This window comes from Rhizobium sp. KNZ2-6A, from assembly GCF_056755475.1.
Genome location: NZ_JBNDIC010000018.1, coordinates 1 through 57,671 on the forward strand (window position 1 = coordinate 1; position 57,671 = coordinate 57,671).

The following is a 57,671-nucleotide window of genomic DNA, read 5'->3' on the forward strand; positions in this document are numbered from 1 at the left end:
CACTCTTAATATAGAGATCACTATTTAATTAGCAACGGAGTTGTCCATGTCCCACAGACTCGCAGATAAGATAGCCCTGATCACCGGAAGTTCGCGCGGTATCGGCCGAGCTGCCGCCCTGGCATTCGCGAAGGAGGGCGCCGCTCTGATCGGCGTGCACTACACGGCCAACGCGGATGCGGCTCATGCCACGATACGCGACATCGAAGCGCTCGGCGTGAAGGCCGTCGCGGTGAAGGCTGATCTTAGAGACGGCAAGGACGCGGCCGACAGCCTTTGGGCGCAGTTCGGCGAAGCAGCGCGTAGCGAAACGGGCTTGTCGGCTTTGGACATTCTGGTGAACAATGCCGGCATTGCGCCCGCGTTGCCATTGAAGCAGACGAGCGAAGCCGCGTTCGACGAGGTGATGACGATCAACTACAAGGCGCCGTTCTTCCTGATCCAGGCAGTCGCAGACCACATTCGCGACAACGGCCGCATTATCAATGTCTCGACCGGGTTTACGCGGATCGCGGCGCCGACCCATCCGGCCTACGCGGCCTCCAAGGGAGCGCTGGAGACATTGACGCTGGCGCTGGCGCCCGAATTTGCGGCTCGCGGGATTACGGTCAATGCGGTGCTGCCGGGTGTAACGGAAACGGATATGAATGCCGAATGGCTGGCATCGCCGGGCGCGCGCGCCGGCGCCGAAGCGCTTTCGGTCTTCTCACGCGTTGGAAAGGTGGAGGACGTCGCTGACGTCATTGCTTTCCTTGCATCAAACGATGCGCGCTGGACGACGGGCCAGATGATTGATGCGACGGGTGGCGCGCGAATCTGATCGTATCCGAGGCTGCGCTATGTTCCCAGCTATACAAGGCGCACAGCATGGATCGCATTCTTGACGAGGTGCCGGCTGAAGTCCGGCTGCTCGTCAGGCCGATGGACACGACCGCGCTCGCTAAGCGCGCTCGCGACTTCGCGGTCACTCCTTGTATCCCGGATGGCTCGCCGCGCCGACATCAACCCATCGACCAGACACTGCGTTGTCTCCTCCGCTAGCGCGGAACTGTCCTCACGGCGGGTGCACCGCGGGTCCGCTCTTCGCAAGCGACGGAATGACGCGCAACGAAGTGCGGACCGTTCAAGGCCTTATCTTCCTGCATCCTGTTGGAGTGCCACGGCTTCTTCGGCTCTATGCTTCGGGCTCACCATTCTGCTCAGTCGTTCGAGATAGAGGTAAACAACTGGCGTCGTGTACAACGTCATGATTTGGCTAATCACGAGGCCCCCGACGATCGAATATCCGAGTGGTTGACGCAGCTCTGATCCGGTTCCATGCCCAAGCATCAACGGAACCCCGGCAAGAAGGGCTGCGCTTGTCGTCATGATTATGGGACGGAAGCGGAGCAGGCAGGCTTTCCGGATTGCCTCCTCGGGCGATAAGCCGTTATTCCGTTGCTCTTCGACAGCGAAGTCAACGATCATGATGCCATTTTTCTTGACGATGCCGATCAACAGGATGACGCCGATGAGGGCGATCACCGTAAATCCGAAACCGAAGATCCAAAGCATCAATAGCGCACCCAACCCGGCCGAAGGCAATGTTGACAGGATGGTGAGTGGGTGAAAGTAGCTCTCATACAGGACGCCCAGAATGAGATAGATCACAGCGATAGCTGCAAGTACCAGCAAAGGCTCGGAGGCTAGGGATGATTGGAACGCCTGAGCGTTGCCCTGGAACGAGCCGATCAATGTCGCTGGCGTTCCCATTTGCTTTTCTGCTGCTTGGATGGCCGAGACAGCCTGGCTGAGAGCCGTTCCGTTCGACAAGTTGAACGATAGGGTCACCGAGGGAAACTGACTTTGATGGTTGACTGCCAGGACAGCGGTTGGCTCGGTCGTCTGCTTCACGAGTGCGTTCAGAGGAACCTGCTCACCAGTCAAAGGCGATTTGACATACAGGTTGTCGACGGACGATGGCGAGCCGCCTAGCGCTGGGGCGATCTCCAAGATGACATGATAGCTGTTCAAGTCGGTGAAGTACTGGGTGACCTGTCGCTGTCCAAAGGCGTCGTACAAGATGTTGTCGATAAGCTGCGGAGCGATTCCATAACGGGATGCTTTGTCGCGATCGATCTCAAGCGTGACGGTCGCTCCGGCGTTCTGCTGGTCAGAGGCTACGTCGGTGATTTCAGGCAGCGACTTGAACTTGGCCAATAGCTTGTTGGCCCAATCGTTTAGTTCGGCGGGATCGCCGTCCTGCAGCGTGTACTGGAACTGTGTCGCGGAACTTCTTCCGCCGATGTTGATGTCCTGTGAGGGCTGCAGGAAGAGTTGAGCGCCTTCAAGCTCCTGTACTTGTGGACGGAGCCTGTCGATGACCTGCGAGGCGGACGCATCCCGCTGCGCGAGAGGCTTCAGAGTGATGAACATCCCAGCTAGTGCCGCGACCACCGCATCGACATTTTCCCGTCGGAAAGTTCTCATTGCCGACCCAGCGCTCGATGATAGCTCTGATCTGGTCTGTCGGCTCATCGGTGATGGCTTCGAGGTTCAGTTGACCGACACCGCCCGCGACATTCGGTTGTGCGTAGAGTCCGGACCAATCTTATTCGCTCTGCTTGAAGTCCGGTTTCCCGACGGCGATGCCTTCGATCTGGTGCACGAGATCCGGCAAGCAAACTCAGAAGCGCGCATTCTGATCCATAGCGCCTGCTGCAAACTAATCAGTTTCGTCAACCAGGCACCAGATTGATCCAAATGGAATTGTGGTTTTTCAGCGATGGAATCCGCCTGCGAAACTGCTGCTCGCGTTTAGCTCGGTCCGACAGCGATGCCTCTTGCCAAAAAATCATGTCCAGTCGACGCCTCCTTGCGATTGCATGTGCGCCAATTAGTTTGTGCAGCTATGCACAATCGATGCTGCCAGCAAATAACGAATTCCGGCGCGCGGAATTACTCGATTAGGCTCGAACGACGGCGGGTGTGGTCGACAGCGGTTGCCGCAATTTCACGATTGCGTCGAGGAGTTTCATTAGGTTGGCTCCTGCCAATAGGCAGGCTCAAATCAGGTCAGTGATGCGAAGCCTTGCGGATGCGCGGGCGATACGTAATAACGTATCCTTAGCGGATGCGGATCTGGAACATTACCAGCTTCGCTGTCAAACGGTTCCCATCGGCGGCCGATTGTCTGGCGGGCGGGCAGTTTCATAAGCACGGAGTCGTCGACAGGGTAAGTGGCTCACGTGCTGTTCACAAAGACGAATGATCCCGCTTTAGTCGGATATGGAAGAACACAAACGAAATAGGGCAATGCAGGGTACGATTTCAAAGGATAGGCAGCACCCCGAGGACATTACAGACCGAGCAAATTTTCAGCTTGCGGCGGTTCAAGCCCATGACCTTGCAAGCCTGGGTGCCAGCGTTTCCGTTTTCGTGATCCTGCTTCTGCTCAGCGCTCAGATTGCGAACATACTCGGCCTCGACGCGATCTGGATCGCGTTCTTCTGCAACAATGCGGCCGCATTGATCCTTTTTGGGACTGGGCTTCGATCTGCCCATGACGTTGCGCGATGGCGCCGAGAACGGGCCGGCCTTACGACGGTCCCGCTTGGAAGGTCGCTGCGGTGGCTCATTGCCGTCGTCACATCGCCGTGGTCGTCGCAAGACATAGATGAACCAGATCGCATCGAGCGCTGGACCGGAAGCGCGGTCTTCGCGGTCAAATCGCTCCTGTCACGCGCCGGCGTCGGCCCACTCTCGGTCTTCAGCCTTGCCCTCTTGGCATGTTTGATCGTCTATGCGGGCTGGAGCCTGAGGGCGGACGACATGGCGATCGGGACGATGACCTTTCTCATCATCGCGGTCTGTCTGGCGTTCGCCTTTCATCTGCTGGTGACGGAGAGGCGACTCTCCGCCATCGATGACGTGGAATGGCCGGAGGCGAAAGCGATTTCGCAGTTGGCGCGCCTGCCCATCTTCGTCCTCGTCCTGTCTTGCTTCTGCCTGTTTCTCAGCACACGCGGATCCGGGCTCTCCATCAAACTCCTGGCGGCGCTGGGAGGCTTTGTGGTGCTTGTCGGGCTTGAGTTTCTGCTGCGCGCGGTCGCCTCCATGTTCCGCCCGCAAAACGACAACCGTGAGCCGACACTGATCGCCACAAGCCTGATTGCGGGTGCTCTTCAGTGGCCGCCGCAGCCTTTGGTCAGCATTCAATCGGAGTTGCGAAGCAGGCACGGCATCGATCTTCGGCAGATCTGGGCCTTTTCGTTCATTCGCAAGGCCGCTCCAGCCATCATTTTCGCAACGCTCCTTCTAGGCTGGCTGCTGAGCGGCGTGCGCGAAATTCCGATGACCAGCCGGGGCGTATACGAGCGGTTCGGCAAGGCCGAGGGCATCCTGCATTCTGGTCTGCACATCGGCCTTCCTTGGCCATTTGGCCGTGTCATTGCCATCGAGAACGGCAGCGTGCATGAACTGGCAACCTCCGCCAGCACGAACGCCGATGGCGAAGCGCTGGCCGATGCCGAGGGGCCTGCGCCGGAAAGTGCGAATCGACTGTGGGATGCATCGCACATCAGCGAGAAATCACAGCTTATCGCCAGTGGCACGGGCGGCGAACAGAGCTTTCAGATCGTCAACATGGACGTGCGCTTCGTCTACCGCATCGGCCTCTCGGACCAAGCGGCGATGAAGGCCGCTTATCGGATCGCCGATCTGCCAGCCTTGGTCGAAAGCACCGCGAACCGTGTATTGGTGCATGATTTCGCCAGGAGAAAGCTTAGCGACGTATTGAGCGAAAGCCGGTTGTCGCTGGCAAACGATATCGCCTCGGCAGTCCAGAAGAACATGGATGAGCTGGACAGCGGCGTCGAAATCCTGGCGGTCGTCGTCGAGGCTATCCATCCGCCCGCCGGCGCGGCCAATGCGTTTCACGGGGTCCAGGCGGCGCAAATCAGTGCGGAGGCGCTGGTTGCACGCGAGCGGGGAACGGCCGCCGAACAGGCAAACGAGGCGCAATTGAATGCCAGCCTCGCGCAGGACAACGCGACGGCGACGGCAAGGGAAGGCATAGCCGCTTCAGAGGTCGCAAAACTGCGCTTCCAGGCTGAGCAATCAGCCTTCCACGAAGCGGGACAGGCGTTCTTGACAGAAGAATACTTCAACCGACTGATGATGGGCCTATCCCACTCGAAGGCTCTCGTCCTTGATCATCGCATCGGCGGAAGCATTGCTCCGACCCTCGATCTGCGGAGCATGATGTCCCCGGTCGCCCCCGACACAAGTGCCGAGCCTGGCACTCCATATCAAAGCGAAGAAACCGGCCCATGACTAACGCGCACGCCCATCCGGCCTCGGACCACCACGAGCACGATCATCATCATTCTCACGACGATGATCACAAGAAAGCAATGCCCTTTCGGTGGTTTCGCCTGGTTGTCGCGATGATCGTCGTTGCCATCATTCTGGTCGCCGCCTGCCTTGTGCAGGTGAGATCGGGGGCTGCGACCATCATCACCAGGTTTGGCAATCCGGCTCGCGTTCTGACTGATCCTGGCCTTGCCTTCCGGCTGCCCATTCCCCTGGAAAAGACCATCGACGTCGATCTGCGCGCCAAATCGACCTCCAGCGGCCTGCAGGATGTCGGAACTAGGGATGGGCTGCGGATCATCGCTCAGGCCTACGCAATCTGGCAGGTCCCTTCCGATCCGGATGCCATCAAGCGCTTCGTGCGGTCGGTTCAGAACCAGCCGGATCAGGCAGCCGCCCAAATCCGTACGTTCCTCGGATCGTCGCTGGAGACCACGGCCAGCAATTTCGAACTGTCGTCACTGATCAATCCCGATCCGCACAAGCTGCGGATCGATGCCCTGGAAACACAGCTCAAGACGCAGATCGCACAGCAATTGTTCGATACTTACGGCTTGCGGGTTGTCGATGTCGGTATCGAACGCCTGACCCTGCCTTCGGTGACGTTGAGCGCCACCGTCGACCGCATGCGGGCAGAGCGTGAGACGATCGCCACCGAACGTGCGGCGGTCGGCAAACGCCAGGCCGCGGAAATCCGTTCCGCAGCCGAACGTGACGCAAGAGTTCTGCAGGCGGACGCGACCGTGAAGGCCGCCGATATAGAGGCGAAATCCCGTGTCGAAGCGGCGCAGATCTATGGAGCGGCCTATAAGAGCGCGCCGGAACTTTACGAACTGCTCCGCTCCCTCGACACGCTCGGTACCATCGTCAATTCCAACACGCGCCTTGTCCTGCGCACCGATGCAGCACCGTTCCGGGCCTTGGTCGATGGACCGCCCAGCGCCGCGTCGGCAGGCGGAGCACATTAGAGATGGGTGCGGTCGGGGATAGGAATTCGACAGCGCAGCATCAGGCTGTTCGTCTGGTGTCCATGCTGCTGTCCGCGGTCATGGTGCTTGCGGCGGCCGGTTGGGCAACATCCAATATACGGGAGATCGCACCGCAAAACCGGGCCGTCGTCTTTCGCCTGGGCGCCTTGAACCGGGTGCAGGAATCCGGCCTGTTATGGGCCTTTCCCGCGCCTTTCGAAAAGGTCTTACTGCTGCCCGACGGCGCAACGGTTCTGGAACGCCGAATCGATGGATTGCTTCGCTTGCCCGCGACTCAAGCGGCCGAGGCCGACAATACGGCGAAGAGCGATACGCTGGCAGGATCGGGATATCTGCTGACCGCAGACGCCAGTGTCGTTCAGCTCGATATCCGCGTCTTTTATCGGGTGACCGACCCCTTCGCCTATGCCCTGCAGCAGGAGCATGTCCTGCCGGCACTCGACCGAATCGTGACGCGCAGCGCCGTTGTGATCTGCGCTTCCCGCGATCTGGACAGCATTCTGGTCGCGCGCCCGGACCTGGTCTCCGCCGACAGCAATGTCGCCGAGCGTCGTGAACGGCTGCGCGCCGACCTGGTGAACAGCATCAACACCAGCCTGAGCTCGCTAAAGTCGAAGAGCATGGGTCTTGGGATCGAGATCGACCGTGCCGACGTTCAATCCGCACTTCCGGCAACGGCCGTGAGTGCGTTCGATGGCGTGCTGACCGCAAGCCAGCAGGCAGCGCAGGCGATTGCATCTGCACAGAACGACGCGGAAAAGGACAGGCAGGCCGCCGATCAGGAAGCCGACCGGATCATACAGGTGGCGGAAGCCCAATCCAGCGAGCGTCTGGCAAAGGCGCGCGCCGACACGGCCATCGTCACCGGTTTTGCAAGCGCGCAAGGGTCCGATCGCGACCCCGGCCTTCTCTGGCGCCTCTATCGCGATCGCGTTGCCAAAATCTTGTCGCAGGCGGGCTCCGTTGTCACAGTCGACCCCAGGGACGACGCACGCCTCATCCTGCAGGGAGCCGACAAATGAGTGTCGCGACCGCTCACTCGCACGGCTCCCATGGCCATGAGCACCATCATGGCCATGCGCTCAGCGCCGGTCTGCTGACCGCCAACGAAAAGCAGGCGGCGGCCGTTCAACTGACCCTCGCCATGATCGCCTTGAGCCTGCTCACGCTCGGCATCGCCTGGCGCTGGCTTGCGCCGGATGAAGAGGGCGTCGGCCAGCTTCTTCTGGCGGCTGCCTCACTGATCGTTGCGGTTCCTGTCATCCGCTCCGGTTGGCATAGCCTGCGCCATCCAAGTCTGCATGGCATCACCGATCAACTGATCGCTCTCGCGATGCTGGCGGCCTGGGCGACGGGCGACCTCCTGACCGCCGCTCTCCTCCCGATAATAATGATATTTGGCCATGTTCTTGAGGAGCGCAGCGTCATCGGATCGAAAGAGGCCATGGAGGCGCTGGCGCGCCTGACCCGCAGCCACGCCCGGCTGATCACGCAGGATGGCGGGACGCGTGAAGTGGACAATGTCACCCTGAAGCCAGGTGATCTGGTGGAGGTGAGAGCCGGAGACCGCGTTCCCGCCGACGGTCGCGTTAGGCGGGGACAGGCGAGCCTCGACACGGCCCCGATCACCGGCGAATCGTTGCCTCTCGAAGTAAACGCCGGCATTGAAGTCTTCGGCGGCGCGATCAACCTGGACGGCCGCCTCGAGATCGAGGTGACCCGAACCGGCGAGGATTCGACGCTTGGAAAGGTCATCGCGCTGATGCAGCGCGCGGAAAACTCGAAGCCGCCGATCACACGGCTTTTGGAGCGCTACGCCCACCAATATCTCGGCTTCGTGCTGACGATAGCAGCCATTGCCTGGTTCCTCACCTATAATGACCAGATCATGCTTGCGATCCTGGTAGCAGCCTGCCCCTGCGCCCTGGTTTTGTCCGCGCCGGCAACAGCGATTGCCGGCATCGCGGTCGCAGCGCGTCACGGCATTCTGATCCGCAGCTCGGCATTTCTCGAGGAGCTGGCCGATCTGACCTCCATGGTCATCGACAAAACCGGCACTCTCACGTTCGGCAGGCTTCGGCTGCAGGACGTCAGGTTGACAGGCAATACGGACCGGGAGACCGTTCTGGCCCTGGCCGCATCCCTGGGTGCTGCCAGCAGCCACCCGGTCAGCCGGGCGCTAGCCTCACTCGTTGCCCATGATGCTTACCATCCGCTGACCAACGTCCGCGAACTTCAAGGACTGGGTGTCGTTGCGGGCGCGGCAACGGGCGAAGTGGCTCTCGGACGTCCTGAATTGTTCGAGCGTTTGTCAGTGACCATTCCTCCGGTTCCTTCGCATGACGGTCCGCTAGCCGGTATCTGCATCGGCGGAAACTTTATCGCCTGGCTTCTCCTGTCGGACACGGTCAAGCCGGAAGCGGCGGTTGCGATGAAGGAATTACGGGCGCTTGGTCTTCATCGGCAGCTTCTTTTGACCGGTGACCGTCAATCGGTCGCACATGCCCTGGCGCGCGAAATCGGCATAACGGACGTTGCGGCTCAGGCCCTGCCGGCGGACAAGCTGAAACGCGTGGTGAACGAGACAAAAAGCGGCTTCAAACCTCTGGTCGTGGGCGACGGGATCAACGATTCCCTTGCCCTCAAGGCGGGTGCCGTCGGGATTGCCATGGGCGCGGGCGGCGCCGATATCGCGCTCGCCTCTTCGGATATTATCCTGATTGGCAGCGATCTGCGACGGCTCGGCACATGCATCCGCCTCAGCAGGCTTTGCCGCCGTACATTGAGGACCAACGTCATCATCGGTCTCGGCTGGACCGTGGCAATCGTCGCATTAGCGGGGTTCGGTTTTCTTGGAGCGGCGGGAGCCGTCGTCGCGGCGATCCTGCATAATTTCAGCACATTGTTGGTGCTGGCAAACGCCGGGCGGTTGCTGAGATATGACGAACCGCTTGCCGCTCAAAGGTAAGCATGCATCTTTGATAGCACTCAGCGACGATCCCAGCGTCCATGTGCTGCCCGGACGGGAGGGATACCTTGTGAACCACAGGAAGCTCTTCCCTCTCTATCGGGATGAGAAACTGACGGTGCGCAAGCGCGGCGGTCGGAGACGAGCGATGGGCACACGAGCACCGAGGCTAATTCCGATTCCGCCTAAATTCACCCCGTTCTAGATGTGGAGCGTCCGGCTTCTCATCGCCGAGGTCGAGTTGGGCAAGGCAGCAGGATTGGACGTCGACACTTTCGAAGCCGTTGTAGCCGCTGGGGAAGAGTTGTTCGATAGTCCGCGCCACTGCCGTCTGGCCTCCTATCATTTGGTAAAGCACCCCTACCGCAGTACTTATGGATCTTATTCCTGGAGAGACCGATCCTGCGGTATCGCTCCCGGACATACAAATGCTCTCTGAAATGCCTGCGGTGATCACGCTCAGCGTGCCGTTTCGACTCCGTAGCCCCCGCTGAAAGCGCTTCTCAGTTCAACACAAGCCGACCAGTCGGTTCGAGAGGGGTACAGTCGGCAAATCGACATTTAAATCAGTGCCCCCATAATCAGCAGAATGTTGATGCGCTATGTTAGCTGAACTGTCAGGGCATATCAGAGTGCCTGCCTTAAGCGACTTCCGCAGCCAAGCCAATCGAAAAGCTGAAGATCGTGCCGGGGTTTGCAGCCTCGACCCTGAGCACCCCTCCGTGCGCCTCGACGACAGATCGACATATTACGAGCCCCATTCCCATCCCGGTTTCCTTGGTCGTGAACATCGGCTCAAAGATCTTCGCGGAGACGTCGTCCGGAATACCCGGACCGTAGTCGCGAATAGAAATCCTTACCGCCCCATCAACTCTTTCGGAAATAATCTCGACCTCACGATCCGCTTCGGGAGTGTCGAACATCGCTTCCATTGCGTTGGTTAGCAGATTAAGGATGACTTGCTTGATCTGGGTAGCATCCGCGGCGACCTTATCGCTGCTGACATTGAGTTTCATAACCACTCGGGTGTGGCTTCGCTCGATCTCAGAACGCGCAATAAGCATAACTTGTTCAATTAGTGAATCGACATTCGTGGGTTCTGCCGATTGCGGCGTTTGCTTTGAGAGCGCGCGCAGCGAACGTATGATCTCCCCGACGCGCTCCATGCCCGCTTTGATACCCTCAATATCCGTGATCGCTTCAGCAATGTCGGGCTCCGACCGTTTCAACCAGCGAAGCGATGCAGATGCCGACGCCGATATAGCCGCAAGCGGCTGTGCGATCTCATGCGTAATAGAAGCCGCCATACTACCCAAAGCGGTGAGTTTAGCTTTCCTCTCTAGTTCGGCTCTAGCGTCTCCCAGCTCGGTTTCGCTTTTCAACCGCAACTCGTTTTCCTTGACAAGATTGGCGTAGAGCCGCGCGTTTTCCAGTGAGATCGCGGCCTGAGTTGCGAGGAGTTTGAGAAGCGCTATCCTGCCTTCCGTGAAGACTCCCGAAACCATATCGTTTTGGAGATAAATGAAGCCGATGAGGCTCCCTCGCTTGAGGAGCGGCACGCACAGTACCGAGCGAGTAGGGTGGCTGTCGAAATAGGGGCCGTGAAATTCTTGCCCGTCGAGCCTGGCGTCTGTAAGAACCAGTGGCTGGCGGGTGCTCATCACCGCGTCGATGATGGAATAGGGGATGGCGCCGTCAAGAGGAAGGCCAGCGGTTCTCACCACCACGGTTTCTCCCTCCATCCAAGCGGTCGCCTGAACATTCAACTCGCCCTCGTCAATTGAAATGAGCAATCCACGGTTCGCCCCGGCATGCACGAGCATGCTTTCCATCAGCGTTTCAACAAGACGGTCCAGGAAGACCTCCTCCGAAAGCGCCTGTGACGCCGCCACGACCGCTTCTTGATCCAGCGGGATCTGTGATGACCGAGGGAGATCACCGTAATTGTTTAAGGTATAGGAGAACTCCTCACGAAGCCGGTCCGCCTTTCGGTCTGCTCCCCATCGCTTATACGTGTCTAAAGCAGCTTGGATGTAAAGACGAGTGCTGACGGTGCTGCCTCGCCGAGCGCTAAGAGCCCCCGCCAGCTCATATGCTAAGGCCTGTTCGTGTATGAACCCTGAGGATTCCGCAGCCAACACTGAGCGCTCGAACAGAGATATCGCCATCGCGTGGTCGCCGTTGAGACGAGCCATTTCGGCTTCGATGAGCAAAAGCTTGTTTTCGAAAGTCCTGGGGTTTAAGGCTGCCCAGGTGGCAAAGCGTCCTCGCAGGTATTCCAGCGTCTGGCAGTTCACGGATCCACGAGTGTATTCGGTCTCAAGCTTTGCCAAGGAGAGTGCAAGGAACAGGCTGCAGTACGCGGTGTCGATGTGAGCCGCCATCAAAGGAATGAGCTCGGCTGCCTCCCGAAGCGCGACAGCGGCCTCCTGGAACGCGCCGTCGTAATAAAGTGAGACACCCTTATAAAGCTGGACCCAGAAGATTGTTGATGTGGCGACGATTTTCTCGTTGCCGAAGGTCCAGTCGATTTCAGGCAGGCTACCGTTGTTCCATCCGGATAGCGTTCTAACGAGGTTTAGCTGTCCGGTTACAAGGTGCTCAATGTCTTTGTAATTGAGCTGTCGTGTTAACGCGATCGCACTAAGGGCTTCTTCCGCAATATCGGGAAGATCGTGCCCAATAATGATAAGATCCGAAACGAGGTGGTTACGCGCGTAGCACGTCATCCCGACGTCCCCCGCAGCGTGTCCGATTCTTATCGCGTCGTGGATTCGCTTGAGCGAATAGCTCATCGGTTGGGTCCACGCGCTGATCTGGTCAACGGCAACCAATGTCGCCGTGTGTTGCTCTTCGTAACCGTGCTGCTCGACAAGCTCTAACGCTACCTGGCCATACGCAAAACCATCTCGATAGTCGTCATACAATGAGGCAATCATGACCCCAAACCAACTCAGTCCGTAGGCAGACTCTGAGGTGGTTCCATATTCTAGAGTGAGCTCCACCATCTTCGCCATATGCAGGAAACGGAGCCCATCGCGCGTGAAAATGGAAGAAATCAGGGTCGACAGGAGCCCCATAGCGCACTTGATGCGAGGATCTGTCATCTGCGGAAGATTCCGTAACGAAGTTATCTCCCGATCTCCCAAGGCGCGTTTGACATCTTTATAGGCCTTGTCCAATTCGTCGCGAGTTGCGCCGCGCTTGAGGTTAACGCCGAGGAGTTCGAGGCCAAGCAGTGCTGCGTCAATGGCCCCTTCGTAGTCAGAGCCAAGGGTTCGGAGATTGGCGAGCAGTCGAAATCCGGAGGATCGATCCAACGCTGTATTGGCGCGTTCAAGTAGGTCGTCGAGGTGAACAGCTGCGTTCTTCAAATCAGCAGTGGACAGCAAACATTCGCACCACAGCAATCGGGATCGAAAAACTAGCGGATAGGCGGTGACCCACCAGCTCTCATCGGTGAGATGAAACGCAACTTTCCCATACCAGCTCGCTTGAGCGATGGCGGCGGACCGGCGCGCATGGCCTAGTGCGGTCAGCAGGACATCTACGAACGTCTTGCGCTGCCGCTCCGAAAGGTCTCTCGAATCGCATCTTTCTATTTGGCTTGCCGCGGCGAAAGCGGCTTCGCTCGTTTTAATCCCGTTCAGGCTGATCATGTGCTCTGCCACACGCGCATGAACTAGCGCGCGCTCGCCACCAGAAAGAAGGGCATATGCCGCTTCTTGAACTCGGTCGTGGGAGAAGCAGTAGTAGTCGGCATCGATTTCGACGAGACCGGAATCGACGAGTTGCTGAGCCAGATGTCGCAATTCTTCCGCACTGGTTGTCAAAATTGTGCATAGCAAACGCTCGGAAGAGCGTGGGCCAATGCAGGCCATCGTGCGAAGAATCTCGCGGTTCTCCGGAGACATTTGCCCGAGTCGGCGGACCATGAAGTCGACAACGTTCTCCGTCGCCGGATAACGCTTTACATCGTCCGCGTTCCAAGACAAGGCGCGGTTCGAAACGGAAAAATCGAGCACCTTCTCGTCGATAAGTGCCTGAAGCATCTGCCGAAGGAAAAACGGATTGCCGGCTGTCTTGGTGTAAAGGAGATCTGTCAGCGTTTCGATCTGCGGGGCATGCGCATGAAGGGCACTCGAGATGAGTTCCTCTGCTGCAATCTTTGAGATCGGCCCCACTCTAATTTCCTTGAACGGGATCGTCGAGTTGCGGACATGGCTCACAAGTCCCTCAGAAGCATGTAGAGATTGGCTTTCTTCCTCCCTATAGGCTCCGAGTAGAAGGATATTTTCTACCCTCTCCGCCACCAGAAGTTTCAGCACCGCGATTGTCGAAGGATCTGCCCACTGAAGGTCATCCATGAAAAGCACGAGTGGAGCGAGATGCGAAGCCAGGACCGCAAGCGTTTGCACAAGGGCTTTCTGGATTCGGATCTGAGCGAGGTGCGGTGGCACTTCCGACATAGGCGGCTGCGCACCCACGACAAGCTCCATCGTAGGCACAAGATCAACGATTAACCTAGCGTGGGTGTCCAGTCGGTTCAGCAAGGCAGTCCGCAACTCCGACAATGTCGCCGGCGTTCTCTGCATAGCTTGCTCGACAATGGAGCGGAGCGTCTGCACTAGCGGAGAGTAGGGTATGTCTCGCTGCTGTTGATCGCTCTTTCCATACGCAAAGACGATCGGGAGCGCTGTGCTCTTTCTCATCGAATTTACGAGCGCGCTCTTACCAATTCCGGCCGCACCCGAAATGAATACCACCGCGCCTTCACGGCTCGTTTTGAATTGATCCATCGCGCCGAGCAATTCGGCTTCCTCTTCGTTCCTTCCATATAGGACCTGCGTGTACGGCTGCCCAACGGGGGCGTCGACTGTACCAAGTTCGAACCTCGAGATTTCTCCCACCGAACTAAATTCGTCTCGACATCGGGCCAGGTCCGCCTGCAAAGCAGCAGCTGTTTGATATCGTTCCATCGGATCCTTGAGCAAAAGCCGATCTATGATCAGACCCACTGTAACCGGGGCATTCGGGCGGAAATGACTGCTGGGATAAGGCTCGACGGCGAGGTGAGCGTGCCTCCACTCTGCGAAGTTGCCGTCCTTGAAAGGAAACTTGCCCGTCAAAAGTTTGTAAAGTAGGACACCGAGCGAGTACAAATCGCTCCTCTGATCGCTAGACGGGTTTGTTGAACGAAGTTGCTCCGGTGCGCGGTATCTTACTTCGTCAGCAAGAATGCCTCCAGTTTTGCCCGCAGCCTCGTCGCGCGACTCGTAACGGGTCCCGATTGCCCTGAGGAGAACGTTGCCCGCCTCGTCGGAAGCAAGATTGATCGGATGCAAAGGGCTGTGGATGTAACCATCTGCATGGGCAGACGTGAGTGCGTTGGTTGCTGCAATCGCAAAGTCGAGAAAAGCCTTTACCTCCATCGCGCCGTCGCTGTCGCATAACCGAGCGACGCTTGAGAATTTAAACAATATTGCCGTCTCATCAGCGGTACGAATGATGTGAGATGGCGTGTCCATCCAATGTGCCGGCGGGTTTGCTGGATTCGCGAACTCCGCCTCGAGTAGAGTCACCGCGCTTTCGGAAATGCCCGACGCGACCAAGGCTTCCCAGTCTTGGCCGACCTTGGAGTTGAGAGAATACAATGTCAGGACATCCGAGCGCCACAAGACCTTGCGTTCGCACGCACTGAACCATGTGGAATCGAGCTGCAACATTATATATCTCCGTGCAATCAACCCGTTACGATAAGCATACGGCGTAATGTCGTTATCTATTTAATTCTATCTTGCATTCACGTAGCAATCTTTCAGCCGGGGCCCGCCGACGCGGTTGCAATGCGAGCGGGTGCCAACAAGGCTGGCAGGCTCCGACGCGTGGCGCTCGCACTTGCGAAGGAAAATCGACCAACAATCGAAAACTGAACTGCATTATTGTGCAGTTGCGAGCGGCAGTCCACTGGAATTGCAGGTTTTTGTTGAGCAATAGCTCCCTTCGAACCAGCAAGTTGTTACGGCGAGATACCTCTGCTCCAGCCGTTGGCGGGTGGTTCATTGCTTGTTGCGTGCCTCATCAAGGAGGATGGAATGCCAGTACCAGCCAACGATAAACCTCCGCAATGCAGAGACGGGGCGATCGGTAGTGAGGCGGCTGAAAAGCATGCAATAGAAAACCAGTGCCGTCACATCGTGACGAGCCGAGGGTGGATGGCCCGGAAAAATACGATCCTGCGCCTGTCAAGGCCAAGCAGTGCTGTCCCGGATGCTTAGTCAGAAACATCTGGCGATGAGTATCATAAGGTGACGGCGGCGAATCTTTGCCACTGAAAACCTTTTCCCAAGCGCTTCGGCAGTTCTTATAGCCTCGCGGCAGTCTCGGGAGGGAAAACGGCACGCGCGGCGTCGGCGATATACTCGGGTATATCGGCCGCAAACCCCAGTTTGGCTAAAGATACATGTCAGTTCGATTCCGTTTAGCAGGCGCGCCGGACAATTATTGCATCATTGAAGCGAACGATGCCGCAGGAGATGGGTTATGCAGTCCAATAGCGCCGCCATAGAGGTCCAGATTTCCGGGATACATCTGTCTAACCTCACCGCTGAAAGGTCGTCGGAGATTTCTCGCCTGCTTTTGGAGGCTCTCGGTTGCATAGACGCCGATGAGGGTTCGGCCATGGATTTGGTGAGGCGCGCTTCGACCTTGCTTCAGCCGACGGAACGGCGGACAGGAATTATTCAAAACTCCAGTGGCGGCCTGGCGACCTGGCAGGTGGCAAAGCTAAAGGCGTACATATCCCAGCGGATCGACAGCGGAATTTCGCTAGCTGAATTGGCGGCCGTTGCAAAGCTCAGCGCGAGCTATTTTTCCGTCGCTTTTAAAACAAGTTTCGGACTCCCGCCCCATGCCTATGTGATGGAATGCCGAATTGAGCATGCAAAGCACCAGATTCTGCACACCGATCGTCCGCTATGCGAGATCGCCTTGGATTGCGGGTTGGCTGACCAGGCCCACCTTTCGCGCGTGTTCAAGCGGGTTACCGGTATGACACCAAGCGCCTGGCGTCGCTTAAAAACCATCAAGAGGATCCGAGATAGCCGAGGCCGCTCACCGAGCTACGACCGGCCGTCAGCAGCGAATTAATCGACCGGCCACCTCCACGGCACGGACTCGACGCCAATCGAGGCCTGCGCACAGCGCCTCGACCTGAGCATGGCCCAAGGTCATCAAGCGTCCCTGACGCCTGGCCAAGTGAACGTGTGTTCCTCCAATCGCTTGTAGGCCATCACCAGATCGGTGCCATCCCAGTAGATCAGCTTCAATTGGTCCGCCTTGCGCAACCGGCATACGAAGACCGTTCCGATCAACGGGTCCTTGTGCAACTCGTTCTTGACCAGTGCCGCCAATCCATCATGGCCCTCGCGGAAGTCGACTGGCTAGGTCGCCACCATGATCCGCACGCGGTTCGACGGAAAGATTGTACCGGAACAGCGCACCGCTGCAAACTCCACCGGGTCCTCGGGTGCTGGCATAACCAGCTTGCCCCGCCGCGCCTTTGTCCAAGTGGTGCTTTAAGCCATGCCGCTTTGCAACCTCATTCACCAACGCGTCCGGCCGCAGGCTCTCCCAAACGATCTGCAGCTTTGACCTCACCGGCCAGTGTCGGTGTGCCTCACGTCCAGGCTTCCTGGTCATGAGAATCTCCAATTTGGTCTCCGTGGAGAGATTCCCGTTGCACGTCCATGGAAAGCCGATCGCAGATCAGGACGGCAAGAGCAAAGTGGGCGAGGAACACCGCTTGCCAATCAATTTGCGCCACAGAGTTCTGTTGGTCACGGTCTTGTAGCGATGCGCTGAAACGTCTTACGGAGTTTCAATTAGATGAGATCAATGGTGCTGGGTGCCGCCGCGTTGATCATAGAGACTAGCTTTTCACCCTCGAACGGCTTTTGAAGCATAGGAACATCGGGACCAATTTGTGTGCGCACGGCGTCGTAAGAAGACGCCGTGAGAAAAATAACGGGCGTTTGAATATCGCGGCTCCGAAGCAAATTGAAGAGGTCGATACCGCTCATTCCCCCCATCTGCACGTCGGCCAAGATGCAAGCTGAGGAGGACGCCTCTTCAGAAGACAAGAACTCCTCGGCAGAAGCGTATGATTTAACGTTGAAGCCGAACGAGCGCAAAAGACGTCCGACAGCCTGGCGCACGGTTGCCTCGTCATCTACGATGGAAATTTGAGGGCGGATTGGCACTTCTTTTGAAGCCGATCTCCGATTACAATCGGGCTAGTGATCGTTTCTCCTACCGGCTTTCCGGATAAAAGGAAACTATACCCGCGTATATCGCCGCAATCTAGAAGTTGCTGTGCAGAGTTCTCACCGCGGCGCTGCCGCGCCACTCGGCGGTGTCTTGCTTTGAAGGGCCAGCACTTCTGACATACGAACCAGGTCTGCAAATGTTCGGGCCATCATCTTTTTATTTACCTTCCCGCGATGAATCTTCACCGTAATCTCGCTCAGGCCAAGCTTTCCGGCTATTTGCTTGTTCAACAGGCCTGCCGTCGCCATTGTCATAACCTCGCGCTCACGCGAGGAAAGCGTCTGAAATCTCGTCCTAATGTCCTGTTCTCGGAAACTGGCGGCGGCTTGCTGTTTGCTCCGCTCGACTGCGGAGGCAACGGCATCCAATAGGTCTTGTTCCCGGAATGGCTTCGACAGGAAATCGACGGCACCGGCTTTCATGGCTGAAACCGTCATGGGAATGTCGCCATGACCCGTGACGAATATTATCGGGACGGCTGTTTCGTCATCAACGAGCTTGCGCTGGAATTCTAATCCGCTCGTAAACGGAAGCCGAACATCGAGGATGAGGCAGTTGGCACTGATCAGAGCCCTACTGTCATGAAGTTCTTGCGCGCTTTCGAACGCCTTCACTTCATAACCAACCGATCTCAAGAGGCTCTTAATCCCGTCTCGAACGAGTTGCTCGTCGTCAACGATGACGACTATGGGCTTCTCAGTCATACGCGTTCCCGTCCCGATTGCGCCGGAAGGTATTTTAAGGATCCCTAAGATCGGTTTCAACTATACCACGGTATATGATGGACAGCAGATTGAGGTTTCAGCGATCATTTTATGACATCATTTTTGTGACTACCGCCCAGAGTTAGACTCAGGACCATGGTAGTTCCGTCAGGTATGGAAGCGGCCACATCCAGGCCGCCCCTTGCATTTCAGCAATACGTGTATGTCTAGTGGTAGCTCTCGTCGGTGGGTACTTTTCCCTTGAAAAGGGAGTAGACGAGGAGCGTGTAGACGAGAGTGATTGGAAGCACGAAGAGTCCCGCGCCCCAAAACATGAATGCCAAGCTCGAATGCGGCGCGGCAGCTTCCTGCAGCGTTATCGAAAAAGGTATGATGAAGGGTAGGAACGAGCCTGCCAGAGTCCCGTAGGCAGCGAGGAAGAGAAACGCCGTTCCAAAGTATGGCAAAGCATCAATACGTGTCCGACACCCCAAGTAAACTAGATAGCAGCTCACCGCCCCAATCAGTGGAAACACCAGCAACACCGGTCGCTCTATCCAACGGTTCATCACGGGGAGTTCCATCCAGATTGACAGGATAAGGGCCAGAACTAGGAAAATCAGTACGCCGGTCAAAAGACGCGGTATATAGGAATATGCTGTCGCCCGCAGATCACCTTGTGTCTTCTTAACGAGCCACCCCGCTCCGAGAAGAGCGTAGCCGAGGCATAGCCCTATTCCACAAAGAACAGCGAAAGGGGACAACCAATCCAACGGCCCGCCGGTGAAGCGTCCGTCTTGGTTCTTAATGCCCTCAACCATTGCACCGATCGCCGCGCCCTGCACGAAGGAAGCCACGATCGATCCCGCCGAAAAGGCGATGTTCCAAAACCACTTGCGCGTAGCGCTTTTCTCGCGGAACTCGAAAGCCACACCGCGGAAGATGAGTGCTGAGAGAAGAAGAATTATTGGGATATAGAAAGCGCTCAAAACGAGCGAATAAACAACGGGAAAAGCCCCGAAGAGAATGGTACCCGTCAAAACAAGCCAAGTCTCATTACCATCCCAAACAGGTGATATCGCGTTCATCATCTGCCGCCTACGAGCCTCATCCTTTGTGAAGCCAAACAGGATCCCCACTCCGAGGTCGAACCCGTCCAGCAGTACGTAGAGTATGAGGGTAAGAGCGAGAACCGCAGTCCAGAATTCAACCATTTCGTTTACTCCGCAGGGTTGATTTTGGGGTCCCGGATGTCCCCTCCGATGGCCAGTGGTCTTTTCGGGTTGATTACGTCTTCTATTTCGTGCGGACGCATCTGAGGTCCACGGCGAAGCATCCGGTAAATGTAGACAATTCCGGCGGCCGCTATCGTAGTGTAGATGAGTGCGAACATGACCAGGCTGATCGCGACTTCTCTTACTGTCAGAGATGGGGTCACAGCCTGCGCGGTCCGAAGAACGCCGTATACCGCCCATGGTTGTCTGCCTACTTCAGCTGTAAACCAGCCAGTCAAAGTCGCTATAAAACCGAGCGGGAAGCAAAAGAAGATGGCCCAAAGAAGCCATCTCTTCCCCTGGATTAGTCGTGCGGAGGTCGTCCAGTAACCGTACCAGGCCACCGCGAGCATCAATAGACCACAGCCAACCATGATCCGGAAGGCAAAGAACGGTATCAAAACGGGAGGCCGCTGGTCCGGCGGGAAGTTTTTGATGCCGAGTTCTTCTGAGTCGAAGCTCATGGAACCGATCAGACTGCCCAGGTAGGGGATAGCGATTGCGAACTTGTTTGTTTCTGTACTTTCGTCCGGGATAGCAAAAATGATCTCTGAGGCGGGCTTTTCGTTTTCCCAGCGCCCCTCGATGGCAGAAAATTTGGCCGGCTGTTTATCATGTACATAGTCGCCCGTGAGATGTCCAAAAAACAGCTGGACGGGTACGAGAATGGACGCCAGTCCTAATCCCATCTTGATCATTGCCGTCCCTTCTGTGACAAGCCGGCGTTCGATCAAGTACCACGCACCTGTCGCCGATATGCAAAACGCCGTGGTGATATATGCGGCGAGAACCATGTGTGGGAAACGCACCCAGACGACAGGGCTAAATATGATTGCCATCCAGTCGGTGGGTATGAACATGCCCTGGTCGTTCAGTTCGAACCCGACGGGCCATTGCATCCAGGAGTTGTTGACCATGATCCAGAATGACGAGAGGCTGGTGCCGAGTGTAACCATCGCGCATCCAAAGAGGTAGAACCACGACCGTACGCGCTTACGACCGAACATCATGACGCCAAAGAAACTCGCCTCCAGCGCGAATGCGGTGAAACTCTCATAGCCCAGCAGCGGACCCTGGATTGGGCCGGTTTTGAGAGAAAGCTCGCTCCAGTTAGTGCCAAACTGGAACGCCATCACAACTCCAGTCACGACACCAAGTCCAAATGCGACCGCGAATATTCTGAGCCAAAAGTCGAAAAGGCGTCGGTAAAGTGGGTTTCCAGTCAAGAGCCGTAGGGCTTCGAGAAAAGTAAGAAACGCCGCAAGCCCGACAGTGAATGCGGGAAATAAGATGTGGAACGATACGGTGAAAGCGAATTGTATTCGCGAAAGAAGCAGTGCGGTTATATCCATTTCGAACCCCTAAGTTTGAAGTCGGCATCGGCCAAACTTACGACCTGAGAACTCCGTCTGACGGCGAAGAGCGATGCCGTTGCAACGAGGATGAGTGATGAGTGGCCGCGCTGCCTGAACACGTGCGTCAGCCGAGACCTGATCGGTGTGACGTGGTGATTGACCATCGCGCGCTGTTTGACAGTTTTCCGGTGAGCGATCAGAAGCGCTTGCGCTTTCGCATAATCAGGCTTCTTCGCCGTAGCGACCGCGGGATCGCTACAACGAAGAGAGACGCTTGGAGTTAGCTCCAGAGGTTGGTCTTTGCTAAGTCGATTAATTCGTCCTCGCGACCATTGAATACCGCCTTGACCATGTAGAGCGTGAAGCCCTTGGCCATTTCCGGTTTGATTGAAGGCGGAATTGGCAGTTCCGTCCGTGCTACCACGGCATCGACGAGCACCGGTCCGTCATGAGCTAACGCCTCCCTAAGGCCGGCCTCCACTTCATCGGGCCGTTCGATGCGCACACCTTTGATTCCTATTGCCTCGGCCATGGCGGCGAAGTTCGGGTTGGTGAAGTCGGTTCCGAAAGGAAGAAAACCAGTCGACTTCTGTTCAACCTCCACGAAACCTAGAGCGGAATTGTTGAAGACGACGACTTTTGCCGGGAGCTTTAGCTGAGCGAGCGTCAACAGTTCGCCCATCAGCATGGAGAGGCCACCGTCACCGGACATTGAAATAACCTGCCTTCCGGGGAACGACGCTTGCGCACCGATCGCATGAGGGAGAGCATTGGCCATCGAGCCGTGCCAGAACGACCCGACCAGACGCCGCCCACCGCTGAGTGCGAGATACCTTGCCGCCCAAACCGTGGGCAAACCGACATCGCACGAGAATATGGCGTCTTCACTGGCCAGGTCGCTCAAAGTCTTGGCGATCTGCTGCGGATGTATGATGTGTTTACTGCGCTTTTCGTCAGCCAGACTGTCGAGGGCGTTTCGGGTCTTCTTATAGTGAATTAGCGCCTGTTCAAGATGCCCGGAATCGGGTTGGTCCTTGATTGAAGGAAGAAGCGCGCGCACGGTGGGGCCAACGTCGCCAACCAAGCCGACATCGACGGGTGCGCGGCGACCGATTTGTCCGGGGCGAATATCAATTTGCGCGACGCGTACAGACGTTCCTACGGGGTAGAACTGCCTGTAGGGGAAATCCGTACCCAGCATCAGAAGCACATCGCAATCTTTCATTGCGTAATAGCCTGATGAGAAGCCGATAAGGCCTGTCATGCCCACGTCGTAGGGATTGTCGTGTTCGATAAATTCTTTGCCCTTCAAGGCATGGACAATCGGTGCTTTCAGTTTCTTGGCCAACTCAATCACTTCGTCGCGGGCGTTAGCGACGCCGGATCCGCAGAAGATCGTGGTCCGCGTCGACCCGTTGAGTACATTTGTAAGCTCTGCAAGTTCTTCCTGTGCAGGAACGACGACGGGGGCCTTTGGAAGCAGGCCCGAAATGCGCGGCCGGTACGGGGTTTCCGCCGGCTTCAGGGCGACGTCGCCTGGGATGACAATCACGGACACCCCCCGCCTGCCAGTCGCTTCGCGAATAGCGATCTCCAATGAGCGCGGCATCTGCGAAGTGTCCGAAACAAGCTCGCAGTAGTGGCTGCACTCACGAAACAGGTCCTGAGGGTGTGTCTCCTGAAAGTAGCCCGACCCGATCTCGGAGGACGGGATTTGCGCCGCGATTGCCAGAACTGGTACCCGCGAACGGTGGGCGTCAAACAAGCCGTTGATCAGGTGAAGGTTACCTGGACCACAGCTGCCAGCACAAACGGCGAGGGAGCCGGTCAGATGGGCTTCAGCGCTGGCGGCGAAAGCAGCCGCTTCCTCATGCCGGACGTGGATCCATTCGATCTTTCCGTGCCTGCGGATCGCGTCAGTTATTCCATTGAGGCTGTCGCCGACCACCCCGTAGATACGCTTAACGCCCGCTGCGGCTAAGATTGCGACGAATTGATCTGCTGTCGTTTCGGACATCTTGGTTCTCCAGATGGGTTGCGATCGGGACCAAGTGGTAAGATCTTCATGTCGATTAAGTCTTGTCGAAATTCGTTGCCCGACACCATATGTTCAGGCAAATGCAAGAAGCTGCCTCCTATGCTTGGTGGCAGAGACGCCGGAGGATCACGCCTCCGATTGCTGTGTCAGGCACCTCCAAGCCACCCAGGTCCTTTCCTTGCTCTTGCGAGTAGAAGAGATGGGTGTAGCGATGAAGTTTTTTCTTCCTATTCGATTGGGGAGCCCGCACGGGGCCTCGAGATAGCCGAGATCGGAGGCAAGCGCCCGCAGCGTATTTTCCCCCATGCCTTCCTTGGCCAGATGCTTTAATTTGCCGACATCGTCGTCCGTGAGCAGTGTTGCCAGCTAGTCGCGGCGATCGAAGGGCAGGATGGCGTCAAGCGCATCCAGCTCCTCGGCGCGCTTGAGAACCTCGGGCGTTTCCGATTTCGGACTTTTGGCCATGCCGCTAGTCATCTTTCCAAGGATTTACAAGGTGCAAGCCGATCGCCTCGAAGTCAGGGATAGTGCGTGTCGCAAGTGATGCACCGCGAGACAGCGCAATCGCGGCAATTTGAGCATCGAACTGGCTGATTGGGCGCCCGACCCGGCGGCGATGGGTGGCAATTGTCGCGTAGAAGTCGGCAGCGTCGCGATCAAACGGCAGCACGCGCCCGGAAAAATCCTCAGAGAATATCGGAAGAATGGCGGCCTCAAGCTCGCGGCGACGACGGCCTTCCGGAAGAAGCCGCAGCCCATACAGAATCTCGGCTTCTGTGACGGTCGTTGTAAACATCGAAAGCGGTGGTTGCTCACTCACCCATGCCATGACAGCCATGTCCGGTGACGGCGCCAACAAGTCGGAAAGAACGTCGGTGTCGAGGATAATCACCGGTCAAACTCCGGAGCATCGCGAATGGGGTCTCGGGTGGGAATAGCAAGCTCGACACCGCCGACAGGTGTAACGCGCGCGCGAATAGTTTCAGCGAGGTTGCGTGCTGGTCTTTCGCTGGCGGCGAGCACTGATCGGAGGATATCGCGGGCTTCATCTTCCATCGAACGGCCATGAACAGCGGCACGCACACGCAGACGCTGCTTCAGCGCATCATCGATATTGCGGATTGTCATGCTCGCCATCCGGTCTCTCCATAAATCAATGATGGCAATCTAATCATTGATGGCATCATTTACAAGCGTTGCGTCTTCGCAGGTATCCAACCAAGAAGCGCGATTGGGGAGGGCATTTCGGCCCCGACGATGATCCATAAACCGTGAAAAGAAAGCTTCGATCACTCCGGAATTAGCGTAAAAATTGTCGTTGCACGAACTGAATAGCGATGCAGGGTAGAAGCTACGCCAAAAATCCGACACCTCTGGCGCCTTGCAGCGGTTCAGGGCATCCTATGAGGGCTGAAAATTGTGTTTATGGCAGTTGGAGGAAGGCCGATGCGCTGCTTTACCGTGCTTGGACCCTCGCAGACCGGAAAATCGACAGTGGTGGAAAAGCTCGGCTCCCTGGAGGGGGCGCCGAGAAAATCCAGCTCCCCTTATGGATTGAACCTCACAGAATTCACCTTCGGAAACGAGGCGTGGTGTGCGCTGGATGCGCCAGGACCCAACGAAGCGTTGGCGCATGCGCAGCATGCGCTTCTTGCCAGTGACGCCTGCATCCTGTGTGTTTCATCGGCTCCTGAGGAGGCTGTGCTCGCCGCGCCCTATCTGCGCGTAATCGAGGCCTCGGGGACGCCCTGTATCCTTTTCGTCAACCGGATGGACGAACCGAGAGGGCGGCTGAGGGATGTGATTGCAGCGCTTCAAGACTACGCCAGCCACACGCTTCTGCTTCGCCAGATCCCGATCCGCGAGGGGGACAGGATCGTAGGCAGTTGCGATCTGATTTCGGAACGGGCGTGGCGCTACCGGGAAGGCCAGACTTCGGCGCTGATCGCAATCCCCGAAAGCACCGCCGAACGCGAGCACGAAGCGCGCACCGAGCTCCTGGAACACCTGTCCGAATTTGATGACTGGCTTCTCGAGGAACTGATCGAAGATCGTGAGCCTCCCAGCGATGCGCTCTATGCCATTTCATCACGAGTTCTCAGGGAAAACAGGATTATTCCAGTCCTGATCGGTGCCGCAAGTCACGGCAACGGCATGATGAGGCTGATGAAGGCGCTGCGCCACGAGGCGCCGCCGGTGGGGGTTCTTCGGCAGCGTCTTGCTCATGCGCGCACTATCGATGAAGGCAAGCTGGCCGCGGTGAGCTTCCATGCCTATCATCGCCAGAATGTCGGTAAGACCGTGCTCGTGCGTGCGCTTGGCGATGGATTGCGGCAAGGTGTGTCGTTGGGCGGCTCCGGCCTCGGCGGCGTACAGCATCTCGCAAACGGGCGGTCCAATTCGGCGGTTCTGCCTGCGCCGGGAGATGTCTTCGCGACGGTCAAGTCCGACCATCTGCGCGTCCCTTCGTTGTTGACATCAGGCGCGGTGGTCGCCCCGCCTGAGTGGACGGAACCACCCACGCCGATGCTTGAAAGGATCCTAATTCCGGGCAGCGAGCGCGATGAAAACAAACTTTCCGAAACGCTGGCAAAACTTTCCGAGACGGATCGCGGTCTAACGGTCCTGCAGGAGGAAGGCACGGGCGCTCAACTCGTCCGCGCCCAAGGGCCGGTGCATCTGCGTGATCTCTGCCGAACGCTGTCCGATGTCTTTCACATCTCCGTGACTGACCGAACGCCCAGCCCGATCTACCGCGAGACGATCACGAAACCATCGGAGGTTCATTACCGCCATCGTAAACAGACCGGCGGTGCCGGGCAATTCGCGGATGTGAAGTTGAGCATTCACCCTAACGAGCGCGGCCAGGGCTTCACCTTTGACGAAACCGTCAAGGGCGGCGCCGTTCCGCGCAATTACATCCCTGCCGTCGAAGCCGGCGCGCGCGAAGCGATGGAGAAGGGACCGCTAGGCTTCGAGGTCATCGATGTCGGCGTAACGCTGTCAGATGGTCAGCACCATACCGTCGACAGTTCCGAACACGCCTTCCGGACTGCGTCGAAAATGGGGGTGCGTCAGGCGCTTTCCGAAGGATCGACTGTCTTAATGCAGCCGGTCTTCCGCAGCGAGTTCCACATCCCGTCGGTCTATTCGGGCAGCCTCGTCCAGATCGTCTCCGCACTCAACGGTCAGGTTCTCGGCTTCGACCGTGATGAAACCGCCAAGGGATGGGACATCTTTCGGGCGCTCGTTCCGGGCGGCGCACTTGACGATCTGGCGCGAGCGCTGCGCTCGGCGACGCAGGGCATCGGCTATTTTTCAAAGACCTTCGATCACTTTGAGGAACTATACGGCAAGGAAGCGGACGCCATTGTGAGGGCAAGCGAGAAACCAGGCATCGCACACTGAAACGTTCCCGCCACTTCATGCTCGTTGGCAGAGCCGGGCTCACGCCCGCCTTTACGCGCGTAAAACGTTTGCAGTTGTAGTCGCACAGGCCAGCGGTTGGGGCTTGCCTTACGGGGGATGGTCGTGCTTTGGGTACTTGATCAGTTCGCCGATGGCGATCATGTGGAATTCGTGCGTTTGCACGCTGGCTCAAGTCGTTTGGCAAATCACCCGCGTTGCCGATTGCCAGCAGGTGAAATCCACACTGGCTCGCAGAACGTTGAGCCGCAGACAGGACTGGTATGCGGATTACATCCAGGCGATCGTCCAACGCGACGTTCGCGATATCGCGCAAATCGAGCAGATCGCTCAAATGCCGCGCCTGCTACGCATCCTGGCAGAGCATTCGGGGCAACTCGTGAACTATTCCGGAATTGGCGCCGCTATCGGGATGAACCACATCACAACGCAAAAATACGTTGGCATCTTCGAGAGCCTGTTCCTGGCCCGAACCGTGCAACCCTGGTTTTCCAACAAACTGAAACGCCTGACCAAAACCCCGAAAATACATTTCCTCGATTCCGGTCTGCTCGCATCCCTTCGTGACCTCTCTCTCGAGAGACTCCGGGACGAAAGAGGGCAGTTCGGGGCGTTGCTGGAGACTTTCGTTTTTGGCGAGATCCTTAAACTCGCTAGCAGCAGACATACCCGCTTTGAGTTTTCGCACTTTCGCGACAAGCAGCAGAACGAAGTCGATATCGTCATCGAAGACAGAAAAGGGAGGGTTGTCGGTATCGAAATAAAGGCAGCAGCATCCGTCTCGAGTTCTGATTTTTCCGGGTTGCGAATTTTGGCCGAAGCATGTGGAGAGCGGTTTGTTTCAGGCATTGTCTTGTATGACCATGACAAAGTGATCCCATTCGGGGAACGCCTGTCCGCCGTGCCAATTTCGGCATTGTGGCGCTAGCGAGTGGGAATTTCTCTTCAGTCTCCAGACTCGAGCATCCTTGAAACTTCGACCGTTTCGATAAAAATGGGCCTTCGGTTGACAAGAGCGTGTTCCGCGGCGGGCGAAAACGACCGCAACCGTCGTAAATGCTAGTGAGGATGAAAATAGCACCGAAAGGAGGGCCCAATGACTACTATCCATCAGATGCAGTATCGCGAACGGCTGCGATCCGCAAAGGAGGCTGTCGCTCTGATTCCGTCAGGCGCGAAGGTCGCGATGCCGATCGCTGCTGGTCAGCCGCCCGCCATCCTTGCAGCATTTGCCGAACGGGCTCGGGCGGGAGCCGTCGACAATGTGCGGCTCCACTATCTTCTTTGCACTGGCGTCGCGGGAACCAGCGTTTTCGATTTCGACCTGTGCCACCGGATCATTCCGATAAGTTACTTTCACGGAGGCGTGGAGCGTGCGCTCGACAGGAGGCGATCGGCGGAGGCGATGCCTGCCGTCGACCTGGTGCCCTGCCATTTCAGCCAGGTGCCGCGCTCTCTGGTCGAGCATGTCGGGGTGGATACGCTGATTGCAACGGTCGCGCCGATGGATGCGGATGGCAATTTTAGCCTCGGCGCCAGTACCGACTATGCACTCACAGTATCGCGGAAGCCAGGAATTCGGCTGATCCTCGAAGTCAATGCCAAGATGCCTTATGTGCGGGGCGACTGTATGATCCCCGTATCAAGCGTGACGGCGCTGGTCGAAAACGATGTCGGCCTGCCGATCCTGCCTGCCGCTCCGAGCAATGAAGTGGACGATGCCATCGGTGCGATCGTCGCAGGCTTGGTCGAAGACGGCGATTGCCTGCAAATGGGTATCGGTGCCCTACCGGATGCGGTGTGCTCACGGCTTTCGCAACATCGCCGCCTTGGCATTCATACGGAAATGATGACAGTTGGCCTCGCCAATCTGGTCAAGGAAGGCGTTGTCGACAATAGCCGCAAGCAGACACATGTCGGGCGGTCGATCTTCACCTTTGCGCTGGGAGACCAATCGCTTTACGACTTCCTGCACAACAATCCGGACATTGAAGCTCATCCGGTCGATTATGTGAACAACCCTTTCGTCATTGCCCAGAACGACCGGGCTGTGTCGGTCAACGCGACGCTGCAGATCGATCTGAACGGGGCGTGCAATTCGGAATTTATGAACGGCCGGCAGTTCAGTGCATCCGGCGGCCAGGTCGATTTCGTGCGTGGCGCCTATGCATCGCGCGGAGGGCGGTCGATCATCGCCTGTCATTCCACGGCGGCGAAGGGCACGCTCTCGCGCATCGTTCCGGCGCTGACTGGACCGGTGACAACATCTCGCAACGACACCCATATCGTCGTCACGGAATATGGATGGACGAACCTCAAGGGAAAGTCCGTAGCCGAGCGAGCAAGGGCACTGATTGCGTTGGCCCACCCGGATTTCCGCGAGATGCTGGATCGGGCGGCCCATGGGGCAGGTTTTTATGCTGATACCATGTTGAATTGACGAACCTGGTCGCTCTCCTCCGCTAGCGGAACGGCAGTGCAGTCAGAACGTTCCGGAGCGACAGGTTAGTCGATGCTTACATAGTAGCGATAGAGCCTTTTAGCCGGAACAATTCGATGCCGTGAACGTAAGAACAGTCGACCGTGTTGGACCCGGCCTTTTGCGCGTTCGCCACGGCGGCCATGGGCAGCCATTGTTGTTGCTCCACGGCCATCCGCGAACGCATATGACCTGGGGTCATGTCTTCGGCGACCCGAGGGAAATTTGGCAATCATGGGCGACGGATGTCACGGGTCACGGTATCGAAAGTGGCCACCATGTCGCTGAAGAGAACCCTGTCGATCTCGCGAATTCACTCGAACTTTTTTTCAACGATGAATGGCCCGTTGTCCGCGCCACGTTAGCTTTTAGGTGAGGGATGTCAGCGACCCTGTTTATCGCCAGGCGTTCTGCGCCATCACAATAACGCAGCGCAGATCGCTTGTAGTTGCAGCTCAAGGACGTCGGCTGAATGTATCGACGAGCAGGTCCTCTTCTTCGTCGCGCTGACGGCCACCAAGGGCTGAAGCGGCCGACGCTATGAAGGTGCCGACCAATAGGGACAGAGAACCGACCAGCGCGGTCGTAGCACCCGCCTTCCTGGCTTTGTCGGCCGCTTCTTTTGCCCGCCGTCTTGGCATCGTCGATTTGCTTGAGCACCGTATCCACGCGGTTGCGGGCATCCGTTTCGGAAAGGCCCGTGCGGGCGGAAATGATCATCGCGATATAGGATTTGTCTCCATCCGGGATCTGTCCGGCGGTTGCTCCTCGCAGGAGAATTCGCGAGATTTCTGCCACCGCACCCCGATCGTCGGATTGGGCGCGGTCTCCCACCTTTGCGGGCCGGAGGAGGGCGTCGGTAAAATAGGCGGTCGCGTCCGTGTTACCTGTTGGTGAAGCGGAGGCGGCGGCACTGCCATGGTCGGTGCGGTGATCGGCATGGCCGTGACTGCCTTTTTTTAGCGATCGTGCTGGAACCCAACTTCCGGCCGGCCGCCGAAGCCCGAGACCTGGATGGTATCGCAACCATACTAGCGGAGAAAACACTACGGTTTCCAAAGTGGATCTCGCGCTGACTCCATCCGATAGGCGCGAGTGCCGCATCGGAAAACGCTGCCGTGTGATCAATATCAGCAACAGAGAGATTCGTGGGCGCATGCATGTGAGAACTCCCGGGGCCGGTGACGCTATCGGAGCCAACCACGCATCGTCACGAGGATACTTTCTTTCATCTCTGCGACCCAGCTTCGAACGATTTTGACGCGGTCCATGATCCATCTGAGCCAAGCGTAGGTTAGCAGCTTTTCGCGGCCTGCATGAAAAATGCGCTCAACCAGGAGAAAGCTCATCAGATATGCCAATGCGATTATGACGAGCCCCGAGATCACGTGACCTTCGGCAATGACGACCAACGCGTAAACTTTCAGGGGCTCGGCAATCGCGAGCGGCACGACGAAAAGAACGAGTATAACGCCTCGCGGCAATGATCCGACGAACACGCTGAAGTGCGTCACGATTGAAAGCGAAGCGAACCAGCGGACGAGCGGTCGATAGACCGGTCGGGCGATCTCACTGATGATCACGAGGATGGCGATGATGACCCGCAAAGGCAGCAAAAGCAATTGCCAGGCGGACCGGCGTCGGCGTTCGATGACCATCGCTTAGTGCCTCATGTCACTGTCGTTGGCCGATGGCTGCATACCAAGCCGATCGATTTCTCATGAAATTTGCCACCTGCTCAAAAACGCCTTTTCGCTATAAAATGTAGATCAACGTATAGACGCAGGACTTTGAACCCTTCCAACTGACCCAGTCGCCTTGCCGCTTATACGCTCGGCGTCCATCGCCGGTTCGCGTTCGCACGAAAAACATGGAAAAGATCGTCACTTTGTCGTCTCAGTTCAAATCGTTCGCGATCCATATTCGAGATCCAGGATCATCAAGCCCATCTTTCCTGTAAAAAGGCTATTTGATACGCCATGGCGGGCTAAGGCGATTTTGCCCAGCAAAATACAGCAGGACGCGATTACCACCAGGATCAAACAGCTCGGCTTCGCGCCAAAGCCAACTTTTATCTTCCGGCGGGCTTGTGAAATGAAGTCCTTTCTTCTCCAGTTCGCTAACCGTTTCGTCCAAATTCTCGCACTCGAAATAGACGGTTGTCCCACCACCGTTACTCTCGCCTTGATGCAATGAGAATGTGCTATCCCCATCCGGACATAAGAAACGTGCATAGTGAGGACGTGAATCGACGACCGGCTTGAGACCAAGAGTACAGTAGAAGTTCCATCCCGCATCCAGATCAGGCATCGTTACGGTTACTTGATTCAAGTGCATGATCCAGTCCTTCAGAAACAGCCCGTCGTTGCCGTAATAGGTGAGCGACGGTGCAGCACCATGCAGTCATCGCGCGCAAGGAAATTCAAGGGGGCACGAGGATATTCCGTTGTGTAAGGACGCGTTCCCGCAACGATTACCAGGCACCAACGAGGGAGTTGCCGATGAGCGGTATAACGCTTGATTTCCCATCCTGATTCTGCACGGTGATCGATGTCTGCATCAATCTGGGAGATTTCCGGAACCAGTTCGAGGCGACGCTGGCAAGGTCTCCAATCATCGGATTCTTGCGCCAGTCTGCGAAGCGCAGGCGCGTTGCATCGGGTTCGGAACGATAGAAGAAGTCTCCGGATTGGCTTAAATCATTGATGGACAGGCGCATTGATGACAGCGGCCGCTGAAACATCTTCGGCGGTATCACCCAATCCGCCGCACTCTGTGAGAATGCCGGGGCCATGAAATCGATTGCCCAATCATCAGCCTCGACCCAGCAATGGAAGTTCTCGCCAGCGCCGGAGACGTAGCCATCGTCACGCTGGTCTGCGAAGAGGATGTGCTTTCCTTCAAGATTGTAAGCGGCGAGACCGCTCTTCGGCTTTGCCTTGACCTTAAAATGATGTTCGAGGATGAAGGCCCCGAAGGTACTAAAATACATCGAAGCCGTGGCGGGATTGGCATTTTCGTTGACTAGCAGGCTGTTGATGACCCGGTAAATCCGATTGTAGTCGCTTTGCGTGATCAACATGATCCTTCACCCTCAACCCGTGACTGTGCCATCCCGTAAGTCAGGGCGGCGGCTATGTAAACTCCATATGCGGCCCTTTATTGCCGCAACTCGACCAAGCTCACGCCAATCACCGCCCTGCTGTCGACCGTCGACCGCCGTCGGACCGCGCCCAGTGATGAAGATCGGGAGTGAAGCGCCCCGTTCGGGTTTTCCGACTTGTTGAATGGGGTCGTACGCCCGAACAGGACGCAGATCACGCAGGCTATTTATGAGCAGGTAGGTCAATCGCTGGACTGCAGTCTGGCCCGGGCTAAAGGTGATAGGCTGGGATGGCGGAATAATTTCCAGGCGCATACTCTTACAGCGCAAGACCATTATGAAGGTAAAGCGGCGTTCATCATATAAGGCTGACGCCAGTCAGCTCACACCTGCGTGGATCGGCCAAACGGCAAACAATTGATGTTTGAAGAGCAAGGTGAGCTAGATCTGCATGGGGAAAAACCGGGCGTCATCATCGACGCCTCCTGTGACCACGAGCGACGGCATCAAAAGCCCGCATTCCGTTGTGCGGAATTGGCAATCCCGGCGATTGAGGCGGTAGTAAAATTCTGACAATCTGACGTGCGATGACATCAAAAAAGGAAAGCGGGAAACGCGCCGCGCCCAATCCAAAGCCCCTGCTGCAACAGCTCGCGCGCACGCCCGAAAAGCTGTTCGCGAACGCGTTCAAGAACCAATGTGGCGCCCTTTGCTTTCGCTACGGAGATGAAGGTGGCGCGATCGAGATTCTCGTGATCACCTCGCGCGAGAGCGGGCGTTGGATTATCCCGAAGGGCTGGCCGATGAGGGGCAAAGAGCCGCATGAAGCCGCCGCGATCGAAGCGTGGGAGGAGGCGGGGGTTCGCGGTAAAGTGAAAAAGACGCCGGTCGGCCGCTATACTTACCTCAAGGATCTTGCGGACGGCAAAGTCGCACCTTGCATCGTTGACATATTCCAAGTGGAGGTGAGGGAGATCAATGGGGACTTCAAGGAGAAAGGTCAGCGACTGCTGGCCTGGGTCAGTCCCGACGAGGCAGCCCGGCGTGTTCGAGAAATCGAATTGAAATCCCTCCTGGTTAATTTTCAGCCTCGGGAAAAGCCATCGCGACGGAGATGATTAACTCACCCTCGACGGTCGGTAGTGCTCCATCTCAGATCCCATTCTGTCGTACGCCCACTGGACTTTATGATCGCACCTCGCAGGTGAAAGGACAGGCGGTACGCGAATTGAAAACCGGAAGACAACTGAGCCGGCCTTCAGGCTTGCCGCAATCCCCACTCTTTTTCGAACTCGTCCGCAAAGTCGGTAAGCGGCTCGTCCACCGCTCGATCTTGAGATTTTGCATCTGCCTTGGTCGTAATCGGCGCCAGCTCCTTTGCCGACCTTTTGCCGTGTTGAGTTTCGAGAGTATAGGCAATGGGCACATCTGGCCACAGATGGGGCAGCTTGGCCTTCACAACCTCACTGAGATGCACGAAAACATCCGGGCTACCATCGTCAGGCTTTATAAAGCCGCAGCCCTTGCTTGCGTCGAACCATTTGATCTTGCCCCTCGCCATGACGTTCCCATATTGCTTTTGTTGATCGGCTTCGCTCGCATCGAGATCGCTCGCGGGGTTTAAGGCTATACTGCAATTCTTTTCCTGCCTTGAAAAGGCACCCGCTTCCGCGAATCCTGAAGGTTCAACAACCGGTTATGCATCAAAACTCTTCCCAATCACCTCCATGAGCGACTGACACATTGCCGGAGAAAGTATTGGCGATCTTGCGGCCGAGTACCCGTGCCGGTGATGCAACCGGCTTTGCAGCTCCGGGGGCCGGCCGGGGTGCCATCGCAGGCTGAAGCCTGAAGCGCGCAATGAGCTCGCGAAGCATCGTAACCTGATCGGCCAGGCCATTGGTGGCGGCGGTCGATTCCTCCACCATGGCGGCATTCTGCTGCGTGGCCTGGTCCATCTGGTTCACCGCGGTGCTGACTTCTGAAAGACCCGTCGACTGCTCGCGCGCGGCAGTCGAAATGGAATGCACATGTTCGTTTATCTTGACCACGTGGTTTTCAATCTCGGCGAGCGCCGAGCCTGTCGCCGTAACCAGCTTCACGCCAGCATCAACTTCCTGACTGGAACGATTGATGAGCGTCTTGATGTCCTTGGCGGCATTCGCCGATGTGATGGCGGCGGGTGGCGTTGTGCTTGAAAGGCTTGGCGACGACTCGGTTATTGGGTTCGCCGCTCGCCTACGCCAGTTCGATTAATGATCCGCGCACCAATGCCGAAGTCCGATCGACGGCCTACCAGCTCAAGACGGCACGCTTCCCAGCCTACCGTGACCTGAGCGGCTTCGACTTCCCCAGCAGTGGGGTCGTCGGAAGGTCTCTCCAAGCTCGGAGCATGAAGGATCTTGATCCTAATCGTGGGAGCCGATACTAAGAGAACATGCCCCTCCGGTTTACGTTCCGACAGCTCGAATACTTCTTAGCCGTGGGCGAAGCCGGGTCGATAGCCAAGGCGGCGGAAAAAGTAAATGTATCTCCGCCGTCCATATCGGCTTCGATCGTTCAGCTGGAAACTGAGTTCGGCCTGCAGCTCTTCGTGCGTAAGCATTCGCAGGGTCTGTCGCTCACCCCCGGTGGCCGGGTCTTCATGAACGAGGTTGCAAAGCTGCTGGCTTCCGCGGACGCGCTGCACGATATCGCCGGCAATATTAGCGAGAAAGTTCGGGGTCCACTGTCGGTCGGTTGCCTCATGACGTTTGCGCAGCTTGTCATGTCGCCGCTACGAAGAAGGTTCGAGATTACCTATCCCGAAGTGCGGGTCCGACAGTTCGAACCCAATCAGGGCCAACTTTTCGAAATGCTTCGACGAGGCGAGATCGACGTCGCCCTGACATATGATCTCGAGCTCACCCAGGAAATGTCTTTCGAGCCCCTCATGAGGGTTCCCGCTTACGCCATGCTTCCCGAGGGGCACAAATTCGCGGACAAACCTCTGATCACTACAGAGGAACTCGCAGAGGAGCCAATGGTGCTTCTCGATCTTCCTTATAGCCGCGAATATTTCCTCTCCGCGTTCCAGAACAAGGGACTGCGCCCCCATATCGCCGAAAGAACCAGCGATATCGCAATGATGCGCTCGATGGTGGGCAATGGTTTCGGCTATGGCATTGCCAACATGCGCCCGCTCAATGCCTTGTCTCCTGACGGCAAGCCCTTGGTCTTCGTTCCCCTCACCAGTGACTTCCGCGCCTTGACGATGGGACTGGCGCTGTCTGCCAGCGATCACCGCACGCAGACGATCCAGGCTTTCATCGATTGCTGCAGGCTGTTCATCAGGGATCAAGGCGTGTTCGGTGCAGAACCTCTGACGGGCTAAGCTGTAGGAGGTTTCCCATCTCGAGCGCTTTCAGAAGTTCGTTCAGCATCTCATCGCAGGCGTTGAGCTGATCGGCCAAGATATATTCGTCGGGCTTATGGCCCTGTTCCATCGAGCCGGGGCCACAGATCACGGTCGGGACTCCCAACTTCTCGCAATACAGCCCAGCTTCGGTACCGAACGCCACCTTGATCGTGTCGTTGCGACCGACAAGCGACTGAACGAAAGCAACGTATGGAGACGACGCAGGAATGTCGACACCTGGATAGGCATTAAAGACCTCGAAAGCGACGTCGGCCTCAGGAACCTTCGCCTTCGCCTCTGACACGATTTCCTCGGCTGCTTTCTGGAGACGGTGCAGAATTGCCTGTCCTTCTTCAGCCGCAACATTGCGGATCTCGAAATCGATGGTGCAGAGGTTTGGCACAATGTTGAGTGCTGTGCCGCCGCGCATCAGGCCCGCGTGAACGGTGGTATACGGAATGTCGTATCCCTCATCCCTAGCTCCGCATTCCTGGAGCCTCTCCTGCTCCCGCTGCAGAGCTCGTATAAAGTCGGCGCCGAGGTGGATCGCATTAAGGGCAAGTGGTGCGAGAGCCGAATGCCCTTCGCGCCCCTTGAAGAAGGCCCGGACCGACATCTTCCCTTTGTGTCCGATAGCCACCTGCATGCTAGTTGGCTCGCCGACGATGCATAGTAGCGACAGTTGCTGCTTGGCGGCCAGATCCTCGATCAGGCCATGGACGCCGACGCAGCCGATTTCCTCGTCGTGGGACAAGGCGAGCTGAAGCGGCGTGGCGAGGTTTCTCTTCGAAGCCTTGATTGCTAATGCCAGGGCGCAGGCGATGAAACCCTTCATGTCAGTGGTGCCGCGACCATACAGTTTGCCGTCGTGTTTCGTCACCGAAAAGGGAGGAAAGCACCAATCCTGTCCATCAATCGGGACAACATCGGTATGTCCGGAAAGCATAATCCCGGGCCGGTCGGTGGGTCCTACCGTAGCGATCAGGCTGGCCTTCACGCCGTCGGATGATCGTACAATACGGCTCACGATTCCATGCCGCTGCAGAAGATCAGCAACGTAGTCGATCAAGGCAAGATTTGAATCGCGGCTGACGGTCGGCAGGGCGACCAGCCGCTCAAGGATTGAGATACTATCCACCGAATATACCCGCTCTACATCTGGAATGAGACTTCGGCCGTGAAGGCATGCTTCGGCGTTTCGCCCAACGATCACTCATCGCCTGGCACGCCGTAGGATGGCGCCTGCCGTGGATCGAGTGCACGTTGAACATAGGCTTCCATCTGCGGCTTGTAGATCGACCAGAGATCAAACAGAGTCTCGATAGGGCAGGCCTCTGTCCAGTCGCAACGAAGATCGACGACCGGCCAGCTGAGCGTATCGACGATCTTCAGGCCGGCCGAGTGCACCGGTCCAGCCTCGCCGCCAGCGTCAAGACCGGACCGAAGTGCCGTCAGCAGACGGTCGCCGAGATGACCTGAGGACGCGACGAACGCTTCGACGATGGCCTGAGGAACATCCGCGTTTGCGAGCAGATTGCCCCCCGAGGCTACATCTGGGCCATTTGCCTGCGTCCAAATCCCCAGGGAGTTTGGTCCTGAATGGATGGCTGTGTTGCCGTGCCGGTCTATCGCCAGAACCTGACGATACTCGCGAAAACTACTGCGGCGCTTCATTTCATCCACAGCGGCTTCCGCGGTCAGGCCCTGCTCCATCAGGTCAAGCGTAAGAGGGCCCAAAGCCGGATCGGTTACGTTCTGTGAGGCGACGGCGCCGACGCCGGCGCGAGCGTGGGAGCATCGGGCCGCAACGGCCGGGGAGGAGGAAGAGATGGCGATCCCGAACATGCCGGTGCGAACGCAACGTGCGACGAGGGAGAAGGTCATCTGGTCACTCCGGAATCACCGCTGTTGCATCGATTTCTACGAGCCACTCCGGGCGAGCCAAGGCTTGAACAACCAGACCTGTCGAAACTGGGTAGACGCCTTTGAGATATTCTCCCATCGTCCGGTAAACGGCCTCTCTATGCCTGACGTCCGTAATGTAGACGACGACCTTGACGAGGTCCTCCATGGTGCCTCCGGCTTCTTCGATCAACTGCCGGATGTTCTGCATCACCTTATGGGTCTGTTCCGTGGGATCGTGGCTTTCGATGTTTTTGGCATCGTCCAGATTCTGCGGGCACTGGCCGCGTAGCCAAATTGTCTTGCCGCCCTGGGTGACGACAGCCTGACACAGATCATTGTCGAGGTTCTGCTCGGGATAGGTGTCCTTGGTATTGAATTTCCGAATCCGGGTATGGGCCATAGTACTATCTCCAATTAATCGCAGTTTCACCTTATGTTAGGCGTCTTCAGCCGCGCGCTGCGTGGCGGCGTGATATTCCAAATATTTCCGCTGCGTCGCGATCCGGTCAGCCAAATGTTTTGCATCGTGCCATACGCCCCAGATGAAGCTTGAACCTCTGCGGGATTGCCACGGCAGCCCGAGGAAGAAAATGCCGGGCTCGGAGGTAACGCCGCGTGAATGTTGCGGGGCTCCCCGCTGATCGAAAACATTAACGTCCAGCCAGCTGTAGTCGGCAGCGAAGCCCGTGGCCCAGATGACCGCAGTGATGCCGCTAGCGCTGAGATCCAGTTCCGCGAGGGGATTGTCGATGCAGTCATGACTGCCCTCCATGGAGCGAGCCTCGGGCTCTTCCGGCAGGTCCAGACCATAGCGAGTGACGTATTCATCGGCTTCATCGAGAAGGGCTAAAAAGTTAGCGTCGCCGTGTGCGATGTTCTCGGCGAGGTCAGGTGCGACGAAGAGCTTTCCATTTTCGTATCGTTCAGTCCGCCCGACGAGAGTCAGGCCTTGGGAGGCCAGTCGGCGGAAATCGATCGTCTCGCCGCCGCGCGCCCCGCTTACGGCAATGGTAACATGTTCCTGACCCGGCCCCCTTGTCTCAGCATCCCATTTGTTGAGCACGCCGAGCCACCAGCAGAAGTCGCGTCCACGGTAGCTTCGAGGCGGCCGGTCATGTGGGCCCACGGACAGAAATACGCGTTTGCCCGCGCGGGAAAGCTCGTCTGCAATCTGAACTCCGGAGGAGCCGGCGCCAACTACGAGCGCTGCTCCACCGGGCAATTGCCCAGGATTGCGATAAGAACTGGAATGCATTTGCAGGATGTTCGTCTCCGCCGGGATGATCGGCGGGATGACCGGGATCTGAAACGGACCCGTGGCCGCGACAACGTTTCTCGCTTCTATTCGACCATCTGAGGTGTCGACTTGGAAGCCGATCCGGCCAGAAAGTTTACGGACCTTCAGCACTTCAACGCCACACCTTATCGGTGCTTTTATCATCTCGGCGTAGGCGACGAAGTAATCGGCCACCGCCTCCTTGGCAGGAAAGCCGTCCGGATGGCAGTTTGGGAATTCCATTCCGGGGAAACGGTCGTGCCAGGCGGGACCGTTTGCGACAAGCGAATCCCACCTCGCCGAGCGCCAGCGCTCAGCGATGCGGCTACGCTCCAAAACCAGGTGCGGCACCCCGCAGTTGCTCAAGTGCTCACTCATGGCCACCCCCGCTTGACCAGCTCCGACCACCAGAGCGTCCACTTTTTCGACTGACATGACTGCGTCCCTTTCTGCCCCGACTTGTCCTGTATTTCCGGAGAGGCCGATGCAGTTGCTGTAGGGGAGGCTGAAGACGGCGCAAATTACGATTTGTCGTTCTACTAGTTAGGCTGGACCTAAAGCGCCGCCACCCGCCATGTCGGCATCGGCTTTTTCGTCGTACTGGTTCGGAAATTGTGAGTTTTCAAAGCCCGGTCGGCGGTGCACATTTTGGCGTCGCTTTCAGGTTCTGCCCATTTTTCGGGCGAAACACTGGAGGAGTCCGCCGTCAATGTGTTAGTTGTCGCTCAAATTAGTAGGACTTCAATGCTTGCGCCTGTCGCCAATCCGCTGATTACCTTCTCTGATATCGACAAGACCTATGACGGTGAAACCTTTGTCACGCGGAATCTGAATTTCGCGGTTGAGGAAGGCGAGTTCCTGTCCTTGCTCGGGCCCTCAGGATCCGGGAAGACCACAACGCTGATGATGCTGGCCGGTTTCGAGGCGCCCAGCGGTGGCGTGATCCTCCTCGGCGGAAGCCGATTGAACGAGACACCTCCACACCGTCGCAATATCGGTATGGTGTTTCAGAACTACGCGCTGTTCCCCAGCATGACCGTGGCGCAGAACATCGCCTTTCCACTTGCTGTCCGCAAAGTAGGAAAATCCGAACAGCGATCACGGGTACATGCTGCCCTTTCGATGGTCGAGATGGCTCATCTGGCAGATAGGCGTCCTGCTCAACTGTCGGGCGGTCAGCAACAGCGGGTGGCGCTCGCAAGAGCATTGGTGTTCGAGCCGAAACTTGTGTTGATGGACGAACCTCTGGGAGCGCTTGACAAGAACCTCCGCGAGACGATGCAATATGAAATCAAGCGCATTCACAAACGCCTCGGCGTCACCATCGTTTATGTGACCCACGATCAATCGGAGGCGCTGACGATGTCGGATAGGGTGGCCGTCTTCCACCATGGTCGCATCCAGCAGATGGCCTCGCCGAAGCAGCTCTACGAGGATCCGGCCAACGCTTTCGTCGCTAGTTTTATCGGCGAGAACAACGGTTTGGAAGGCAAGGTCGTCGATCGTAATGGCGAATACGTCAGCTTGGCTCTTACGCCGGAGATAACCGTTCGAGGTCGTGCCGGCGTCGGCTTAAACATAGGCGAGGCGGCTTTTTTAGCGCTGCGGCCTGAAAACGTTTCCTTCGACGCTGATCCAGGAGAGGCCGGCAACCGGCTCACAAGCATCGTCAAAGAGGCCATTTACTGCGGCGACCATTGGAGGCTGCATCTGACGGCTGCTGGCCGAGATGGCTTCATCATGAAAGTTCCGAACCGTGCCGGGATGACCCTGCCGGTACCAGGACAATCAGCGGCAATTTCATGGCGGCACGACGACTGCAAGGTCGTCGCCAGCGAAGTACCTGACATCATCCATCATTGATAAAAAAGGGGACCTTAAATGCAAAGACTGGGAATATCAGTGCGGGCAATGTTGCTTGCATCGAGCATCGTTACCTTCAGCCTTCCAGCGGCTGCAGCGGACAAGTTGACTGTCGTCACCTTCGGTGGGGCATTCGAAAACGCGGTCGACAAGGCATTTTTGGGGCCCTTCACCGCGGCCAACGGGACGCAGGTGACCAAGGAGCAATATGACGGCGGTCTGGCCAAGCTGCGCGGCATGGTCGAGTCGGGCAACACGACTTGGGACGTCATGGATCTTGAGTCCAACGATGCCATTGCCGGCTGTGACGAAGGATTGCTGCAAAAGCTTGATCCGAAGCTTCTAGGGGATACCTCTGACTTCATTCCGGGAGCTGTTCTTCCATGTGCCGTCGCTTCTATGGTCTGGTCGACGGTTTTCGCCTACGACACAGGACGCATGGCAACAGCCCCGACTTCGATGGCCGACTTCTTCGATACTGCGAAGTTCCCCGGCAAGCGTGGTCTTCGGAAGAACCCAAAGGGTGCCTTGGAGTGGGCCTTGATCGCCGACGGCGTGGCGGTTTCAGACGTCTATAAGACGCTTGCGACTGCCGAGGGGCTAGACAGGGCGTTCAACAAGCTTTCCACGATCAAGAGCGATATCGTCTGGTGGGACGCAGGATCCCAAGCTCCTCAGCTTCTGGCAGATGGCGCCGTGGCGATGACAATGGCCTACAATGGCCGAATCCGGGTCGCACAGGTCGAAGACAAGCGTTCCTTCGCGATCGTCTGGGACGGCCAGGTCTATGACTACGAATGGTGGGCCATTCCGCAGGGTGCCAAGAACGCAGCCTCTGCCGAGAAGTTCATCAAGTACGCGTCTAGCGCGGACAACATCTGGAAGCTTTCCAACTTCATTCCCTACGCTCCGCCGCGCAACTCCGTTATGGGGAGCGTCGACAAGGCGGTGCTTCCTCATCTTCCAACAGCCCCAGACAATTTCAAGAATGCGCTTCAGCTCAACTCGGAGTTTTGGGCGGACAATTTTGACAGCATCAACAGCCGGTTCATGACGTGGTTGGCTCAGTAATGTCGTGCTGGTGACCGCCGCGGCGGCGGTCACTTCTTTGTTTTATTGAAGTTGACGTGCATTCTCTGAATGGGCATCGTCGATCAAAGGACCGCTTGAGTGATCACATGCACCGTGGAAAATCTTCGACCAACGAATGCGCGAGTGGCTGATCCCCGGAGGGGATATCGAGCTGCCCGCCGTCGCGAGGCCTCTCGTGCGTTTATGCTTGCGGTGCCTCTTCTGGTTTTTCTCGCAGCCACCTTCATCTTCCCGATCGGAAAGCTTCTGCTGATGAGCGTGCGGAGCGAAGAGGTTGCGAATACTGTTCCGCAGACGGCTGCCTTGCTGGCGGACTGGGACGAAACCTCTCGCCTGCCACCGGCTCAGGTGTTTCAGGCTTTGGCCCAGGACCTTCAGGCAGCTCAGCAACAGGGATCGCTAGCTTCGGCTGCCCGGCGCTTAAACAACTATGAGCCAGGGTTCCGCTCGCTTCTTTTGAAGACGGTGCGCCAGCTTCCACTGGCGAGCGGCGTCCAGCCCGATCTGGAGTTGCCGCGCATAGACGAGCGCTGGGGACAGGTCGACACCTGGCGGAAGCTGCAGCGAGCCGCGAGCCGCTACACGCCGGACTTTTTGTTGACCGCCATTGATATGCAGGTTGGCCCGGAAGGAACGATCGTACCTGTGGAACCGTCGCAGCAGATGTATGTCTCTGCCTTTCTCCGGACATTTGAGATCAGTGCATCCGTGACACTGATCTGTCTCGTGCTGGGTTATCCCGTTGCTTATCTGCTCGCCAACCTGCCGACACGACAGAGCAACCTCCTGATGATTTTCGTCATCGTCCCGTTCTGGACCTCACTGCTGGTACGAACAACAGCCTGGTACGTCCTTCTGCAACCGAACGGCGTGGTCAATTCGATGTTGATCGCCGGCGGGATCATCAGCGAGCCTCTGTCGATCATGTTCAATCGGTTCGGTGTACTCATCGGGATGACGCACATCCTGCTTCCCTTCATGATCCTTGCCAATTATGCTGTGATGCGAGGCATATCACCCGTATATCAGCGGGCGGCAATATCGCTCGGAGCACATCCGGTCCATGCCTTCTTGAAGGTCTACGTCCCGCAAACACTGCCGGGCATCGGGGCAGGCACCTTCCTCGTCTTCGTCCTGGCGCTAGGGTACTACATCACACCCGCGCTCCTCGGGGGTGCGGGAGACGAGATGGTCAGCCAGCTCATTGCGCTACAGATGGATCGGCAGCTTAATTGGGGCCTCGCCGGTGCCCTGTCCGTATATCTCGCCGTCTCCACCCTAATCATCTATATCGGCTTCAACCGCCTCATAGGGATTGATCGGCTCCGGCTCGGCTAATGTCAGATTTTGTCAAAGCGTCAGGGAAGCAGGCATGACAATCGAAACCACAACGGTGCTCTCCGAACGCGTCGCCTCGCGGGGAGTGCGTATCTTTTCAGCGGCAGTACTGTTCTTTCTCGTCGCGCCGATCCTGGTGATAGTCCCACTTTCTTTCAACGAAAGCACATATTTCTCGTACCCGATGAGCGGCGTGACGCTTAGCTGGTACGACAGGATCTTTTCCGCTCCGGAATGGCGTCAGGCGATCGTCAACAGCTTCTCGATCGGGTTAAGTGCCACAACCATCGCAACGGTTCTCGGAACACTTGCGGCGATCGGCATCAGCAGGCCGAGCTTCCCTTTGAGAAGCTTAATCGTGCCGATCTTGATAGCACCGATGATCATTCCCGTAATTATCGTCGCAGTCAGTCTGTATCTCGTCTTTGCTCCCCTTCAGCTTACCAATACTCATCTGGGCGTGGTCCTGGCGCATGCTGCTCTGGGAACCCCTTTCGTCGTAATCACGGTTACTGCGCGACTGACGGCCTTCGACAACAATCTTCTGCGCGCGGCGGCTGGCCTCGGCGCCTCGCCCATCGTTGCCTTTAGGCGTGTCATGTTACCGCAGATCCTGCCGGGCGTGGCGACGGGAGGCATCTTCGCCTTGGCGACCTCGTTCGATGAGGTGGTGGTAATACTCTTCATCGGCGGAACGGAGCAGCGCACTATTCCGCGGCAGATGTGGGCCGGCATTCGCGATCAGATCAATCCCACGATCCTGGCGATGGCGGGACTGTTGACGATCTTCGCGATTGTGCTGTTCTTGATCATTAGCTGGCTGCAAGGACGCAATTCACGAGAAGCACGCTGAGTACCGTGCAAATTCCGAGGCAATTCGCCCCCTGATTCCGAAATGATGTCGCCCCTTGGAGGTGTCTGGCAGGGGTGGTCTGCAGGTGCGAAGTATCGAGCCTTGTTTTTTATTCAAGGCGTTAGCCCATCCACACAAGATGACCGTCGGTTCGTATCCCTCAAGAGCAGGGGCCCCCAACAATACCTACTGTTCTCCAGTTTCATCGTCGGCAATTTTGCGCAAGAGATACAACAACGCGATGCGTTCCGCCGGATTGAGACGCGAGACAGTCTTTTCACTGATGAGGTAGGCTCGCGGATACATCTCTTGCAGCAAGGCCTCGCCTTTCGGCAGCAGAGAAATCACCACCTTGCGGCCGTCCGCTTCGTCCTTGGACAGGTTGATCAGCCCGCGAACCTTCAGCCGATCGACGATGCCGCGAATGGTGGCCTGATCCACCGAGGTTGCCTTGACGAGTTCGACCTGTGAACTCGGACCCAGGTCATGCAGCGCGCACAAGGTCACAAACTGCACCGAGGTCAGGTCCGGATCGCTCGCGTTGGTCTGGAAGATCGACAGATGGCGCTGATAGGCCTTGCGCAGAAGATGTCCGACCTGCTCCGTAACATGATAGCCATCCTGCGATGCTGGCGCTTCCGGTCGCTGTTGGTCGATGTCTTTCGCGGTCATTCTCGGCGTGGTCCATAATTTATGGTGTCCTGCGGTGTAGCATGAAACACCACAGCGTGTTGCCGCGGTCAAGGCATGGCGCTCCGCGCGGGTTCGCGCGGAGCGCCATGGTGGCTGGTATCACCCGAAGTTATATTTCATTTCCTTGACGGCGATGTCGCCATTGAGAACCATCGGCTCGTCGTCGAGGAACAGCGAGCAATTGCGCATCGGGATGTCCAGGTGGCAGGCGGTGTCGTTCGGGCCGCCGAGCTCGTTGTTCGGGCCGGTGGAGAACATCACGTTGCCGTAGAACGAGCGGGCCTCCATGCCCATGCCGCCCGGGAACTCGCCGGGCACCATGCGATGCCACTTGGCGTTCTGGTTGAGGCCCCAGCCCACATGACTCATGCCCATGCCGCGCGGATCGTTGAAGCCCGCCATGTAGGACTTGACCAGTTCGGCGTCGAGCCCACCGCGAATGTCGGTGATCCAGCCGTTTTCGATCGTGTAGATGATCGGATCGCGGACGTAGATGTTTTGCGGCAGCAGGATGTCACCAGGAGCAACGACGATCGTGCCGTCGACGCCGTCGTCGTCACCGCCTGTGAACACGAAGCCGGATGGCCAGTGGTCCCAGCGGCCCGGCTCGTCCGTGCATGCATATTCGGTGACGGCGGGATAGGTGTTGAGCTTGTAGGTAACATCGGTGCCATGCGGAGAGGTGATGCGCATGACCTTTGCCTTGGACAGGAGGTCCCCGGCGAATTCGACGCGCTCGCGCAGTTCCTTGGTCGGCAGCATGCGGGCAAGGATTTCCGGCGGCTCGACAGCCGTCAGGATACGCGTGCCGGCCGCCTGGATCGCCATCTGTTCCGGGCTGAAGAGCAGGAAGATGCAATCGATCAGCATGTCGGCGGCCTTCAGTGCCTCGACGGCCTCTGGCATGGCCGCGAGGCCGGTCTGGCCAACCGCCCAGGCACCTGCCGGCGGAACCGGGGGCAGACGCATGTGGTACATCTTGGCGCCGAGGCGCATGCCGGCGGCCATGAAGGCGTCGGCGTAATCGAGACGCTCGTTGCCCTGGGTGAGGACGATAAGTTTCTCGCCCTCGTGAACGCCTGACATCTTCAACTGATGCAGGCAGATTTCCGTGAAGCTGAATTGATCCATGCTCGTTCCCTTATTTTGCTTGAGGACTTATGTGCCTCGTACAGTTACGGACAGTCGGACTTGGCCCCAGACCGGGCCTTGGCGATTTCTGCGATCGCCTCTTCCTTCGAGACGACATCGCCATATTTGTTGTCGATATCGAACAGGTTCGCATTGTGCGGATCGGGGTGCCGGTCGCCGACGCAATCGCGAACGACGATCGCCCGGAAACCATATTGAACCGCGTCCACCGCGCTCGCGCGGATGCAGCCGCTGGTCGAGCAACCCGCCATGATGACGGTGTCGATGCCTTGCGCATGCAGATGCGAAGCAAGGCTGGTTCCGAAGAAAGCGCTGGCATACTGCTTGACGATGACCAGCTCGTTCTTGGCCGGCTCGACTTCGTCGCAGAACTCGGCGAGCACATTGCCTTCCACCATCGCCTTCATGACCGGCGACTTCTTCACCCACATGCCGCCATCCGCGCAGTTTTCCGCCAGATAGAGAATGCGCGTGTGGATGACAGGAATGCCGGCCTTGCGGGCGGCTTCGATCAGTTCGGGCGTCTCTGCCACCGCCTCTACAACGCCGGGCGCGTAAAGTGGCGCACCCTCGATCGTGTAGGCCTTGAGGAAGTCGATGACGACGAGGGCGGGCCGCTGGCCGAAGCCGATGCGGTTGCCCCAGACACCCTGATAATTCGCTTCGGCGCTTTGCATTGCAGCTCTCCTTAGTAGGCGCCGGACAGAAGCGCGCCGGCACCCGGCGAAACCGCTTCCAGACCCAGCGACTTCAGCATGCAGTAGGTGGTTGCCACGGCGGCGGTCACCACCGGCTTGCCTGTCATGGCCTCGACCTTGGCGATGACGGGAAGCGAAGGCATTTGAACGCAGGCCGACAGAACGATGACATCGACGTCGGTCAGGTCGAGCGTCTGCACGATGGCCGGCAGGTTTTCCGGATCGTGTCGTGCGACGTCAAGATTGTCGGGAATTTCCAGCGCGCGCCAATCCTTCACCTCGAAGCCTTCCTCGCGGATGTAGTTCACGACCAGCTCGGTCAGTGGCTTCATATAGGGCGCGACGACGGCGATCTTCTTCGCCTTCATCACCTTCAGGCCCTCGATGAGAGCGCCGGCGCTGGTGACGACAGGAATATTGGTCCCCTCCTCGATCGTGCGACCGGTCAGGCGCTTTTCCGACTCGCGATGGTAGCCGAGGCCCATGGCCATGATAGCAACGAGGCAGGCATAGCCCAACACATCGACGCGGGCGTCGGAGAGCTCGATGGCGCAACGGTCGGATTCGGCGTCCATGGCCGCCAGCTCTTCCTTGACGACCTTCTTCATGCGCATGCGGCTCGAATGGAAGGTGAAGCGCTCCGGCCGGATCGACTGGCGGGCGGTCAGCATGGCGGGGATCTCGGTCTCCATTGTCGTGTTGGAGCTCGGAACGATCTGGCCGATTCGGTAATACTTCTGCACGGGTGAAATCCTTTGCTTCGCAAAAAAAAACGGCTCTCAAACAAACGGCGGTGGATCATCGACCCACCGCCGCTTCAATCAACGGGAGAGAAAATCTCCAAGCGCGGCAAAGAAGCCGTCGAAATCATCCCATGGAATCATATGCCCTGCATTTGGCACCCGGGTAATTTCCAGCCCCGGATAAAGCGAGCGGGCCTCGTCCACGTCGACGCTTTCGATCACGCCGCCACGGCCGGCAACCATCAACATGGCCGGCTGCTTGAGCTTCGGCAGATCCGGGAAGATGTCATCCTTGTGGAAATCTTCAAACGCCGTAACGATCGCCGGCTCGTAGCAGGTGTGCAGCCATTCGGCGCGCAGGGCGCGTTGTTCCTCGGTCCATGTCGGGCAGAACGCCTTCATGTCTTCGGCGGTCATTCCTTGCAGCGACTGGCGAATGGAATCCACATACCAGGGCAGCTTGCTTGGATACGGTCGGCGGCCCGGGCCGGAAACCGGCGGATCGATCAGCGCAAGCCGCGAGAAGGCGGCGGGTGCCGCGATCGACGCGCGAATGGCGATGCGGGCACCCATGGAATGGCCAAGCAATGCCGGCTGTTCCAAGCCGAGCGCCGCGGCAAAGCCGACGACATCGGCCGCCATCGAATTCAAACCATAGTCCAGATCCGGACCGGTCGAGGACAAGCCGCGACCGCGCACATCGATAACATAGACATCATGGCGCTCCGCAAGCCTTTCGGCGACGAAGCCCCAGGTGATCGCCGGGCTGGTGATGCCCGGGATCAGGACGACAGGTCGGCCCTTGCCTCCATAGCGCAGATAGTGCTGGCGGATGCCGTTCGCGAAGACATTCGCCCCGTACAGCGCCGCGCCGCTCATGCCGCGGTCTCGCTCTTCAGCGGTTCGGCGTAGATGTCGTAGCCGTAGACCCAGGCCGGATCCTCCTGTTTGAGCAGGAAAGTGTTGGCGTTCGACACGGTCTGGACACGGGTCGCACGGTCGCGGCGATTGGCCTCGTACATTCCGAAAGCGGTCTTGAAGCCGTTGACGCCGGTCTCCTGCAGGCACCGGGTCAGCATGGCGGCATCTTCAATTGCCATCGCGGCACCCTGCGCCATATGCGGCTTCATCGGATGGCACGCATCTCCAAGTAGCACAAGACGGCCCTTGCTCCAGAGCGGCAGCGGGTTACGGTTGAACAACGGCCATTTCGTCACCCCATCGGTGCTTTCGATCAGCGCCTGAATGACCGGATGGTATCCCTCGAATGCCGCCGCCATCTCTTCGCGGCTGCTGTCGACGAAAGCCGAATCGAATTCCCAGGCCGGATGCGGAACGCCGGTGACATAGTAATATTCGTCGCGCCGAGCCGTCGTGTAGTAGACCATCATATGACGGTCCGGGCCCCACCACTTGACGCAATCTTCGAATGTCAGGTCGTATTTCTTCAGCTTGTCGGACGAAATGAGTGCACGGTGACCGACCCAGCCGCTGTAATTCGGCTTCTCTTCACCAAGCAGCGTTTCGCGAACGCGCGAATTGATGCCGTCGGCGCCGATTACGATGTCGGCGCGCACGGAGGTGCCGTCCTCGAATTCGACGAGCACGTCCGTGCCGCTATCATCGACGCGAGCGAGCTTCTTGCCGAAATGCAAGGTGCCGGGCTGCAGCGCGTCACACTGGATCGCCTGCAGGTCACCGCGGTGAACGGTGCAATAGGTCTGGCCGTAGCCTTCAAGCGGAACCCTGGCGGTGTATTCGCCGGTAATGCCGTCGCGGCTGAACCAATGGCTCGGCGTGCTGCTGATGCCGATCACCTTCTTGTCGACGCCGATGCGCTCGAAAATTTTCAGGACGTTCGGTCCCATATGAATACCGGCGCCCAGACGCGAGAAGCTCGGCGCCTGTTCGTAGACGTTGACGTCGAAATCCGCGTGCTGGAGCAGCGCGCCAGCGACCGTGCCGCCGAGGCCGGCGCCGATAATCGCGATCTTCTCTTTTCCGTTGGACATGGCGACCTTTCTTGGCTGCCTTATCGGCAGCGTTGTTCCCATCATTATGAAGTCTGCGAAAACTCTAGCGCATACGCTCTAAATTGCAATGGTGAAGCTTTGATTTTCGTCAAAAAGCGTCAAAAACTGCCTGATAATTGGATAATATAGCGAAATTCCACTTACTGAATTCACCTTGTCATTTATCATTATGAAGCGTATACACTTATAAAAAATATAAAAGGGGCAATAGATGCGAAGAGTCGGTGACGATCGCATCGTTATGGTTTGCGGGTATCTGCGTGAGGCCTGCTGCGTAACGGTTCGGTTAGCAAGCGAAGACTGGGTCTGTGTCGAGCTCTCTGCGGAGGGCCTGTTTTGACACTGCCAGTTTGCTTCAGTTTGAACGTGAATGACGCCATCAAGAGCGTTGAAGCGAGCCGGGAAACACCGCTTCTTTATATACTTAGAAACGATCTTTTCCTTAACGGTCCGAAATACGGCTGCGGGCTCGGCGAATGCGGCGCATGCGCCGTGCTCATGGATGGCCGTGCGGTCAGGTCATGCACCGTGCCGCTCGGCGCGGTCGGTAACCGTTCGGTGACGACGCTGGAGGGCCTCGGCACGCCTGAACAACTGCATCCGGTTCAGGCAGCCTTCATCGACGAGGCCGCGGCGCAGTGCGGGTATTGTTTGAACGGCATGATCATTGCCACCGTTTCTCTGCTCAACCGCAATGACGATCCCAATGAGGACGACATTCGCGAAGCGTTGCGCCATCATCTCTGCCGCTGTGGGACTCACATGGAAATACTCGCTGCAGCCAGGCGCGCCGTCGCTTATGTCAAGGCCGAACGCGCGCACGTTGAGGCCTCGGATCGTGGTGGCCCCGCGCCCGTTGCACCGGACAACAACACCGAGGTTTCGCCATGAACGACCATCGCGCGATACCCAAAACCCGCTACATGTCCGCTGCCGATGCGCTGCTTGTCGTCAATGATGCGTCGCTGGGCGATGCTGCCGAGCTCTATATCGCCATCGATGCCGACAGCCGTGTGATTGCTTTCAACGGGCACGTCGATCTCGGTACGGGGATTCGTACCTCGTTGGCGCAGATCGTGGCCGAGGAATTAAGTACGCCCTTCGAGCAGGTGGAGATGGTGCTCGGCGCCACGTCGGCTGCGCCGAACCAGGGCGCGACAATCGCAAGCGAGACGATCCAGATCGCGGCGGCGCCTCTGCGTCAGGCTGCCGCCACCGCCCGCCACCATATGCTTTCAAAAGCGGCTGAACGAATGGGTGTGGCCCGTGAGCGGCTGATCCTGAAGAACGGCATCATTCGCGCCGATGGCGGTGAGAACTGGCAGCTCAGCTTTGGAGACGTTGTTGCCGGCGACCATGTCAGGCTCTCGATCGACAACGCGGCGGTCCTCAAGCCCGCATCGGATTACCGGCTCGTCGGCTCGTCACGCCCACGCGTGGACATCCCGGAGAAGGCGACGGGGCGTTGGACCTACGTGCACGACGTGCGCGTGCCGGGCATGCTGCATGGGCGCGTCGTGCGCCCACCCTATGCGGGTTTCGATCACGGTGATCATGTCGGCAACAGTCTGATTTCGATCGACGAAACGTCGGTGGCGCATATCCAGGGACTGGTGGGCGTGGTCGCGATTGGAGATTTCGTCGGTGTCGTCGCGACCCGCGAGGAGATCGCCATCGAGGCGGCAAATAGCTTGAAGGTTGTCTGGCGCGCGCCGCCTGCGTGGCCCGATCTCAATGCGCCGGAACAAGCGCTTCGCGCCAACCCATCGACACCGCGAAAGCTCGCCGATCGCGGCAACGTCGATATGGCGCTCGCCGGCAGCGCGCAGCCGATGAACCGCACCTATATCTGGCCTTACCAGATGCACGGCTCCATCGGCCCGTCATGCGCTGTCGCGGATTATAGCGATGCCGGCCTGACTGTCTGGTCGGGCACGCAAAACCCGTTTCCAATGCGCCGCGATCTGGCGCTGCTTCTCGATATGCCGGAAGATCTCATTCAGGTGGAGCGCCTGGAAGCGGCCGGCTGCTATGGCCGCAACTGCGCTGACGACGTCACGGCGGACGCAGCGCTGCTATCGCGCGCCGTCAAGGCACCGGTGCGGGTACAGCTGACGCGTGACCAGGAACATGCTTGGGAGCCCAAAGGGGCGGCTCAGATCATGGATGTGCGTGGTGGGCTCGATCTGGAAGGCGGTCCATCCGCCTATGATTTCGAAACGCGCTACCCGTCAAACCTGGCGCCGACACTACCGCTGATCCTCACCGGCAAGGTGCCTCCGGTTTCCGATGTCGTGCAGATGGGCGATCGCACCGCGATACCGCCCTACGCCTATGGCAATCTCCGTGTGACCGTGCACGACATGCCACCGATCGCCCGAGCCTCGTGGTTTCGCGGCGTCTCGGCCATGCCGAACACCTTCGCCCACGAATGCTACGTGGATGAGTTGGCGGCAGCGGCGGGTGTCGATCCCATCGAATACAGGCTGCGCTATCTTCATGACCCACGCGCCGTCGATCTTGTCCATGCGCTCGCCGAGCGGGCAAAATGGGTGCCGCACACGACGTGGGGCACACTCGGCGGCGAGGGCGATTTGCTTTACGGCCGTGGGTTTGCCTATGCCGTTTATGTGCACGGCCCTTTCCCGGGCAAGGCCGCCGCTTGGGCGGCTTGGGTTGCCGATGTCGCGGTCAATAAGAAGACCGGTGAGATCGCGGTCACCAAAGTGACATGCGCTCAAGATTCCGGGATGATGATCAATCCCGATGGCGTGCGCCACCAGATTCATGGCAACATCATACAGTCCACCAGTCGGGTACTGAAGGAGAAGGTCGAATTCTCCTCGACCGCGGTCGAATCGAAAGAGTGGGGCGGCTATCCGCTGATCACCTTCCCCGAGGTGCCTGATATCGACGTGCTGATGGTGCCGCGTCAGGACGAACCGCCGCTTGGTGTCGGCGAGTCAGCTTCCGTTCCCAGCGCCTCGGCCATCGCCAATGCGGTCTATGACGCCACCGGCATTCGCTTCCGCGAACTGCCTTTGACGCCCGAACTGGTGCTCGCCGCGTTGAACGGCAAGACGGACGAGCCGGTTGCTGTGCCAAAAGCGAAGAAGCGGAAGTGGTGGAGCATCGGTCTCTCGGGCGCTGGAGCGGTGGCCGCTTTGTCGGGTCTTGTCACGATGGCTTCGCCCTGGCGCCCGGCGATTGGCACCATCCCGCGTCCGGACCTCAATGTTTACAGCGCTGCCACCATCGAACGCGGGCGTCTTGCCGCGGCGGCTGGTGCCTGCAACGTCTGTCACGTCGGCAACGACGGAACGCCTTTTGCCGGCGGCCGCCGCTTCGACACGCCGTTCGGCGCGGTCTATGCCACCAATATCACGCCCGATCTGGAAGCCGGTATCGGCGCGTGGTCCTACACCGCTTTCGAGCGTGCCATGCGCGAAGGCGTAAGCCGCGATGGGCACCACCTCTATCCGGCTCACCCCTATACATCGTTCGCGGGCGCCGAGGATGCCGACCTTCAGGCCTTATATGCCTACATGATGACGCAGGCGCCCGTTGCCGAGAAGGCACCCGAAACGAAGCTCAACTTTCCTTACAACATCCGCGCGATGATGGCGGGCTGGAATGCTCTCTTCCTCAAGGCCGAGCCGTTCAAGTATGTCCAATCCCGCGACGCCCAGTGGAACAGGGGCGCATACCTGGTGGAAACGCTTGGTCACTGTTCCGCCTGCCACACCGAGCGCAATGTGCTCGGCGCGGAAAAGAGCGGCGCCGCTCGGCTTTCCGGCGGCTTTGCCGATGGCTGGGAAGCGCCGGCCCTGAACGCATTCGCCAAGGGCCCGGTTGGTTGGAGCGAGGATGCCTTCTACGACTACCTGCGCACCGGGCATTCGCGTGACCACGGCAGTGCGGCCGGCCCGATGGCGCATGTCGTGGAGGTGATGCAGCCACTGCCGGACAGCGATATCCGCGCGATGGCCAGCTACCTCGCAAGCCTCAACGATGCACCGGTCGAGACCAAGGCGCAGAGCGAGGCCGCCATTGTCGCCAGTGAAGCGGCGAAAACGTCCGCCGCGCGCATTTCACCCAATGGTGAGCGTCTGTTCAACGGCGCATGCGCCACGTGCCATACCGGCAATACCATCCTGTCGTCTCTGGCGCTGAACAGCAACCTGCATGCGGCGACGCCCGACAATCTCATCCAGGCGATCCTGAATGGTGTCGAGGCGCCGGCGATCCTGGCACAGACCACGGGCCGCGAGGCTCCGGAGGTTATGTCGATGCCGGCGTTTCGCCAGCAGCTGAACGAGCGCCAGATCAAGGACCTCGCCGACTATCTTCGTGCACGCTTCGCGCCAGATAAACCGGGCTGGAGCAATACGGCGGATGCTATTAAGCGCGTGACGGCAGCAGGCCACTAAAGGAACAGATGACTTGGAACAGATCCGAACCGGAACGGATATCGATCATCGCGGCCTGTTCGAGAACCCGACTGCTGCGTTTCGTCCATCCGCCTATTGGTTCTGGCATTCGATTCCAACGGAAGAGGTCTGTCAGGCCCAACTCAGCGATTTCAAGCTGAAGGGGATCGGTACTATCCTGATCCAGGCGCGGCTTGCGATGTCTCGCGACGACTATCTGTCGCCGGCCTATCTTGAAGCCTATCGGACCGCTGCCGGCATAGCCGCCCGGCTTGGGCTGAAGCTCGGGATCTACGACGACTACAACTGGATCAGCGGACACGCCGGCGGCCGCACCGTCGCTGGTCGCGACGACTTGCGCGAGCGCCATCTGTTCTGGTCGTCCTCTGGAAAGGCACGGGGTGAGATCAGCGGCATCCATCCGCCATTCACGCGGATGATGGGCGCCGATATCGTCGAATGGCAATATGAAGGCAGCGTTGTCGAATGGTGCGAATGGACCGTAGAAGCCGCGCTGCTTCATTCGTCGGCGACGATCGAGAGCCTCGATGAGGTGGTCGACGTGACTGCGCGGACCTCTATCGTCGACAGCGTCGATGCTGCCTGCGTGTATGCGTTCGACGGAACGATCTGGGACGGCCAGATGCTGACCGTGTTCGTCAGCGCCCGGTCGATTACATCGCGGTTGATCAACTATCTTCTGCCGGAGGCGGCCGAGCAGTTCATCGCGGTTGGGCTTGATCCGCTGATTGAAATGCTTGGTGACCTCGTGCCCGATCCCGTCAGCTTCGTATTTTACGACCAGCCCGCCGCAGGCTTCTACAAGTGGGATCAGATCTGCGGCGGTCTCGGCAACAGCCTGCTGTTCTCACCAAGCCTGATCGACGCGGTGTCGAGCGGCACCGGAGAATCCTTTGCCAAGGCCCTGCTGGCCTTGGCGCACCACGTTGGCCCATATACCCTGTCGGTACGCGCGGGATTTTATGCCGCCTATTCGGGATTGATGAACGAGGCCTTCTCCGGAACGTTGCGCGGATGGGCCGAGAGCAGGGGCATTGAGTTCACGGGCCACGAAATTCTGCCCCACATCAGCTCTTGGTCGTTGAACGGCGGCTTCACCAGCATCGACCCCCGGGTGGCGCTTGCCGTCGACTTCTTCGGCATCGATGCTTACAGGCACCAAACAGCGGTCGATTCCAACAATTTCGTCGCCCAGCTTGCGCCCAAGATCGGCGATTCCGTTGCCCGCTCCAATGGCCGTAGCCGTTGTATCGTCGAAACCTATGCCAGCGCCGAGCGAACGCCAGTGCGCGCCGCCGGGCAATGGGAGCTTACGCTGGAAACGATGCGGGCGCAGGCGATCCGGCTCTATTGCCTCGGCACCCGCCAGTTTCTGTGGCACGGCGTCTACCAGACGGATGGGCGGGACAACGATCCTACGCCCTTTGCCAATCCGCGTTTCGATTTCGCGCCGGGCATCAACTTCGAGCCTTGGTGGGGCTATCACGATCTGTTCGCACAGGAGACTGCGCGAATTTCCGCCTTCATCGAGCCAGCCACGCCGCGCGCGCCGGTGGCCATCCTCTACCCGCTTCATACTGCCTTCGCGGAAGGTCCGCGACACAGCCACGCCACCCATATCGGCGCGTGGTGCCAAGGGCTTCTGGCCAAGCGCTGCGACTTCATGTTCGTCAGCGAGGCCGATCTGATCAAGGCCAGGATCGACGGCGGCCGCATGTGGGTCTCGGGGCTCTCTTTCGATGCCGTGATCCTGCCATCGGTCTCTGTGCTGCAAACCGGAGAAACAGTGCGGGCGCTCAACGCCTTCGGCGCTGCCGGCGGTGTGGTCGTGTCCTCGGGCGATCGCCTGTCGACCGTATGCGACGCTGCCGTTCGCACGGATGCCGTTGCATCGACGCATATCGACCTGATGCCCGGCGCCAGTGATATCGAGGCGCTTCTGGAAGCACTGCCGCCGTTTGGTCCCGTCATCGCCGGTCGCGCCGCGCGGATGCCCTGGCAATGGGTAGGTCACGAAGCCGATGGCTGGTGGCGGATTGTGCTATTCAATGACGGCGCAATGCCCGTGGTCAGCGAGATTTCATTCGGTGACGGTTTCGACTGCGAAGTCTGGTCCGCGGCGACCGGCAAGACGGAGCGAGCGGCCGCCTTCAACCATCTGACTGTCACGCTCGAGCCGCAGGAGGTGCGCTGCCTGCGCTTGCGTCAAACTGCGGAGCGCGCGATAGGCGCGGGCCATCTCACAACGCAGCCGCCGCTCGATCTTGCACGCTCGATCTCTCTCGTCGAGGGCTGGAGTTTCGCGCCGGAGTGCAGCGCCAATTTCGTGCCGATCTCGGTCGAGAGCGGATGGGAGACGCAGGGTTTCAACGAATTCTCGGGCACCGGCATCTACCGGCTGGCGTTGGAGATCGGCGACGAGGCCGAGTGGTTTCTTGAATTGCCCGAGGTCGCGACCGTGGTCGCCGCCCGATTGGATGGCCGGCAAGTTGATCGACTTGGCTGGCGGCCCTATCGATTTTCGCTGGGGCGACTGCAACCCGGCGTCCACTCCTTGGAACTGCGCGTCGCGAACACGGCGGCAAACCGCTATTACGCCAACACGCCTTATCTCGGCAATACTGCCGACAAGAGCGGCCTGTCGGCAGTACCGAAACTTATTCCGTTGACCCACTGACCGGAAGTTACAGAGCCATGCTACAACATTCGACAATCCCCCTGATGCGTGCCTGGAACAGCTGGTCAAGCCGGCCGGCCGAAATGGTCTTCCTGCCGCTCGGCGTGCGGATCACGCCGGTTCTCTATTCGACCCGAAGCAAGACGACCTCCGCGATCGAGCCGCGGCGCGATGCGGTCCGCCTTGGCCGCCACACCATCGACGGCTCGCTGATCGAGTTGGAGACAGAGCTCAGTGGCACCACGGTCGCCTTTTCGACGACGAAGACCGATCCTTTCGCCATCCGGGGCCGCTGGAACGGCAAGGTCTGCGCCGAATGGGGGCTACGGTTCTGGCTGACGCTGGCAATCTCCTCCGATGGCGGTGAAGTGGCGACGCATGACGCAGGTCGAAACATCACGCTCTTGAAGGTCGGCACACGCTTCGTGGCGATCGCGACTGCCGAGGCGCCGGTGCACGTCATCGGCCACGACACGATCGACGCGCTGCGGGCCGACTTCGAAGAGAACGGCTATTTCTACACCGCCACGCGCAAAAACGAAGCGCCGGTGATCGCCCTGCGCTTCAATCTTGAGATGATGCGCCAGGGCGCATATGCGGCCGGCGTCGCAGACAGTGCCGAGCTGGCGATCGCCAAGGCGCAAGCGTGCCTTGCAGCCGGCGCGCCGACTGAACTCGCCGACACCCAGACAGGCGTGTTCGAGGGCGCGCTTGACGCGATGCGAGATGTCGTTGCCTGGAACACCATCTGGGACGAAACCAACGCGCGGTCCTACACCGCGGTCACGCGCATCTGGAATCTCGGAAAATTCGCCGTCTGGTTCAACGACCAGATTTTCGCGGCTCTTCTGGCCGGCGTGTTCGACGCCGATCTGGCACGCGAGAATATGGCGACGGCCATGGCCAGCGCCACGCCGCAGGGCAATATCGCCTGCATCGTCACCTCCAATGATGCCTGGGTCGATCGAAGCCAGCTGCCGTTCGGTGCGCTCGTCGCCTGGCAGCTTTATCAGCGCACCGGCGAACGGTCGATGATCCAGGCAAGCTACGACGCGCTCGCGCGAAACCGCCGCTGGTGGCAGGAGAATCGCGATCCCGATGGTTTCGGTCTGCTGTCGTGCGGCACGTCCGATGTGGGTGAGGGTCTCTACAAGGGGACTGCGTTCGCTGCCCGTAACGAAACCGGCATGGACAATTCCGCGACGCATGACGAGGCGATTTACGATCCCGTCACCCGTACGCTGTCGACATTTGATCTGGGCTTGAATTGCGCGGCAGCGCTCGACGCCGAAATGCTGTCGAAAATGGCCGCCGTGCTCGGCAAGCACGAGGACGCCAGCGAATTTGCGGCCCTGGCTGAGCGTCAGCGTACGCTGATCTCCGAAACACTGTGGGATGAGGAACGCGGCATCTTCGCCAATCGCCAGCGGCGCGGTGGTTTTGTCCGATCGCTGTCACCGACCAGCTTCTATCCGCTGCTGTGC

The 57,671-nt window shown here is 58.3% G+C and carries 44 protein-coding genes and 8 pseudogenes (1 of these 52 running past the window's edge); 25 read left to right on the plus strand and 27 right to left on the minus strand.

Features of this window, described 5'->3' with window-relative positions:
• Positions 1-46: 46 nt before the first annotated feature.
• Complete coding sequence (locus ACPYOP_RS14445) at positions 47-820, plus strand: SDR family oxidoreductase (RefSeq protein WP_481411060.1); 774 nt, start codon at positions 47-49, stop codon at positions 818-820.
• A 311-nt stretch (positions 821-1,131) separates the two neighbouring features.
• Here ACPYOP_RS14445 and ACPYOP_RS14450 read toward each other — a convergent pair.
• Positions 1,132-2,415 (minus strand): annotated as a pseudogene (locus ACPYOP_RS14450) (efflux RND transporter permease subunit); the annotation flags it as partial.
• On the opposite strand from ACPYOP_RS14450, the gene ACPYOP_RS14455 reads away from it, so the two are divergent.
• The 6 genes and pseudogenes from ACPYOP_RS14455 to ACPYOP_RS14480 form a co-directional block, all read left to right on the plus strand.
• Positions 2,408-2,737 carry a hypothetical protein gene (locus ACPYOP_RS14455; protein WP_481411061.1) on the plus strand — a complete coding sequence of 110 codons (330 nt, stop codon included), beginning with the start codon at positions 2,408-2,410 and terminating at the stop codon, positions 2,735-2,737. The pseudogene ACPYOP_RS14450 and the gene ACPYOP_RS14455 sit on opposite strands and share 8 nt — an antisense overlap.
• Positions 2,738-3,294: 557 nt before the next feature.
• Complete coding sequence (gene hflK / locus ACPYOP_RS14460) at positions 3,295-5,313, plus strand: protease modulator HflK (RefSeq protein WP_481411062.1); 2,019 nt, start codon at positions 3,295-3,297, stop codon at positions 5,311-5,313.
• Positions 5,310-6,320, plus strand: coding sequence for a protease modulator HflC (gene hflC, locus ACPYOP_RS14465; RefSeq protein ID WP_481411063.1), 1,011 nt, complete (start codon positions 5,310-5,312; stop codon positions 6,318-6,320). The genes hflK and hflC overlap by 4 nt, the downstream gene beginning before the upstream one ends.
• Before the next feature lie 2 nt (positions 6,321-6,322).
• On the plus strand, positions 6,323-7,363 hold the full coding sequence (locus ACPYOP_RS14470) for an SPFH domain-containing protein (protein ID WP_481411064.1): 1,041 nt from the start codon (positions 6,323-6,325) through the stop codon (positions 7,361-7,363).
• On the plus strand, positions 7,360-9,309 hold the full coding sequence (locus ACPYOP_RS14475) for a heavy metal translocating P-type ATPase (protein ID WP_481411065.1): 1,950 nt from the start codon (positions 7,360-7,362) through the stop codon (positions 9,307-9,309). The genes ACPYOP_RS14470 and ACPYOP_RS14475 overlap by 4 nt, the downstream gene beginning before the upstream one ends.
• 37 nt (positions 9,310-9,346) lie before the next feature.
• Positions 9,347-9,496, plus strand: a pseudogene (locus ACPYOP_RS14480) (IS3 family transposase); the annotation flags it as partial.
• 454 nt (positions 9,497-9,950) lie between these two features.
• Here ACPYOP_RS14480 and ACPYOP_RS14485 read toward each other — a convergent pair.
• Positions 9,951-15,035 carry a trifunctional serine/threonine-protein kinase/ATP-binding protein/sensor histidine kinase gene (locus tag ACPYOP_RS14485; RefSeq protein ID WP_481411066.1) on the minus strand — a complete coding sequence of 1,695 codons (5,085 nt, stop codon included), beginning with the start codon at positions 15,033-15,035 and terminating at the stop codon, positions 9,951-9,953.
• An 817-nt stretch (positions 15,036-15,852) separates the two neighbouring features.
• Here ACPYOP_RS14485 and ACPYOP_RS14490 point away from each other — a divergent pair.
• On the plus strand, positions 15,853-16,458 hold the full coding sequence (locus ACPYOP_RS14490) for a helix-turn-helix domain-containing protein (RefSeq protein WP_481411067.1): 606 nt from the start codon (positions 15,853-15,855) through the stop codon (positions 16,456-16,458).
• An 83-nt stretch (positions 16,459-16,541) separates the two neighbouring features.
• Here the strand turns inward: ACPYOP_RS14490 and tnpB are convergent.
• The 9 genes and pseudogenes from tnpB to ACPYOP_RS14535 form a co-directional block, all read right to left on the minus strand.
• Positions 16,542-16,739, minus strand: a pseudogene (tnpB, locus tag ACPYOP_RS14495) (IS66 family insertion sequence element accessory protein TnpB); the annotation flags it as partial.
• 453 nt (positions 16,740-17,192) lie between these two features.
• On the minus strand, positions 17,193-17,570 hold the full coding sequence (locus ACPYOP_RS14500; RefSeq protein WP_481411068.1) for a response regulator transcription factor: 378 nt from the start codon (positions 17,568-17,570) through the stop codon (positions 17,193-17,195).
• Positions 17,571-17,693: 123 nt separating this feature from the next.
• The gene (locus ACPYOP_RS14505; protein ID WP_481411069.1) at positions 17,694-18,341 is read right to left on the minus strand and encodes a response regulator transcription factor; all 648 of its coding nucleotides are present in this window, start codon (positions 18,339-18,341) and stop codon (positions 17,694-17,696) included.
• Positions 18,342-18,568: 227 nt separating this feature from the next.
• Positions 18,569-19,555 (minus strand): cytochrome d ubiquinol oxidase subunit II, encoded by a 987-nt coding sequence (cydB, locus tag ACPYOP_RS14510; protein WP_481411070.1) that lies wholly within the window; start codon positions 19,553-19,555, stop codon positions 18,569-18,571.
• Between the two features lie 5 nt (positions 19,556-19,560).
• Positions 19,561-20,967, minus strand: coding sequence for a cytochrome ubiquinol oxidase subunit I (locus ACPYOP_RS14515; protein WP_481411071.1), 1,407 nt, complete (start codon positions 20,965-20,967; stop codon positions 19,561-19,563).
• Positions 20,968-21,250: 283 nt separating this feature from the next.
• Complete coding sequence (poxB, locus tag ACPYOP_RS14520; protein WP_481411072.1) at positions 21,251-22,987, minus strand: ubiquinone-dependent pyruvate dehydrogenase; 1,737 nt, start codon at positions 22,985-22,987, stop codon at positions 21,251-21,253.
• 261 nt (positions 22,988-23,248) lie between these two features.
• A pseudogene (locus ACPYOP_RS14525) lies at positions 23,249-23,473 on the minus strand (integrase); the annotation flags it as partial.
• 4 nt (positions 23,474-23,477) lie between these two features.
• Complete coding sequence (locus ACPYOP_RS14530) at positions 23,478-23,900, minus strand: PIN domain-containing protein (protein WP_481411073.1); 423 nt, start codon at positions 23,898-23,900, stop codon at positions 23,478-23,480.
• On the minus strand, positions 23,897-24,145 hold the full coding sequence (locus ACPYOP_RS14535; protein WP_481411074.1) for a FitA-like ribbon-helix-helix domain-containing protein: 249 nt from the start codon (positions 24,143-24,145) through the stop codon (positions 23,897-23,899). The genes ACPYOP_RS14530 and ACPYOP_RS14535 overlap by 4 nt, the downstream gene beginning before the upstream one ends.
• Positions 24,146-24,454: 309 nt before the next feature.
• On the opposite strand from ACPYOP_RS14535, the gene ACPYOP_RS14540 reads away from it, so the two are divergent.
• From ACPYOP_RS14540 to ACPYOP_RS14555, 4 genes and pseudogenes are all read left to right on the plus strand, one after another.
• Positions 24,455-26,416: an elongation factor G gene (locus ACPYOP_RS14540; protein ID WP_481411075.1), complete on the plus strand. Its 1,962-nt coding sequence runs from the start codon at positions 24,455-24,457 to the stop codon at positions 26,414-26,416.
• Between the two features lie 151 nt (positions 26,417-26,567).
• A complete protein-coding gene (locus tag ACPYOP_RS14545) occupies positions 26,568-27,362 on the plus strand; it encodes an ATP-binding protein (protein WP_481411076.1) in 795 nt (264 codons plus the stop codon).
• A 168-nt stretch (positions 27,363-27,530) separates the two neighbouring features.
• Complete coding sequence (locus ACPYOP_RS14550; RefSeq protein WP_481411077.1) at positions 27,531-28,874, plus strand: acetyl-CoA hydrolase/transferase family protein; 1,344 nt, start codon at positions 27,531-27,533, stop codon at positions 28,872-28,874.
• A gap of 121 nt (positions 28,875-28,995) precedes the next feature.
• Positions 28,996-29,118: pseudogene (locus ACPYOP_RS14555) on the plus strand (alpha/beta hydrolase); the annotation flags it as partial.
• A 250-nt stretch (positions 29,119-29,368) separates the two neighbouring features.
• Here ACPYOP_RS14555 and ACPYOP_RS14560 read toward each other — a convergent pair.
• The 4 genes and pseudogenes from ACPYOP_RS14560 to ACPYOP_RS14575 all read right to left on the minus strand — a co-directional run.
• Positions 29,369-29,834 (minus strand): annotated as a pseudogene (locus ACPYOP_RS14560) (hypothetical protein); the annotation flags it as partial.
• A gap of 266 nt (positions 29,835-30,100) precedes the next feature.
• On the minus strand, positions 30,101-30,571 hold the full coding sequence (locus ACPYOP_RS14565) for a hypothetical protein (protein ID WP_481411078.1): 471 nt from the start codon (positions 30,569-30,571) through the stop codon (positions 30,101-30,103).
• Between the two features lie 307 nt (positions 30,572-30,878).
• Positions 30,879-31,250 (minus strand): VOC family protein, encoded by a 372-nt coding sequence (locus ACPYOP_RS14570; protein WP_481411079.1) that lies wholly within the window; start codon positions 31,248-31,250, stop codon positions 30,879-30,881.
• A 136-nt stretch (positions 31,251-31,386) separates the two neighbouring features.
• Positions 31,387-31,995 carry a DUF2026 family protein gene (locus ACPYOP_RS14575; RefSeq protein ID WP_481411080.1) on the minus strand — a complete coding sequence of 203 codons (609 nt, stop codon included), beginning with the start codon at positions 31,993-31,995 and terminating at the stop codon, positions 31,387-31,389.
• Between the two features lie 441 nt (positions 31,996-32,436).
• Here ACPYOP_RS14575 and ACPYOP_RS14580 point away from each other — a divergent pair, with 441 nt between their 5' ends.
• Both ACPYOP_RS14580 and ACPYOP_RS14585 read left to right on the plus strand, forming a co-directional pair.
• Complete coding sequence (locus ACPYOP_RS14580) at positions 32,437-32,589, plus strand: hypothetical protein (protein ID WP_481411081.1); 153 nt, start codon at positions 32,437-32,439, stop codon at positions 32,587-32,589.
• Positions 32,590-32,603: 14 nt separating this feature from the next.
• On the plus strand, positions 32,604-33,134 hold the full coding sequence (locus ACPYOP_RS14585) for an NUDIX hydrolase (protein WP_481411082.1): 531 nt from the start codon (positions 32,604-32,606) through the stop codon (positions 33,132-33,134).
• 140 nt (positions 33,135-33,274) lie between these two features.
• On the opposite strand, the gene ACPYOP_RS14590 is transcribed toward ACPYOP_RS14585, so the two are convergent.
• Together ACPYOP_RS14590 and ACPYOP_RS14595 are read right to left on the minus strand one after the other, a co-directional pair.
• A complete protein-coding gene (locus ACPYOP_RS14590) occupies positions 33,275-33,577 on the minus strand; it encodes a cold-shock protein (protein ID WP_481411083.1) in 303 nt (100 codons plus the stop codon).
• Between the two features lie 142 nt (positions 33,578-33,719).
• Positions 33,720-34,184 (minus strand): annotated as a pseudogene (locus ACPYOP_RS14595) (methyl-accepting chemotaxis protein); the annotation flags it as partial.
• On the opposite strand from ACPYOP_RS14595, the gene ACPYOP_RS14600 reads away from it, so the two are divergent.
• The 3 genes and pseudogenes from ACPYOP_RS14600 (at position 34,150) to ACPYOP_RS14610 (ending at position 35,389) form a co-directional block, all read left to right on the plus strand.
• Positions 34,150-34,272 (plus strand): hypothetical protein, encoded by a 123-nt coding sequence (locus ACPYOP_RS14600; protein WP_481411151.1) that lies wholly within the window; start codon positions 34,150-34,152, stop codon positions 34,270-34,272. The pseudogene ACPYOP_RS14595 and the gene ACPYOP_RS14600 sit on opposite strands and share 35 nt — an antisense overlap.
• Before the next feature lie 10 nt (positions 34,273-34,282).
• Positions 34,283-34,375: pseudogene (locus tag ACPYOP_RS14605) on the plus strand (ATP-binding protein); the annotation flags it as partial.
• Positions 34,376-34,453: 78 nt separating this feature from the next.
• Positions 34,454-35,389, plus strand: a complete 936-nt coding sequence (locus ACPYOP_RS14610; RefSeq protein ID WP_481411084.1) for a LysR family transcriptional regulator — start codon at positions 34,454-34,456, stop codon at positions 35,387-35,389.
• Here ACPYOP_RS14610 and argE read toward each other — a convergent pair.
• The 4 genes from argE to ACPYOP_RS14630 all read right to left on the minus strand — a co-directional run bounded on the left by argE (position 35,346) and on the right by ACPYOP_RS14630 (position 39,029).
• The gene (gene argE / locus ACPYOP_RS14615) at positions 35,346-36,551 is read right to left on the minus strand and encodes an acetylornithine deacetylase (protein ID WP_481411085.1); all 1,206 of its coding nucleotides are present in this window, start codon (positions 36,549-36,551) and stop codon (positions 35,346-35,348) included. The two genes, ACPYOP_RS14610 and argE, sit on opposite strands and share 44 nt — an antisense overlap.
• A 71-nt stretch (positions 36,552-36,622) precedes the next feature.
• Positions 36,623-37,297 carry a DUF1028 domain-containing protein gene (locus ACPYOP_RS14620; protein WP_481411086.1) on the minus strand — a complete coding sequence of 225 codons (675 nt, stop codon included), beginning with the start codon at positions 37,295-37,297 and terminating at the stop codon, positions 36,623-36,625.
• A gap of 4 nt (positions 37,298-37,301) precedes the next feature.
• Positions 37,302-37,718 carry a RidA family protein gene (locus tag ACPYOP_RS14625; protein ID WP_481411087.1) on the minus strand — a complete coding sequence of 139 codons (417 nt, stop codon included), beginning with the start codon at positions 37,716-37,718 and terminating at the stop codon, positions 37,302-37,304.
• A gap of 36 nt (positions 37,719-37,754) precedes the next feature.
• Positions 37,755-39,029 (minus strand): flavin-containing monooxygenase, encoded by a 1,275-nt coding sequence (locus ACPYOP_RS14630; protein ID WP_481411088.1) that lies wholly within the window; start codon positions 39,027-39,029, stop codon positions 37,755-37,757.
• Between the two features lie 309 nt (positions 39,030-39,338).
• Between ACPYOP_RS14630 and ACPYOP_RS14635 the strand changes: the two genes are divergently transcribed.
• From ACPYOP_RS14635 to ACPYOP_RS14650, 4 genes are all read left to right on the plus strand, one after another.
• Positions 39,339-40,457 (plus strand): ABC transporter ATP-binding protein, encoded by a 1,119-nt coding sequence (locus tag ACPYOP_RS14635; protein WP_481411089.1) that lies wholly within the window; start codon positions 39,339-39,341, stop codon positions 40,455-40,457.
• A gap of 105 nt (positions 40,458-40,562) precedes the next feature.
• On the plus strand, positions 40,563-41,528 hold the full coding sequence (locus ACPYOP_RS14640; protein WP_481411090.1) for an ABC transporter substrate-binding protein: 966 nt from the start codon (positions 40,563-40,565) through the stop codon (positions 41,526-41,528).
• 324 nt (positions 41,529-41,852) lie between these two features.
• A complete protein-coding gene (locus tag ACPYOP_RS14645; protein ID WP_481411091.1) occupies positions 41,853-42,887 on the plus strand; it encodes an ABC transporter permease in 1,035 nt (344 codons plus the stop codon).
• A 34-nt stretch (positions 42,888-42,921) separates the two neighbouring features.
• Positions 42,922-43,740: an ABC transporter permease gene (locus ACPYOP_RS14650; protein WP_481411092.1), complete on the plus strand. Its 819-nt coding sequence runs from the start codon at positions 42,922-42,924 to the stop codon at positions 43,738-43,740.
• A 186-nt stretch (positions 43,741-43,926) separates the two neighbouring features.
• Here the strand turns inward: ACPYOP_RS14650 and ACPYOP_RS14655 are convergent, their stop codons facing one another.
• From ACPYOP_RS14655 to ACPYOP_RS14680, 6 genes are all read right to left on the minus strand, one after another.
• The gene (locus ACPYOP_RS14655) at positions 43,927-44,412 is read right to left on the minus strand and encodes a MarR family winged helix-turn-helix transcriptional regulator (RefSeq protein WP_481411093.1); all 486 of its coding nucleotides are present in this window, start codon (positions 44,410-44,412) and stop codon (positions 43,927-43,929) included.
• 120 nt (positions 44,413-44,532) lie between these two features.
• Positions 44,533-45,564: a 2,5-dihydroxypyridine 5,6-dioxygenase NicX family protein gene (locus ACPYOP_RS14660; protein WP_481411094.1), complete on the minus strand. Its 1,032-nt coding sequence runs from the start codon at positions 45,562-45,564 to the stop codon at positions 44,533-44,535.
• 44 nt (positions 45,565-45,608) lie between these two features.
• Positions 45,609-46,262 (minus strand): N-carbamoylsarcosine amidohydrolase, encoded by a 654-nt coding sequence (locus ACPYOP_RS14665; protein WP_481411095.1) that lies wholly within the window; start codon positions 46,260-46,262, stop codon positions 45,609-45,611.
• 11 nt (positions 46,263-46,273) lie between these two features.
• The gene (locus ACPYOP_RS14670) at positions 46,274-47,026 is read right to left on the minus strand and encodes a maleate cis-trans isomerase family protein (protein ID WP_481411096.1); all 753 of its coding nucleotides are present in this window, start codon (positions 47,024-47,026) and stop codon (positions 46,274-46,276) included.
• Between the two features lie 78 nt (positions 47,027-47,104).
• Positions 47,105-47,905: an alpha/beta fold hydrolase gene (locus ACPYOP_RS14675; protein ID WP_481411097.1), complete on the minus strand. Its 801-nt coding sequence runs from the start codon at positions 47,903-47,905 to the stop codon at positions 47,105-47,107.
• Positions 47,902-49,038: an FAD-dependent monooxygenase gene (locus ACPYOP_RS14680; RefSeq protein WP_481411098.1), complete on the minus strand. Its 1,137-nt coding sequence runs from the start codon at positions 49,036-49,038 to the stop codon at positions 47,902-47,904. Before ACPYOP_RS14680 ends, ACPYOP_RS14675 begins: the two co-directional genes overlap by 4 nt.
• A gap of 381 nt (positions 49,039-49,419) precedes the next feature.
• Here ACPYOP_RS14680 and ACPYOP_RS14685 point away from each other — a divergent pair, with 381 nt between their 5' ends.
• The 4 genes in view from ACPYOP_RS14685 to ACPYOP_RS14700 are tightly spaced (at most 17 nt apart) and all read left to right on the plus strand, a layout consistent with a single transcriptional unit that may run on beyond the window.
• A complete protein-coding gene (locus ACPYOP_RS14685) occupies positions 49,420-49,950 on the plus strand; it encodes a (2Fe-2S)-binding protein (protein ID WP_481411147.1) in 531 nt (176 codons plus the stop codon).
• Positions 49,947-53,489: a molybdopterin cofactor-binding domain-containing protein gene (locus ACPYOP_RS14690; RefSeq protein ID WP_481411099.1), complete on the plus strand. Its 3,543-nt coding sequence runs from the start codon at positions 49,947-49,949 to the stop codon at positions 53,487-53,489. Before ACPYOP_RS14685 ends, ACPYOP_RS14690 begins: the two co-directional genes overlap by 4 nt.
• A gap of 13 nt (positions 53,490-53,502) precedes the next feature.
• Positions 53,503-56,187 (plus strand): carbohydrate-binding protein, encoded by a 2,685-nt coding sequence (locus tag ACPYOP_RS14695; protein WP_481411100.1) that lies wholly within the window; start codon positions 53,503-53,505, stop codon positions 56,185-56,187.
• Positions 56,188-56,204: 17 nt separating this feature from the next.
• Positions 56,205-57,671, plus strand: partial view of an MGH1-like glycoside hydrolase domain-containing protein gene (locus tag ACPYOP_RS14700; protein ID WP_481411101.1) — the 5' portion only. Its footprint extends 771 nt past the window's final position; the window shows 1,467 of its 2,238 coding nt (coding positions 1-1,467); its start codon is at positions 56,205-56,207; the stop codon falls past the right edge of the window.

What these genes read in the sequence shown, in the direction of transcription:
- ACPYOP_RS14445 (WP_481411060.1), top strand. Translation starts at nt 47, where the DNA reads ATGTCCCACAGACTCGCAGATAAGATAGCCCTGATCACCGGAAGTTCG.
- ACPYOP_RS14455 (WP_481411061.1), top strand. Translation starts at nt 2,408, where the DNA reads ATGAACATCCCAGCTAGTGCCGCGACCACCGCATCGACATTTTCCCGT.
- hflK (WP_481411062.1), top strand. Translation starts at nt 3,295, where the DNA reads ATGCAGGGTACGATTTCAAAGGATAGGCAGCACCCCGAGGACATTACA.
- hflC (WP_481411063.1), top strand. Translation starts at nt 5,310, where the DNA reads ATGACTAACGCGCACGCCCATCCGGCCTCGGACCACCACGAGCACGAT.
- ACPYOP_RS14470 (WP_481411064.1), top strand. Translation starts at nt 6,323, where the DNA reads ATGGGTGCGGTCGGGGATAGGAATTCGACAGCGCAGCATCAGGCTGTT.
- ACPYOP_RS14475 (WP_481411065.1), top strand. Translation starts at nt 7,360, where the DNA reads ATGAGTGTCGCGACCGCTCACTCGCACGGCTCCCATGGCCATGAGCAC.
- ACPYOP_RS14485 (WP_481411066.1), bottom strand. Translation starts at nt 15,035, where the DNA reads ATGTTGCAGCTCGATTCCACATGGTTCAGTGCGTGCGAACGCAAGGTC.
- ACPYOP_RS14490 (WP_481411067.1), top strand. Translation starts at nt 15,853, where the DNA reads ATGCAGTCCAATAGCGCCGCCATAGAGGTCCAGATTTCCGGGATACAT.
- ACPYOP_RS14505 (WP_481411069.1), bottom strand. Translation starts at nt 18,341, where the DNA reads ATGACTGAGAAGCCCATAGTCGTCATCGTTGACGACGAGCAACTCGTT.
- cydB (WP_481411070.1), bottom strand. Translation starts at nt 19,555, where the DNA reads ATGGTTGAATTCTGGACTGCGGTTCTCGCTCTTACCCTCATACTCTAC.
- ACPYOP_RS14515 (WP_481411071.1), bottom strand. Translation starts at nt 20,967, where the DNA reads ATGGATATAACCGCACTGCTTCTTTCGCGAATACAATTCGCTTTCACC.
- poxB (WP_481411072.1), bottom strand. Translation starts at nt 22,987, where the DNA reads ATGTCCGAAACGACAGCAGATCAATTCGTCGCAATCTTAGCCGCAGCG.
- ACPYOP_RS14535 (WP_481411074.1), bottom strand. Translation starts at nt 24,145, where the DNA reads ATGGCGAGCATGACAATCCGCAATATCGATGATGCGCTGAAGCAGCGT.
- ACPYOP_RS14540 (WP_481411075.1), top strand. Translation starts at nt 24,455, where the DNA reads ATGCGCTGCTTTACCGTGCTTGGACCCTCGCAGACCGGAAAATCGACA.
- ACPYOP_RS14545 (WP_481411076.1), top strand. Translation starts at nt 26,568, where the DNA reads ATGGCGATCATGTGGAATTCGTGCGTTTGCACGCTGGCTCAAGTCGTT.
- ACPYOP_RS14550 (WP_481411077.1), top strand. Translation starts at nt 27,531, where the DNA reads ATGACTACTATCCATCAGATGCAGTATCGCGAACGGCTGCGATCCGCA.
- ACPYOP_RS14565 (WP_481411078.1), bottom strand. Translation starts at nt 30,571, where the DNA reads ATGGTCATCGAACGCCGACGCCGGTCCGCCTGGCAATTGCTTTTGCTG.
- ACPYOP_RS14570 (WP_481411079.1), bottom strand. Translation starts at nt 31,250, where the DNA reads ATGCACTTGAATCAAGTAACCGTAACGATGCCTGATCTGGATGCGGGA.
- ACPYOP_RS14575 (WP_481411080.1), bottom strand. Translation starts at nt 31,995, where the DNA reads ATGTTGATCACGCAAAGCGACTACAATCGGATTTACCGGGTCATCAAC.
- ACPYOP_RS14580 (WP_481411081.1), top strand. Translation starts at nt 32,437, where the DNA reads ATGTTTGAAGAGCAAGGTGAGCTAGATCTGCATGGGGAAAAACCGGGC.
- ACPYOP_RS14585 (WP_481411082.1), top strand. Translation starts at nt 32,604, where the DNA reads ATGACATCAAAAAAGGAAAGCGGGAAACGCGCCGCGCCCAATCCAAAG.
- ACPYOP_RS14590 (WP_481411083.1), bottom strand. Translation starts at nt 33,577, where the DNA reads ATGGCGAGGGGCAAGATCAAATGGTTCGACGCAAGCAAGGGCTGCGGC.
- ACPYOP_RS14600 (WP_481411151.1), top strand. Translation starts at nt 34,150, where the DNA reads ATGAGCGTCTTGATGTCCTTGGCGGCATTCGCCGATGTGATGGCGGCG.
- ACPYOP_RS14610 (WP_481411084.1), top strand. Translation starts at nt 34,454, where the DNA reads ATGCCCCTCCGGTTTACGTTCCGACAGCTCGAATACTTCTTAGCCGTG.
- ACPYOP_RS14620 (WP_481411086.1), bottom strand. Translation starts at nt 37,297, where the DNA reads ATGACCTTCTCCCTCGTCGCACGTTGCGTTCGCACCGGCATGTTCGGG.
- ACPYOP_RS14625 (WP_481411087.1), bottom strand. Translation starts at nt 37,718, where the DNA reads ATGGCCCATACCCGGATTCGGAAATTCAATACCAAGGACACCTATCCC.
- ACPYOP_RS14630 (WP_481411088.1), bottom strand. Translation starts at nt 39,029, where the DNA reads ATGTCAGTCGAAAAAGTGGACGCTCTGGTGGTCGGAGCTGGTCAAGCG.
- ACPYOP_RS14635 (WP_481411089.1), top strand. Translation starts at nt 39,339, where the DNA reads ATGCTTGCGCCTGTCGCCAATCCGCTGATTACCTTCTCTGATATCGAC.
- ACPYOP_RS14650 (WP_481411092.1), top strand. Translation starts at nt 42,922, where the DNA reads ATGACAATCGAAACCACAACGGTGCTCTCCGAACGCGTCGCCTCGCGG.
- ACPYOP_RS14655 (WP_481411093.1), bottom strand. Translation starts at nt 44,412, where the DNA reads ATGACCGCGAAAGACATCGACCAACAGCGACCGGAAGCGCCAGCATCG.
- ACPYOP_RS14660 (WP_481411094.1), bottom strand. Translation starts at nt 45,564, where the DNA reads ATGGATCAATTCAGCTTCACGGAAATCTGCCTGCATCAGTTGAAGATG.
- ACPYOP_RS14665 (WP_481411095.1), bottom strand. Translation starts at nt 46,262, where the DNA reads ATGCAAAGCGCCGAAGCGAATTATCAGGGTGTCTGGGGCAACCGCATC.
- ACPYOP_RS14675 (WP_481411097.1), bottom strand. Translation starts at nt 47,905, where the DNA reads ATGAGCGGCGCGGCGCTGTACGGGGCGAATGTCTTCGCGAACGGCATC.
- ACPYOP_RS14680 (WP_481411098.1), bottom strand. Translation starts at nt 49,038, where the DNA reads ATGTCCAACGGAAAAGAGAAGATCGCGATTATCGGCGCCGGCCTCGGC.
- ACPYOP_RS14690 (WP_481411099.1), top strand. Translation starts at nt 49,947, where the DNA reads ATGAACGACCATCGCGCGATACCCAAAACCCGCTACATGTCCGCTGCC.